This window comes from Pseudoalteromonas sp. S4492 (assembly GCF_005886115.1).
Classification (GTDB): Bacteria; Pseudomonadota; Gammaproteobacteria; order Enterobacterales; family Alteromonadaceae; genus Pseudoalteromonas; species Pseudoalteromonas gelatinilytica.
Map to the genome: position 1 here is coordinate 57,672 of NZ_PNCP01000046.1, position 57,671 is coordinate 115,342.

The 57,671-nt window shown below is 42.1% G+C and carries 54 protein-coding genes and 1 tRNA gene (2 of these 55 cut by a window edge); 35 read left to right on the forward strand and 20 right to left on the reverse strand.

Translation table 11 applies throughout. From position 1 onward, the window contains the following. The 5 genes from hflX to CWC28_RS15910 form a co-directional block, all read left to right on the forward strand. A protein-coding gene (hflX, locus tag CWC28_RS15890; RefSeq protein ID WP_063701622.1) for a ribosome rescue GTPase HflX crosses the window boundary here: on the forward strand, positions 1-317 show its 3' end. The gene continues 973 nt to the left of window position 1, outside the view; the window shows 317 of its 1,290 coding nt (coding positions 974-1,290); its start codon lies beyond the left edge, outside the window; the stop codon is at positions 315-317. 91 nt (positions 318-408) lie between these two features. Continuing rightward, complete coding sequence (gene hflK, locus CWC28_RS15895; protein WP_063701624.1) at positions 409-1,575, forward strand: FtsH protease activity modulator HflK; 1,167 nt, start codon at positions 409-411, stop codon at positions 1,573-1,575. Between the two features lie 5 nt (positions 1,576-1,580). Then, entirely contained in the window at positions 1,581-2,459 is an 879-nt protein-coding gene (hflC, locus tag CWC28_RS15900; RefSeq protein WP_063701626.1) for a protease modulator HflC, read from the forward strand. Positions 2,460-2,685: 226 nt separating this feature from the next. Then, the gene (locus CWC28_RS15905) at positions 2,686-3,999 is read left to right on the forward strand and encodes an adenylosuccinate synthase (protein ID WP_138625407.1); all 1,314 of its coding nucleotides are present in this window, start codon (positions 2,686-2,688) and stop codon (positions 3,997-3,999) included. A gap of 112 nt (positions 4,000-4,111) precedes the next feature. Next, complete coding sequence (locus CWC28_RS15910; protein WP_138625408.1) at positions 4,112-4,720, forward strand: tetratricopeptide repeat protein; 609 nt, start codon at positions 4,112-4,114, stop codon at positions 4,718-4,720. 47 nt (positions 4,721-4,767) lie between these two features. On the opposite strand, the gene CWC28_RS15915 is transcribed toward CWC28_RS15910, so the two are convergent. Continuing rightward, complete coding sequence (locus CWC28_RS15915; protein ID WP_105175062.1) at positions 4,768-6,627, reverse strand: cation:proton antiporter; 1,860 nt, start codon at positions 6,625-6,627, stop codon at positions 4,768-4,770. A gap of 921 nt (positions 6,628-7,548) precedes the next feature. Here CWC28_RS15915 and proB point away from each other — a divergent pair. Together proB and CWC28_RS15925 are read left to right on the forward strand one after the other, a co-directional pair. Beyond that, entirely contained in the window at positions 7,549-8,649 is a 1,101-nt protein-coding gene (gene proB, locus CWC28_RS15920; protein ID WP_138625409.1) for a glutamate 5-kinase, read from the forward strand. Then, complete coding sequence (locus CWC28_RS15925) at positions 8,646-9,893, forward strand: glutamate-5-semialdehyde dehydrogenase (RefSeq protein WP_105180673.1); 1,248 nt, start codon at positions 8,646-8,648, stop codon at positions 9,891-9,893. The genes proB and CWC28_RS15925 overlap by 4 nt, the downstream gene beginning before the upstream one ends. 155 nt (positions 9,894-10,048) lie before the next feature. Here the strand turns inward: CWC28_RS15925 and CWC28_RS15930 are convergent. Beyond that, a tRNA-Ala gene (locus tag CWC28_RS15930) sits at positions 10,049-10,124 on the reverse strand. A 166-nt stretch (positions 10,125-10,290) separates the two neighbouring features. Between CWC28_RS15930 and CWC28_RS15935 the strand changes: the two genes are divergently transcribed. Next, positions 10,291-10,677: a putative periplasmic lipoprotein gene (locus CWC28_RS15935; protein WP_105180672.1), complete on the forward strand. Its 387-nt coding sequence runs from the start codon at positions 10,291-10,293 to the stop codon at positions 10,675-10,677. Beyond that, positions 10,678-11,178, forward strand: coding sequence for a prolyl-tRNA synthetase associated domain-containing protein (locus tag CWC28_RS15940; RefSeq protein WP_063701883.1), 501 nt, complete (start codon positions 10,678-10,680; stop codon positions 11,176-11,178). It abuts the gene before it with no gap. On the opposite strand, the gene CWC28_RS15945 is transcribed toward CWC28_RS15940, so the two are convergent. Continuing rightward, positions 11,145-12,281: an MFS transporter gene (locus tag CWC28_RS15945; RefSeq protein ID WP_063701881.1), complete on the reverse strand. Its 1,137-nt coding sequence runs from the start codon at positions 12,279-12,281 to the stop codon at positions 11,145-11,147. The two genes, CWC28_RS15940 and CWC28_RS15945, sit on opposite strands and share 34 nt — an antisense overlap. 232 nt (positions 12,282-12,513) lie before the next feature. Between CWC28_RS15945 and CWC28_RS15950 the strand changes: the two genes are divergently transcribed. From CWC28_RS15950 to CWC28_RS15965, 4 genes are all read left to right on the forward strand, one after another. Then, complete coding sequence (locus tag CWC28_RS15950) at positions 12,514-13,053, forward strand: DUF2058 domain-containing protein (RefSeq protein ID WP_063701878.1); 540 nt, start codon at positions 12,514-12,516, stop codon at positions 13,051-13,053. 103 nt (positions 13,054-13,156) lie between these two features. Further along, complete coding sequence (locus CWC28_RS15955) at positions 13,157-13,480, forward strand: c-type cytochrome (protein WP_063701876.1); 324 nt, start codon at positions 13,157-13,159, stop codon at positions 13,478-13,480. A 128-nt stretch (positions 13,481-13,608) separates the two neighbouring features. After that, positions 13,609-14,376 (forward strand): class II aldolase/adducin family protein, encoded by a 768-nt coding sequence (locus tag CWC28_RS15960; RefSeq protein WP_063701874.1) that lies wholly within the window; start codon positions 13,609-13,611, stop codon positions 14,374-14,376. Between the two features lie 9 nt (positions 14,377-14,385). Then, positions 14,386-15,561 (forward strand): mandelate racemase/muconate lactonizing enzyme family protein, encoded by a 1,176-nt coding sequence (locus tag CWC28_RS15965; protein WP_054552450.1) that lies wholly within the window; start codon positions 14,386-14,388, stop codon positions 15,559-15,561. Positions 15,562-15,627: 66 nt separating this feature from the next. Here CWC28_RS15965 and CWC28_RS15970 read toward each other — a convergent pair whose 3' ends face one another. The 9 genes from CWC28_RS15970 to CWC28_RS16010 form a co-directional block, all read right to left on the reverse strand. After that, positions 15,628-16,002, reverse strand: a complete 375-nt coding sequence (locus CWC28_RS15970; protein WP_063701872.1) for a hypothetical protein — start codon at positions 16,000-16,002, stop codon at positions 15,628-15,630. Positions 16,003-16,010: 8 nt separating this feature from the next. Next, on the reverse strand, positions 16,011-17,558 hold the full coding sequence (locus CWC28_RS15975; RefSeq protein WP_063701870.1) for a S41 family peptidase: 1,548 nt from the start codon (positions 17,556-17,558) through the stop codon (positions 16,011-16,013). A 44-nt stretch (positions 17,559-17,602) separates the two neighbouring features. Then, the gene (locus tag CWC28_RS15980) at positions 17,603-18,445 is read right to left on the reverse strand and encodes an amidohydrolase family protein (RefSeq protein ID WP_138625410.1); all 843 of its coding nucleotides are present in this window, start codon (positions 18,443-18,445) and stop codon (positions 17,603-17,605) included. Continuing rightward, entirely contained in the window at positions 18,442-19,167 is a 726-nt protein-coding gene (locus tag CWC28_RS15985; protein WP_138625411.1) for an SDR family NAD(P)-dependent oxidoreductase, read from the reverse strand. The genes CWC28_RS15980 and CWC28_RS15985 overlap by 4 nt, the downstream gene beginning before the upstream one ends. Positions 19,168-19,176: 9 nt before the next feature. Next, the gene (locus CWC28_RS15990) at positions 19,177-19,665 is read right to left on the reverse strand and encodes an FKBP-type peptidyl-prolyl cis-trans isomerase (RefSeq protein WP_063701864.1); all 489 of its coding nucleotides are present in this window, start codon (positions 19,663-19,665) and stop codon (positions 19,177-19,179) included. 64 nt (positions 19,666-19,729) lie between these two features. Beyond that, positions 19,730-21,226 (reverse strand): LysM peptidoglycan-binding domain-containing protein, encoded by a 1,497-nt coding sequence (locus CWC28_RS15995; RefSeq protein ID WP_138625412.1) that lies wholly within the window; start codon positions 21,224-21,226, stop codon positions 19,730-19,732. Positions 21,227-21,254: 28 nt separating this feature from the next. Further along, the gene (locus CWC28_RS16000; RefSeq protein WP_063701862.1) at positions 21,255-22,241 is read right to left on the reverse strand and encodes an MBL fold metallo-hydrolase; all 987 of its coding nucleotides are present in this window, start codon (positions 22,239-22,241) and stop codon (positions 21,255-21,257) included. A gap of 68 nt (positions 22,242-22,309) precedes the next feature. After that, on the reverse strand, positions 22,310-22,597 hold the full coding sequence (locus CWC28_RS16005; protein WP_054552457.1) for a cell division protein ZapA: 288 nt from the start codon (positions 22,595-22,597) through the stop codon (positions 22,310-22,312). Next, complete coding sequence (locus CWC28_RS16010; RefSeq protein WP_054552458.1) at positions 22,597-22,827, reverse strand: hypothetical protein; 231 nt, start codon at positions 22,825-22,827, stop codon at positions 22,597-22,599. The genes CWC28_RS16005 and CWC28_RS16010 overlap by 1 nt, the downstream gene beginning before the upstream one ends. Before the next feature lie 240 nt (positions 22,828-23,067). Between CWC28_RS16010 and CWC28_RS16015 the strand changes: the two genes are divergently transcribed. Further along, positions 23,068-23,907, forward strand: a complete 840-nt coding sequence (locus CWC28_RS16015; RefSeq protein WP_138625417.1) for a 23S rRNA (adenine(2030)-N(6))-methyltransferase RlmJ — start codon at positions 23,068-23,070, stop codon at positions 23,905-23,907. A gap of 55 nt (positions 23,908-23,962) precedes the next feature. On the opposite strand, the gene CWC28_RS16020 is transcribed toward CWC28_RS16015, so the two are convergent. From CWC28_RS16020 to CWC28_RS16030, 3 genes are all read right to left on the reverse strand, one after another. Next, positions 23,963-24,772 carry an META domain-containing protein gene (locus CWC28_RS16020; protein ID WP_063701858.1) on the reverse strand — a complete coding sequence of 270 codons (810 nt, stop codon included), beginning with the start codon at positions 24,770-24,772 and terminating at the stop codon, positions 23,963-23,965. A gap of 156 nt (positions 24,773-24,928) precedes the next feature. Then, positions 24,929-25,495: a PhnA domain-containing protein gene (locus CWC28_RS16025; protein ID WP_063701856.1), complete on the reverse strand. Its 567-nt coding sequence runs from the start codon at positions 25,493-25,495 to the stop codon at positions 24,929-24,931. 79 nt (positions 25,496-25,574) lie between these two features. Continuing rightward, a complete protein-coding gene (locus CWC28_RS16030) occupies positions 25,575-26,339 on the reverse strand; it encodes a substrate-binding periplasmic protein (RefSeq protein ID WP_082873997.1) in 765 nt (254 codons plus the stop codon). A gap of 104 nt (positions 26,340-26,443) precedes the next feature. Here CWC28_RS16030 and CWC28_RS16035 point away from each other — a divergent pair, with 104 nt between their 5' ends. The 7 genes from CWC28_RS16035 (at position 26,444) to CWC28_RS16065 (ending at position 35,363) form a co-directional block, all read left to right on the forward strand. Beyond that, positions 26,444-27,721, forward strand: a complete 1,278-nt coding sequence (locus CWC28_RS16035; RefSeq protein ID WP_063701853.1) for an EAL and HDOD domain-containing protein — start codon at positions 26,444-26,446, stop codon at positions 27,719-27,721. A gap of 54 nt (positions 27,722-27,775) precedes the next feature. Next, the gene (locus tag CWC28_RS16040; protein WP_063701851.1) at positions 27,776-28,390 is read left to right on the forward strand and encodes a paraquat-inducible protein A; all 615 of its coding nucleotides are present in this window, start codon (positions 27,776-27,778) and stop codon (positions 28,388-28,390) included. Positions 28,391-28,427: 37 nt separating this feature from the next. After that, entirely contained in the window at positions 28,428-28,787 is a 360-nt protein-coding gene (locus CWC28_RS16045) for a hypothetical protein (protein ID WP_249324978.1), read from the forward strand. A gap of 104 nt (positions 28,788-28,891) precedes the next feature. After that, on the forward strand, positions 28,892-30,214 hold the full coding sequence (locus CWC28_RS16050) for a TolC family protein (RefSeq protein WP_138625413.1): 1,323 nt from the start codon (positions 28,892-28,894) through the stop codon (positions 30,212-30,214). After that, positions 30,207-31,664: an efflux RND transporter periplasmic adaptor subunit gene (locus CWC28_RS16055; RefSeq protein ID WP_138625414.1), complete on the forward strand. Its 1,458-nt coding sequence runs from the start codon at positions 30,207-30,209 to the stop codon at positions 31,662-31,664. The genes CWC28_RS16050 and CWC28_RS16055 overlap by 8 nt, the downstream gene beginning before the upstream one ends. After that, positions 31,661-34,765: an efflux RND transporter permease subunit gene (locus CWC28_RS16060; protein ID WP_138625415.1), complete on the forward strand. Its 3,105-nt coding sequence runs from the start codon at positions 31,661-31,663 to the stop codon at positions 34,763-34,765. Before CWC28_RS16055 ends, CWC28_RS16060 begins: the two co-directional genes overlap by 4 nt. 142 nt (positions 34,766-34,907) lie before the next feature. Further along, positions 34,908-35,363: a hypothetical protein gene (locus CWC28_RS16065; protein ID WP_063701839.1), complete on the forward strand. Its 456-nt coding sequence runs from the start codon at positions 34,908-34,910 to the stop codon at positions 35,361-35,363. Positions 35,364-35,639: 276 nt separating this feature from the next. Here the strand turns inward: CWC28_RS16065 and ppx are convergent, their stop codons facing one another. The 3 genes from ppx to CWC28_RS16080 form a co-directional block, all read right to left on the reverse strand. Next, positions 35,640-37,127, reverse strand: coding sequence for an exopolyphosphatase (gene ppx / locus CWC28_RS16070; RefSeq protein ID WP_105175047.1), 1,488 nt, complete (start codon positions 37,125-37,127; stop codon positions 35,640-35,642). Next, complete coding sequence (gene ppk1 / locus CWC28_RS16075) at positions 37,120-39,201, reverse strand: polyphosphate kinase 1 (protein WP_105175046.1); 2,082 nt, start codon at positions 39,199-39,201, stop codon at positions 37,120-37,122. The genes ppx and ppk1 overlap by 8 nt, the downstream gene beginning before the upstream one ends. 149 nt (positions 39,202-39,350) lie before the next feature. Next, the gene (locus tag CWC28_RS16080; protein WP_063701833.1) at positions 39,351-39,857 is read right to left on the reverse strand and encodes a glycine cleavage system transcriptional repressor; all 507 of its coding nucleotides are present in this window, start codon (positions 39,855-39,857) and stop codon (positions 39,351-39,353) included. A gap of 347 nt (positions 39,858-40,204) precedes the next feature. Between CWC28_RS16080 and CWC28_RS16085 the strand changes: the two genes are divergently transcribed. From CWC28_RS16085 to CWC28_RS16130, 10 genes are all read left to right on the forward strand, one after another. Next, positions 40,205-42,439 carry an ABC transporter permease subunit gene (locus CWC28_RS16085; protein ID WP_105175045.1) on the forward strand — a complete coding sequence of 745 codons (2,235 nt, stop codon included), beginning with the start codon at positions 40,205-40,207 and terminating at the stop codon, positions 42,437-42,439. 15 nt (positions 42,440-42,454) lie between these two features. Next, positions 42,455-44,104: a phosphate ABC transporter permease PstA gene (gene pstA, locus CWC28_RS16090; protein WP_063701829.1), complete on the forward strand. Its 1,650-nt coding sequence runs from the start codon at positions 42,455-42,457 to the stop codon at positions 44,102-44,104. 26 nt (positions 44,105-44,130) lie between these two features. Then, positions 44,131-44,958 (forward strand): phosphate ABC transporter ATP-binding protein PstB, encoded by an 828-nt coding sequence (gene pstB / locus CWC28_RS16095; protein WP_063701826.1) that lies wholly within the window; start codon positions 44,131-44,133, stop codon positions 44,956-44,958. A gap of 47 nt (positions 44,959-45,005) precedes the next feature. Beyond that, positions 45,006-45,707, forward strand: coding sequence for a phosphate signaling complex protein PhoU (gene phoU / locus CWC28_RS16100; protein ID WP_054552476.1), 702 nt, complete (start codon positions 45,006-45,008; stop codon positions 45,705-45,707). 150 nt (positions 45,708-45,857) lie between these two features. After that, positions 45,858-46,535 carry a TIGR00153 family protein gene (locus CWC28_RS16105; protein WP_063701824.1) on the forward strand — a complete coding sequence of 226 codons (678 nt, stop codon included), beginning with the start codon at positions 45,858-45,860 and terminating at the stop codon, positions 46,533-46,535. A 41-nt stretch (positions 46,536-46,576) separates the two neighbouring features. Further along, the gene (locus tag CWC28_RS16110; RefSeq protein ID WP_063701822.1) at positions 46,577-47,845 is read left to right on the forward strand and encodes an inorganic phosphate transporter; all 1,269 of its coding nucleotides are present in this window, start codon (positions 46,577-46,579) and stop codon (positions 47,843-47,845) included. Positions 47,846-47,922: 77 nt separating this feature from the next. Beyond that, positions 47,923-48,846 (forward strand): hydrogen peroxide-inducible genes activator, encoded by a 924-nt coding sequence (locus CWC28_RS16115; protein ID WP_063701820.1) that lies wholly within the window; start codon positions 47,923-47,925, stop codon positions 48,844-48,846. A gap of 123 nt (positions 48,847-48,969) precedes the next feature. Then, the gene (locus CWC28_RS16120; protein ID WP_105175044.1) at positions 48,970-49,512 is read left to right on the forward strand and encodes an RNA polymerase sigma factor; all 543 of its coding nucleotides are present in this window, start codon (positions 48,970-48,972) and stop codon (positions 49,510-49,512) included. Beyond that, entirely contained in the window at positions 49,505-50,104 is a 600-nt protein-coding gene (locus CWC28_RS16125) for a hypothetical protein (protein ID WP_105175043.1), read from the forward strand. Before CWC28_RS16120 ends, CWC28_RS16125 begins: the two co-directional genes overlap by 8 nt. 1 nt (position 50,105) lies before the next feature. Further along, entirely contained in the window at positions 50,106-51,014 is a 909-nt protein-coding gene (locus CWC28_RS16130; RefSeq protein WP_063701812.1) for a hypothetical protein, read from the forward strand. A 22-nt stretch (positions 51,015-51,036) separates the two neighbouring features. Here the strand turns inward: CWC28_RS16130 and CWC28_RS16135 are convergent, their stop codons facing one another. Continuing rightward, positions 51,037-51,240, reverse strand: coding sequence for a hypothetical protein (locus CWC28_RS16135; RefSeq protein WP_105175042.1), 204 nt, complete (start codon positions 51,238-51,240; stop codon positions 51,037-51,039). Positions 51,241-51,473: 233 nt separating this feature from the next. Next, positions 51,474-53,984: an EAL domain-containing protein gene (locus CWC28_RS16140; RefSeq protein ID WP_105175041.1), complete on the reverse strand. Its 2,511-nt coding sequence runs from the start codon at positions 53,982-53,984 to the stop codon at positions 51,474-51,476. Positions 53,985-54,199: 215 nt separating this feature from the next. On the opposite strand from CWC28_RS16140, the gene queA reads away from it, so the two are divergent. From queA to secD, 4 genes are all read left to right on the forward strand, one after another. Further along, entirely contained in the window at positions 54,200-55,231 is a 1,032-nt protein-coding gene (queA, locus tag CWC28_RS16145) for a tRNA preQ1(34) S-adenosylmethionine ribosyltransferase-isomerase QueA (RefSeq protein WP_063701805.1), read from the forward strand. A gap of 148 nt (positions 55,232-55,379) precedes the next feature. Continuing rightward, a complete protein-coding gene (gene tgt, locus CWC28_RS16150) occupies positions 55,380-56,507 on the forward strand; it encodes a tRNA guanosine(34) transglycosylase Tgt (RefSeq protein ID WP_058583935.1) in 1,128 nt (375 codons plus the stop codon). Between the two features lie 29 nt (positions 56,508-56,536). Beyond that, a complete protein-coding gene (gene yajC, locus CWC28_RS16155; RefSeq protein ID WP_036973302.1) occupies positions 56,537-56,875 on the forward strand; it encodes a preprotein translocase subunit YajC in 339 nt (112 codons plus the stop codon). 22 nt (positions 56,876-56,897) lie between these two features. Beyond that, positions 56,898-57,671: the 5' portion of a protein translocase subunit SecD gene (gene secD / locus CWC28_RS16160; RefSeq protein WP_063701803.1), read on the forward strand. Its footprint extends 1,086 nt past the window's final position; the window shows 774 of its 1,860 coding nt (coding positions 1-774); the start codon lies at positions 56,898-56,900; its stop codon lies beyond the right edge, outside the window.

The window sequence follows — 57,671 nt, forward strand, 5'->3', positions numbered from 1 at the left end:
TTGCGCCACGTATAGATAGAAATGACGAAGGCCAACCAGTACGGGTGTGGTTATCGGCACGAACAGGTGTGGGTTGTGAGCTGCTGAGTGAGGCAATTAACGAGTTACTTGCTAAAAAAATGTTTGCTGACGAGCTAAAATTACCACCTCAACATGGTCGTATTCGTGCAGCACTGTTTAACTTAAACGCAGTTCATCAAGAGAGTTTTGATGAGCAAGGGAACTGGTTACTATCGGTACGCTTGCCAATGGCAGAATGGAATCGCTTGAAAAAAGAGATGGGACAGGATCTCAACTCTTTCATAGCGACTAACTAAAAATCACCAGCATTTGTCTTTTTTAGTATGAGAAATGCTGTAGATTTGATAGATTTAACCTAATTCATTTAGATAACAATGGAGTATAGCTATGGCCTGGAATGAACCGGGTAATAATGGCAATGATAAAGATCCGTGGAATAATAAAGGCGGAAAAGATCAAGGCCCACCTGATTTAGACGAGGTAATGCGTAAGTTCGGCAACAAGTTTGGCGGTTTATTTGGTGGTAATAAGCCAGGTAAAAGCGGCGGCGGACTTGGTGGCGCAGGCATTTCTTTCATCCTTATTATTGCCGTCATCGTATGGGCATTAAGTGGTATTTACACGGTAAAAGAAGCTGAGCGCGGTATTGTTTTACAATTTGGACAATACAATCGCATTGCAGAACCTGGCTTACGTTGGAAAATGACCTTCATTGAACGTGTGATCCCGGTTGATATCGAAGCAGTTCGCTCGTTATCTGCTAAAGGCTTCATGCTGACAGAAGACGAAAACGTGGTAAATGTAGAGTTTGAAGTACAGTACCGTGTTATCGATCCACACCTATACAAGTTCAGCGTTACTGATGCTGACCACAGCTTACAACAAGCCCTTGATAGTGCACTTCGTTATGTTATTGGTCATGTGAAAATGGACCAAGTACTAACAACTGGCCGTGAAGTTGTGCGTCAACAAACGTGGGATGAGCTAAACAAAATTATCGAGCCTTACAATCTAGGTATTATTGTAAGCGATGTGAACTTTAAAGATTCACGTCCGCCGGGCGAAGTAAAAGACGCATTTGATGATGCGATTGCTGCACAAGAAGATGAAGAGCGTTTCATCCGTGAAGCAGAAGCCTATGCTCGTGAAATTGAACCTCGTGCTCGTGGTCAAGTGACCCGTATGACACAAGAAGCAGAAGGTTATCGTGAGCGTATTAAGCTAGAAGCACAAGGTGAAGTGGCACGTTTTGAAAAACTCTTACCTGAGTATCAAGCTGCGAAAGAAGTAACTCGCAAGCGTTTATACATCGATGCGATGGAAGAAGTGCTAGGTAACAGCTCTAAAGTGTTAGTTGATGTTGAAGGCGGTAATAACATGATGTATTTACCTCTTGATAAAATCATGGAAAAGCAAGGCACAGCAACGCGTGTTGCACTACCAAGCTCAAGTGATATTCAAGATCTTCGCAATAAGCTAAACACATCACGTAACAGCACGGTAAATTCAAGTAATGACCGTTTCGCAACTGACCGTTTTAATGAGGGGAGATAAGCAAGATGAAAAATTTTAGTTTAGTAATACTTGCCCTTGCAGTTGTGATGTCTTTCTCTGCGATTTTTGTTGTACAAGAAGGCGAGAAGGCAATCGTACTGTTATTTAGCAAAGTTGAAAAAGACAGTGACGACAAGGCTGTAGTATATGGCCCAGGTTTACACTTAAAAGTGCCTTTCTTCAGCCAAGTACGTCGTTTAGATGCGCGTATTCAAACGTTAGATGGCGCACCTGACCGTTTCGTTACGAGTGAGAAAAAAGACTTAATCGTTGATTCTTATGTGAAATGGCGCATTAACGATTTTAGTGCATTCTACCTGCGTGCTCGTGGTGATAAGCAATATGCTGAAACACTCCTTAAGCAAAAGGTGAACAATGGTCTTCGTACTAACTTTGGTTCTCGTACTATCAAAGAGATTGTCTCTGGCGAGCGTAGTGAACTGATGGAAGAAGCGTTAGTTCAAGCGTCTGAAAGTGCACAAGAACTAGGTATTGAAGTACTTGATGTGCGTGTTAAGCAAATTAACTTACCACAAGAAGTGAGTAGCTCAATCTTCCAACGTATGCGTGCTGAGCGTACTGCGGTTGCAAAAGAGCACCGTTCAGAAGGTCAAGAAAAAGCTGAAACAATTCGCGCAGAAGTAGACCGTCGTGTCACTGTTATGCTGGCAGATGCTGAACGTAATGCACGTACCGTTCGCGGTCAAGGTGATGCTGATGCTGCTGCTATCTATGCTAACGCTTATAACAAAGATGCTGAATTCTTTGGTTTTATGCGCAGCCTAGAAGCGTACAAAAATACCTTTAAAGATAAGCAAGATATCATGGTGATTTCACCAGATAGCGATTTCTTTAATTATATGAAAGGTACAAAAGCACAGTAATTAATTGCTGTGTGATAAAAAGCCCTGCTGTGTGTGGGGCTTTTTTTGTTTCTGTGTGTGATTAATTTTTATCCTTAGCTAGTTTATAAACCTCTGTTCTGCATGTAGTTGTTTAATTAAATAAGATGATAAAAATTCAGGCGCAGAAAAAATAAGCTAAACGGGGTGATCTTTCACCTCGTTTTCTGATAAAATCTCGTCCTAATTTTTTCTAAGTGAATTTGCAATGGGTAAAAACGTTGTTGTACTAGGCACCCAATGGGGTGACGAAGGTAAGGGTAAGGTAGTTGACCTCCTTACAGACAAAGCATCTTTAGTAGTTCGTTATCAAGGTGGTCATAACGCAGGCCATACTTTGGTAATCAACGGTGAAAAGACGGTTTTACACCTTATTCCATCGGGTGTATTACGTGACAATGTTAAGTGTGTGATTGGTAATGGTGTTGTTTTATCACCAGAAGCATTAATGAAAGAAATCGGCATGCTAGAAGAGCGTGGCGTACCAGTACGTGAGCGCTTATTAATCAGCGAAGCATGTCCATTAATTTTACCTTTCCACATTGCATTAGATTTAGCCCGTGAAAAAGCACGTGGCGATAAGCCAATTGGTACTACAGGTCGTGGTATCGGTCCAGCTTATGAAGACAAAGTAGCACGTCGTGGTTTACGTGTAGGTGATTTATTCAACCCTGAACAGTTTGCTAGCAAGCTTAAAGAAGTATTGGAATACCATAACTTCACGTTAGAGCATTACTACAAAGTTGAGCCAGTTGATTTCCAAAAGACATTTGACGATGCAATGGCTATCGCAGATATCTTAAAAGCAATGGTTGTTGACGTTACTGAGCTACTTGATCAAACGCGTTTAGCGGGCGACCACATCTTATTCGAAGGTGCGCAAGGTACATTACTTGATATCGACCACGGTACTTACCCGTACGTAACATCATCAAACACAACGGCTGGTGGTGTAGCGACAGGTGCTGGTTTTGGTCCATTACACCTTGATTACGTGTTAGGTATCATCAAAGCTTACACAACGCGTGTAGGTTCTGGTCCTTTCCCTACAGAGCTTTACGACGGTCTTGATAAACAAGATCCAGTAGGTAAGCACTTAGGTGAAAAAGGTCATGAGTTCGGTGCAACGACTGGTCGTTTACGCCGTACTGGTTGGTTAGATGCAGTGGCAATGCGCCGTGCAGTGCAAATCAACAGCATTTCAGGTTTCTGTTTAACTAAACTAGACGTTTTAGACGGTTTAGAGACATTAAAAATCTGTACTGGTTACCAGTTAGAAGATGGCACAGTAACGAACGTTACGCCATTAGCGGCTGAAGGTTACGAGAAAGTAACACCAGTATACGAAGAGATGCCAGGCTGGTCAGAAAACACAGTAGGTGCTACGTCAGTTGATCAATTACCGAAAGCGGCACTTGATTACATCAAACGTATTGAAGAAATCACTGGTGTTCCAGTTGATATCATCTCTACAGGTCCTGACCGTGTAGAAACTATGGTATTACGCAGCCCGTTTGCATAATTGTCATAGTGACTAAAAAAGCTGCTTCGGCAGCTTTTTTTGTGCCCGAAATTCACTCTGGAATGATAATTGTATATTATTTGCTAAGACTGACTTTATTTAAGTGACTTTGATGCGTGTTTTATTGCCTTTAACATTACTCTTCTCAAGCCTAAGCGTGGCTGAAGAGCCCATAACTGCAGTGCCTCTGTACACAGAGAGCGAGTTAATTGGCTTGATCAATAAAAATGCACACCTAGCACGTGTAAAGGCAGATGATTGCCAGTTAGTGCAAGATATCGAGGCGCGAGCCAATAAAATGGCACTACCTTCATATCAGTTCCTGTATGGCGATATGCTAGCGTATGCAGTGTGTGTAGACCGTAATGTAGAGTTAGGGGTTTATTACATGCGTCAGGCCGCTCAGCAAGGGCTAGGCGCGGCTTTAGAGCAGCTTGGTCGTTACTATGATGTTGGCCAGTTAGTGCAGCAAGATAAAGCGATGGCAGTCACCTATTTACGAGAAGCATCTGCCCAAGGCAACTTAAAGGCACAAATGCGTTTGGTTAACCTATTTAATCAAGGCTATGGTAGTCCGCGTGATTATGAAGACGCCTACCGATGGTTATTCCACTCAATGGTTGCCGATAAAGCCACCCACAAAAAAATTGAGCACCTACTGGCAAAGCTTGCAGAGAAAATGCCAGACAGCGTCGTAGCACGCGCACGTTTACCAATGTAGAAACAAATACATAGCAATAAAAAAGGCCAGCTAATGCTGGCCTTTTTTTATTTCTCTTCTTTATTTTCTTTTGGTTTGCCGTTGTTAGGGTCTTTCAGCACCGACAATTTAGGCGGTTGTAGCGCCACAATTCGCTCACCTACTTGCGGAGTTTTCTCCATGTTAGTAGTGAACGGACGAATTTTTATAGGTGAATCATCATCATCTGTCTTTTCGCCATGCAAGATAAACAGTGGGATAGCTTCGCTATTTACTTCTTTGTATTGCTCCCAGCTAAACTCATCAGAAATACGCGTTGCACTGACTTTACCGCCTTTGGCAATCAAGCTACTTAAGCGCGCATAAGCCCCATTATCGCCAAATAGAATTTGTCGTGATAAGAAAGTCGCACTGTCTTTGTTTGCTTTAGCGTGGTTAGTTGAAGAGCGCAGTGAAAACACATCTTTTTCGTCAAGTAAATGCGAGAAGTATTGCACACCTAATGCATTATGATGGCGATTAGGCGAAAGCGCGAGAACGCTACGAATCGTCGTTAATGGCAAATAACGTTCAGCATGTTCAGATTGTGGATTACCATAGTAACAAGGTAAGCCATCCATACGTGCCATTTTGCAGTTCTCCCATGCAGGATCAGACAAATGCACTGGAATATTTTGATCTTTTAAGCCGCAGGCAATGGCACGGGCTACATGGTTTGCACCAATAATCAAAATGGTATTTGGCGCAGGCTGACGTACTTTTAATAACTTTGCCAAGGGCGTTGCAGTCAGACTTTGTAATACCACAGTCACGATGATCACCGTGAAGATAAGTGGCACGATTTTCTCTGCATCAGCAATGCCAGCTTCCACCATACTTAACGCAAATACAGAACCTACCGCCGCGGCAACAATACCCCGTGGCGCAATCCACGAGAGAACTAAACGAGACTTAAGTGGTAAATCGGTTTTAAAGGTCGAGATTGCGATACATGCAGGACGGGCTACAAATAACACGATGGCTAAGAAAATAAACACATCGCTATGTAACATCATTAAATCAGAGAGCTGTAGACGGGCAGCAAGTAAGATGAATAACGATGAGATTAAGATCATCGACAGGTCTTCTTTAAACTCTAGCACTGAGTCAATTTCGAGCTCATCTTGGTTCGCAAGCCAAATACCAAACACGGTAACAGCGAGAAGACCAGATTCATGGCTAAGGTGGTTAGAAACCGTAAAACTAATCAGTACTAACGCTAAAATACCAAATTTATGTAATTCGAACGGTAGCCATTCGCGGCGTATTAGCAATGTAGTGAGCCAACCTGCTACCACACCAATCGTTAAACCAACACCTAAGGTTTTAAATAGCGCGATAATGGTATGACTGAGTACTTCGCCTTGCCCTACAAGCATGACGGCTTCAAACACCAGTACCGCGAATAATGCACCAATGGGATCTATGACGATGCCTTCCCAGCGCAAAATACGGTCGATATCTTGGGTCGGTCTCATAGAGTTTAACAGCGGTGCAATAACAGTAGGGCCAGTAACAACAAGTACTGCACCAAGCACTGCGGCAACCCGCCAGTTAAGCTCTAAAATCCAATATGCGCTTAGGCTTATTACTAAGCAAGTTGTGATCATGCCGATTGAACAAAGATTACGAACAACCTTGCCGATACCTTTTAGTTCTCTAAAGTGTAGGGTCAGTGAGCCTTCGAATAAGATCACAGCAACGCTAAGAGAGACTACAGGGAATAATAAATCACCTAATAATGCGTCGGGCTCTAAAATGCCACTGAAAGGACCAAGTACTAGACCTGTTAGTAGTAAAAATAAAATAGCCGGTACACGAAACGCCCAAGCTACCCATTGTGCTAATACCGAGCACAAGGCGATCCCTGCTATATAAATTGCTGACATAGAATGAATTATCCTTTAGTTACTACTATTTAAAAAATACCAACACCATAGATAATCGCGTTTGAAGACGATAGTTAGCCGCTGAACTTTTAAATAAAATGCTTGCCTATTAAAGCCTACTCACCGTCATGGACACAAGCAAACTTGTTGCTTCAAATACGATTTTAGTCGTTATTACTACTTTTTGGGGTGCTTTTAAGAACAAAAATCAGATTAATTGGTAAAAAATCATTATGCCATGCATCTTGCTCTCTAACTCATTATTAAAAAGTGTCTATTTCTAACATTTATGGCAAGTATAAAAGATATGATTACTTTTTGCCCTTGATCTTTGCCCCTGATTTCCCGTATTATATTTCGTGTTCAAACAATTTGATATCTAAGTTTTTATAAGTGTTATTACACTTGTTCAGTGTTTTATCTTCATTTAATCAGTTGTTTGTAACATATTTAGTGTTTTATACACTTTGTTTTCTAATTAAATAGAAATGAGCTTGCTAACGTTCAGTGTGTATTTATTACGTGTTGAATAGAATATAAGTTCATTATCTGGTCAATGTTTAGTCCCCATCGTGGCGGCTAAATCTCGGTCATACAATCTACACCCTATCTGCTGGTGTACCTGATTGTATAGGCTCTATGTATGTTGTGATTAATAAAAGCCGCACACAGCTTTTTACAGCGATACATAAACAACACTTATCTTTTTTAATCAACTTATGGTTTATAACCGTTTGGTCTACTGACTGAATAAAAGTTGTGCTATATCTAATCGCAGTACTTGCGTGGCGTAGTCGTGTGCATAGATAAGTGGTTTGACAAAGTGATAATAGTCAGTGCGTTTAGTAACACTAAACGCGAGTCTTTTAATCAGTGGCAAATTGGCACTGAACAGATAGTAAAATGGAAAGTTGAACAGTTATGCAAAAGTTAAAATGGCGACGTATAGTACTAAAAGTAGGTAGCGCGTTAATCGCACCAGAGCAAGATGGGTGTCGTTCACGTTATTTACTGACCATTGCACAGTTCATCGTTCGTTGTCGAGCGCAAGGTATCGAAGTAATTTTAGTATCATCGGGTTCGGTAGCTGCTGGTTCGCATTTATTCCCTGAACAAGAAAAACGTTCAGTAACGATGAAAAAAGCTATGGCGGCTGCTGGTCAAACAGAAATGATGGCAATGTGGGATCGTTTCTTTGATTTTCCATCGGCACAAATTTTATTAACCCACGGTGACTTACGTGACCGTGAGCGTTACACCAGTATTCGTGAAACAGTTTTCACCTTACTAGAGCATGGTGTGTTACCGATCATTAATGAGAATGACACGGTAACAACCGATGATTTAAAAGTTGGCGACAACGATAACTTGTCGGCAATGGTTGCAGCCGCTGCGGACGCAGACGCATTGATGATCTTTTCGGACGTAGATGGTCTTTATGACAAGAACCCGAATTTACATGAGGATGCAGTGCTGCTACCTGAAATAGATAGCATTGATGAATCTATTTATGCCATGGCCGGCTGTGCAACCAGCGCAGTTGGCACAGGTGGTATGAAAACGAAGATCGAAGCGGCAGAAAAAGCCACTTCACATGGTATTACAACCTTTATCTTAAATGGTTTTAAAGAACAGACGTTTAACCGACTGTTAGAGGGTGATAACCCGGGTACTATCTTCAAACCATATGACAAACCAATGCAAGAAGCTGTGCATTGGATGACTCACACAGCAAATGAGCAAGGTGAGGTTGTCGTAGAAGGTTCGATTGATAAATCAACCGAAGATGGCTGTATTCGTAGCGATGAAATCGTTGCGGTACATGGAGAATTTGGCGTAGGCGATACTATTTTAGTCCGCAGTGATGATGGTACGCGTCTAGCAAAAGCAACAGCGAATTACAGTAGCTGTTTATTGAATTTTATTGCTGACAACGAGCAAAGTGAATTTAGCGAAAAAATGCAAGATTCAATCGGCCCAGTTGTTTCAGAGAAAGATATCGCATTATTGGAGAAGTCATGAGTTTAATTACGGATATTTCGAGTCAGGCTGCAAAAGCTGCAACCCAGTTAGCTTTACTTGATACTGCTACTAAGAATCAAGTGTTAACTGAGATGGCACAGGCATTGCGAGAAAATAAAGCCTTTATCATCAAAGAAAACGAAAGCGATTTGGCAGCAGCGCGTGATAACAACCTTGCTGCGTCTATGATTGACCGTTTAACGCTAAACGATGAGCGTATTGAAGCAATGGCTGAAGGCATTGAAGTAATTGTTAGCCTTGATGATCCTGTTGGTCAATTACGCGAAATTTCAGAGCGCCCAAACGGTATTAAGATCAGCAAGATGCGCGTACCACTTGGTGTTGTGTGTATGATTTATGAAGCACGCCCGAATGTGACGGCTGATGCTGGTGCGTTATGTTTTAAATCGGGTAATGGTGTGATTTTACGTGGTGGTAAAGAAGCACTGCGTAGTTCACAAGCCATTGCGAGTGTGATGCACAAAGTGCTTGAAAAGCATGGTTTACCTGCTGCGTTAATTTCGGTGATCCCAGATCCAGACCGTGGTCTACTTATGGAGCTGATGCAACAACGCGACACAATTGATTTAATCATCCCACGTGGTGGTGAAGGCTTAATTAACTTTGTGACAGAAAACAGCACTATCCCAGTCATTCAGCACTTTAAAGGTGTATGTCACCTTTATGTTGATAAAGACGCTGATCTGAATGTCGCAATCAATTTACTATTAAATGGTAAAACTCAGCGCACAGGTGTGTGTAATGCCTTAGAAGGTTTAGTGGTTCACCAAGATATCGCTGATGAGTTTTTAAACCTGTGTGCAGTTGTTCTTCGTCAAGAAGGCGTAAAAGTAAATGCAGATGCGAAAGCTGCCGAGTATTTTGATAATGCCACTGTACTTGCTGACGACGAGTTTGGTGAAGAGTACTTAGATTTAGAAATCGCAATTAAGGTTGTGCCTGATTTTGCAGGTGCGATTGATCATATTGCTAAATTTGGTTCAAACCACACCGAAGTGATTTGTACTAAAGACCAAGCTGCGGCGCAATTATTCCAACGTAGTGTAGATGCGTCTGTGGTGATGGTTAATGCATCATCGCGTTTTTCTGATGGCTCACAATTAGGCTTAGGTGCTGAGATTGGTATCGCGACAACGAAGTTACATGCTTATGGCCCTATGGGCTTAGAATCGCTGACAACTGAAAAATACTTAGTGAATGGTGAAGGTCAAATTCGTGAGTAATCGCTAAAAAATTGTTTAAAAAGCCGGGCTTTGCTCGGTTTTTTTGTGTCTGTTATAAAACGAAGACGACAGAAAGACAAATAAAATTGCTTTAACTTAGAATGTATTGGTTTTTATTAAAGATTCGGCAGATTGCCTAAAGAAGAGTAGGAAGGTGGTGGAGCTAAGCAGGATCGAACTGCTGACCTCCTGCGTGCAAGGCAGGCGCTCTCCCAGCTGAGCTATAGCCCCACATTCCTAAAATACAGGATGCTTAAGTCTTGCGTCTCAAGCGGGGTGAACTTTAAATATTTTTGCATTTTTGGTCAAGTATTTTTTTTAAAATGATCGAATTTTTACTCTGTTGTTGTATTTTTGATAGACTAGTGCGCATACACTGTACAAGGCTTATCCAATAATGAAAAAAATAGCATGGCTTTTGGTTGCTTTACTTGCCGGTTGCGCAAGCCAAGAAGAGGCCCCTCCGTTTGAAATTAACAATAAGCAGTTTTACGAAAAAAATGACGACCAAGGCAATAAAATTTTTGCCTATGTGGTGTCAGTAAAAGCCCAAGGTCGTCGCCCAATAAACCTTGATAAGCCTATGACACGTAGCCAATTTAAAGATTTTGCCGAACAAGAAGTCTTTGAAGAATCAAGCAACTTAAAGCTCATGCTTGAGGATCAAGCGGTGGAATTATTAAACGAAGAACTTAAAGAACGACAATACTGTGACGATAAGCACGTCATTGATGAAGTATTATGGCGTGATTTAAGTGTGCAATTACGAGGACGTTGTTTGTAAATGTATGCAGATAAAAGCAAGTTAGCTGCTACGCTAGCTCAATTAGATATTAATTATGATGTGATTGAGCATCCACCATTACACGGTAGCTTAGATGCCGATAAATTTATGCTCGATAGACCGGGCACTCGATTAAAAAACTTGTTTCTACGAGATAATGAAGGCAAGCGCCACTTTTTAGTGATCACTGCTCACGACAAGCAGCTTGATTTAAAGGCTATTGCTCAACAGCAAGGCTTATCTCGATTAGGGTTTGCATCCGATGAGCGATTAGCGCGCTATCTAAAAGTGCCACCGGGCTGTGTTTCTATGTTGGCACTTTTAAACGATAAGCAAAATAATGTCACCCTTTGGCTAGACCAAGAAATTTGGTTTAACGAGCTTTTTCATTGTCACCCTTTTGAAAATACCGCGACATGGCTGATGAAAAAAGATGATTTAGAACGCTTTTTTGAAAGTACCGGGCATCAACCGCGTATCGTATTTCTACCAGCCAAATAAACTAAGCTTAAACCCACTAAGCAGACTAAAAGTAGCACGGTCATAAAGGCAACTTGGCCGTGTTGCTGATATACCAGCCCAGGCAATAACGAGCCCAGTGCGCCACCGCTATAATAAAACGATACATAGCCTCCATTCGTCACACTTGCTGGTGCGCTGCTGATTTTATTTACCAGAGGGGCGGCACTTGAGTGGATCACAAACATTGCACCGCAAAAGCCAGTAAAAGCGACCACAAATAGCAGTAACTGTTGGCTCATTAATAACACCATTGTTAGGCTATAGAATACAAATACCCAAGTTAGCAAACGCCAAGGCGTTGATGACTTACGTAACAGCCACGGTGTGGCTATGGATGCCAGCGCACCTAATAAATAGCCACTGTAAACCAGTCCGATATCTCGGGTATTAGTGATAGCAAAGCTGTCTTGCAAAATGAAAGGTAAATAATTTAACAGTGCTGCAAAGCAAAAAAACATACAAAATACTGCCCCGTAGAGCTTTAATACGAGTGGATCTTTTAATTGCTTTAGATACAACAGCGGCGATTTTGCAGCGTGAATGCTTGCGCTTTTGCTTGATTTGGGAATGGCGATTGCAAACAGTACTAACCCTAGCGCAATCACATAATAAAAACTTTGCCAGCTTAAAAAGTCTGTAAACAAGGCGGCAAGCATGCGTCCGAAGTAGCCACCGACTATGGTACTGCCAATGTAAAGAGTCATATTACGTTGTAATTGGTCGGCCTGATAAGTCACACCTATATAACTGGTCATAGCGGTGAGCGCCGCGGGAAGGGTGATCCCTTGGATAAAGCGAACCAGCAATAGCAGCTCAAAGCTTGGTGCAAAGGTAAAAGCAACGCAGCTTATGGCCAACACGAGCATGGCAAATTTTAAAATTGTAAGTGGATTTCGCTTAGCTAAGAACAAGCCGTAAACTAAAGGAGCAATGGCCAGTGGCAGCATCGTCGCGGTCATTAAGCTACCTGCAGTGGCTGGCGATACAGAAAAATGGCTGGCGAATAATCCAAGTAAGGGTTGTGGGGCGTATAAAACAAAGAAAATAAATACAGAGCAAAGTAACAAATGTCGCAGCTGCATTTTTAGCTCCCTAGAGGAAAAGCCCTAGCTTATCGGGTACAGGTTTTTTTACAAGTTCAAAGGCGACTAAAATTATAAATCTTGCGTTAAATCAAAGTGTCATGATTTCATCGCATGTTAATCTCACTGCAATATACTCGATTGCTGTGAATCAAGTGGGCTCAGTACTGTTATTTGTTGGCAGAGCTGATTAAAATAACCCTAATACGCATTATTAAATTGGAATTTCGTCATGGGTTCATTACAAGATCAATTACTTAAAGCTGGCCTTACTACGGCACACAAAGCTAAAGTAGCCAAAACAGAAAAGCGCAAACAGCAAAAGAAGAAAAAGAAAGGCGCCACCAGTAATCCGAGCGATTTACAAAAACATATTGAGCAAACTAAGCTTGAGCAGCAGAAAAAAGCCGATGAGCTTAATAAAGCGCGTTTAGAAGAGCAAAAACAACGTGAGCAAGTTGCCCGCGTTAAGCAAATTTTAGAGCATCACAATCAAGATGAAATTCGTGGTGACCGAACATTTAACTTCACTTATCAAAATAAAGTGAAAGAGCTAGAAGTAAACGAAAAAACACAAAAGGCCCTTGCTGGTGGCCGTTTGGCAATTTGTGTTTTAGAAGGCCAATTTTTTGTACTGGAAGACGAGCCAGCACGAAAAGTCGCTGAGGTCAGCGAAGATTATATAGTGTTCCATGTTGAGCCTGAAGATAAGCAGAAGGATGAAGATGATCCGTATGCTGATTTTGAAGTACCTGATGATTTAATTTGGTAATACCTGTTTCGATTGCCGTTACAATTTTCGGGTGCAATATTGTTAAATCATGGTCTACACTAAAGAAAATGTTTAATAACCCGTCAATAAAGAGAAGATACAAATGAGCAAGATCACGAAAATTTTATGTGGGGCTGGCATTGCAATGGCTGCAAGCTTATCTTTCAATTCGATGGCAGCGGATGGCCAAGCTCTTTACACAGCTAAGCTTTGCCAAACTTGTCACGGTCCAGAAGGTAAAGCGCCTATCATGGCTCAGTACCCAAAATTAAATGGTCAAAATAAAGAGTACTTACTAGCGCAAATGAAAGACATCAAATCAGGTGCGCGTAGTAACGGTATGACTGCTGCGATGAAAGCGATGGTTGCAAACGTATCTGAAGAAGAAATGGCTGCAATTGCTGATTACTTATCGCAAGTAAAATAAGCATACATAAAGCGAAAAAGGCCACATCAATTGATGTGGCCTTTTTGTATCATCTATTGATCATCCATTAATAGTAATTTAGACTTCTATACATCTATTTGTGCTGTGTCACATTTACAAGGTTTCCCATGTTTGACTTACCAAAACTCGATTTAAAAAATAAAGTATCTGAACAAGAATGGCAGCTTCGTGTTGATTTAGCTGCCTGTTACCGTTTGGTGGAGCACTTTCGATGGGGTGATTTAATTTACACTCATCTGTCGGCACGTTTACCGGGCACAGATCAGTATTTGGTTAATGCGTTTGGTTTAAGTTTTGATGAAGTGACAGCATCAAACCTTGTTAAGGTCGATTTAGCAGGTAACATTCTTGATGACACGCCATTTAAAATTAACCCGGCTGGTTTCACTATTCACAGCGCGATTCATGAAGTTCGTGATGACGCTCATTGTGTTATTCATTTACACACAAAAGAAACCATTGCCGTTGCAACGCAAGAAAAAGGCCTATTACCACTGAGTCAATACTCAATGTTTTCATTGCCATCACTGTCTTATCACGGCTACGAAGGGTTAGCGGTAAACAGTGATGAGAAAAAGCGCCTGCAAGATGATTTAGGCACCACCAATCACATGTTATTGGTTAACCACGGTGGCTTAACCGTTGGCCCAACCGTGGGAGATGCCTTTATGCGCTTTTACGATTTGCAGCGCGCCTGTGAAATTCAATTGGCTATTCAAGCCAGTGGTCAAACGGCAATTCCGGTACCACAACCAATTATCGATAATATTTATAATCAAGCGAATGTCGTGCATAGCGGCAGCACGGGTGGTCAACTAGCTTGGCCAGCAATGTTGCGTAAAGCTTATCGTCTTGATCCTAGTTTTGCTCAGTAAGGAGTAACCATGAAAGTTAATCGCGTCGAAGTGTTCGATATTCATTGTCCAGACAGACCTGCTTGGACACCTGTTTTTGTGCGTATTCATACTGATGAAGGTATTAGCGGTGTGGGTGAGGCAGGCCTTGCTTATGATTTAGGTCACAGTGCAGCAGCGGCAATGATCAAAGAAATGGCTGATGCCTTTTTAATTGGTCATGACCCATTCCAAACAGAAAAACTGTGGTCTCGAATGCTACGCGAAAGCTTTTGGGGTTTAGGTGGTGGTCCGGTTGTCTATGCAGCAATGAGCGCCATTGATACTGCGCTTTGGGATATTAAAGGTAAAGCATTAGGCTTACCTGTTTACCAGCTATTAGGTGGTAAAGTTAACGATAAGCTACGTACTTATGCATCACAATTACAGTTTGACTGGGACAGCGAATTTAAAGCGCTTGTTCACCCAGAAGAATATGCAGAAGCAGCACTTAAGGCGATGGCTGAAGGGTATGATGCGGTAAAAGTTGACCCTATTCAGTACGATAAAAACGGCAATACTTATTATGATCGCACTAACATTATTTCTCGTGCAGAAATGAAGTTATATCGTGCGCGCATGCAAGCTATTCGTGAAGCCGTCGGTGACGAAGTTGATATTATTTTTGAATGTCACAGCTTACCAGGCGCGACATCAGCAATTCAAATTGGTGAAATTGCTGAAGAGTTCGATTGTATGTATTACGAAGAGCCAGTGAACTACTTAAATCATTCATTACACGCAAAAGTTGCCGACAAAGTTGCCGTGCCAATTGCAGGTGGTGAACGTTTGTATAATCGCTGGGGTGTGCGTCCATATCTAGAAGATCAAAGTATTGATGTACTTCAGCCAGACTTAGGTCTATGTGGTGGTTTCACAGAAACTAAAAAAGTGTGTGATTATGCTGATATCTTCGATGTGCGTATTCAAGCTCACGTGTGTGGCGGCCCAGTTGCAACCGCAGCTTCGTTGCACTTAGAAACCGCAATTCCTAACTTCTTAATTCACGAACATCACACCTATGCGATTAAGAAATGGAACCGTGAATTGTGTATTCAAGATCCACAACCTAAAAATGGTTTCTTCCAAGTATCAGAAGAGCCAGGTATCGGTATTGAATTAAATGATGAAGTTGTTATGCGTTCTCAACGTGTTGAGATTAAGTAACACTCACTAATATTTTACTAAAAAAGCCCGTAAGGGCTTTTTTTATATCTACTTTTTAGATTTAAATTAATCAATTGGCCTGCATTTTACCAAAGGTAGTGGCTCGGTTGCTTTACTATCTAAATGACGAACAAAGCACATGCTGTTTTTGATTAATAATTCAAAGCGCTCAGGCATCGCTAGCTGTTTGCCCATCATCGGGTTACCCTGAGCATCTACAACACTCATACTATCTGTGACTAACACGCTGCTATTTATAAACGCATCATTGGCAACTGCGATTGGCTTACTATGCATTAATCTGGCAATGCCTTGTGCTATTAGCTCACTTTGTGGCTCAGTTAGCCGCGCATGTTGTAATTTCGGTGTTGGCTCTTGGCTTTGTGCACTACAGCCTAGCAGCGTTGATATCAGTAATACACTAGTTAGTTGGGCTCTCATTAAGGTTCCTACTGCTCTAAAATTTTACTTTGCTGAAGCAAGGTAGAAGTACGGATGTCATGCACTTTTGGTGTGTCTGTAAAAATTGCTGGTGCAAACCCTTGTTCACTAATCGTTGAAGTGGCTTGAGGGCAACGGCCTGTCTCGCGATAGCTAAGTGCAGTACTTAGCATAGCTTCATTTTCATCGCCTAATTGGTGTGTGAAGTCATCAGCGACAGCACAGCCTGGGATCATCACTGGCTGATACTCGCTATCATTGCTATTTTGTGGCGCAAAGCCATCAGCATATTCACCAAATTCTTTGTTATTGACGCCGGTAAATTGAATACTGAAATAAGTGGTATCACAGTTATCAGTCGGGTAGTAACCATAAGGTTTACCGCAGGTTGTTTCGCCTATTTGAATTACCTCGATATCGGCACCCCGTAGGCCATTAATCACAGCCTCACTGGCTGAGCAGGTGTTGCCTGTTGTCAGCACAAAAACACGTTCTAGGTTCAACGAAGGCAATGGGGTTCCTGGGCTGATAGCTGGGTTTTCGGCAAAGCCTAAAAACTCATCGGTAAAATAAACGGGTTCTAAGCGATCGCCAGTAACGGGGTTAAAGGTTGGATGTTGATCGTTAAAAATAGTGCGTTCAAAGATTTTGCCTGAGGTGTTGTTTCCGCCTGCCACCATGTAAGCAACTTGGCTGGCCATTAATAAGTATCCACCAGGGTTGTAACGCATATCGATGATCAAGTCTTTAACGTTACTTGCAGCTAAGCTGTTAAAGGCGTCATACAAGGGCTTTTCTGCCACAGCATTATGGCGATTAAACTGAAAGTAGCCTACTTCACCATTGGCAAAGGTCTTTATGTTGCTAACTGCTTGGCCTGTAATGGTTTGTGCAGTCATAGTCACTTCACGAATTTCGCTGGTATTAATGTCTTTGAATACAAAAGAGGTTACTTTGCCGGACTCCGAAGGAAAGAGGCCTGCATTTAATACATCAACCTCAGCTTGGGTGCTGGCATTAACAAAGTCAACGCCATCCACTTCAACGACTTCTAAGCCACGGCTCAGATTGAGGTTTGCAGCCGGTGAATTAGGTTCTGTGTAGCTGATAATCCCTTTGCGAGGGGCGCTGGCACTGATTAACTTAAGTTTAAAGCCATAACCAAAAGACTGCCCTGATTGGCTCTGAGCTTGCCATTCGTCAGTTGGCAAGCTGGCATGAAAGTTATCTTTGTTTGCACCTGAATCCGTGGTGTTTTGGGTTTTTAATAAGGCAAAGTAATTTAAAACACCGTCAGTTAATGCAGGGTCGCGGTCCGTTATTTCGTCATACCAAAGATAGGTTTCGTGACTCCAAGCGCGTAGCCAGTGCTTTTCATTGAGTGCTTGGCATTGTTGGTCAAATTTACTTGATGGCTCAAATACACCTTCAGTCCATGTGATATCTGCAGCATCGATAGTCCCTGACTCTGAGCTACCAGAACCACCACAGCCTGCAATGATAAGCGAACACGTAACTGCTACAGCAGCTAAAGGCTTTTTAAAATGAACAAACATAACACCAACCTAAACAGCTTTACTGACCTGAATATAGCTAGTTTTTAAGCAATTAGATAGATTTCGCGGGCGTTTTTATAGCTTAGTTTATGCCATAAACTCGACTGCGAGCACAATGAGTGATAGTGCTTCCAGCAGTTTGTGTAACTGGTATTCATTTGGCAAACAGGGAAATTACTGGCAAACATAACGCGATGTTCACCAAAGTACTTAACTAAATTATTAACCAGCCAAAGGTGTTTGTTTACGGCAATTTGTGTGAATTCTAAGCCTGAGAACTTTATTGCGATATTATCGCAGCGGCTGAGTTTAATGATTGCTTCAAGCCATCTTTGCTCATCACTAATAAAGCCTAAATGATTAATTACCACACGTAATGAGGGCAGTGCGATGCAATACTTAATAAGCTGCTCAGTCGCCTGCATGTTTTCAATTTCAAACTGTGCTTCAAAGTGTAAGTTTTCGCCTGCGAGCATGGCTAGGTTGTCTTGGCAGTGAGGAGTTAATAAGCGCTTGGCTTCATCACCTTCGGTTATATCGCGAATACCAACCAAAGATGGATGATCTAATTCATTGAGTGACGCTTCAAAGTGTTTGCTAGATGCGTCAATCGCGCTGTAGCTGATTGCTCGATAGGGAATATCATTTAAGTACGTTGCAAGCCAATTAAGCTCATTCACTGGCGCTTGATTATCAAAGCCAGCTTCAATATGCACCAAGGCTTCTAGTTGAAATGGGCAAGCGGCTTTAAGTTCTGAGCTAGTAATTTGCTTTTTGATTTTATCTAAATTTGGCCAAGGGGGGGGGTTGCTACCTTGTAGCCAAGTGTATTGACCCTCAGTGAGGTTAAAAAAGTGCACATGGGGGTCAATAATTTTGTCGCTCATTGCGTGGTGTATCCACCATCAATACTTTGTAAACTACCAGTAATAAAGCTTGCTTCTGGGCTTATTAAAAAGTTCACCAAAGCAGCAATTTCTTCTGGTTGCCCTAAACGGCCTAGCGGTTGCAGTGCGGCTTCTTCAGCAACAATTTCTGCTTTATCGGCACCACTGCGCTGACAATATGCATCAATCGCATTATGAAACAGTGGTGTTTCTATCGTACCCGGACACACTGCGTTTGCACGAATGTTAAACGCCGCATAATCGAGTGCTGTCGTTTTTGCCATGGAAGCTAGCGCGTGCTTGGTTAGGTTATAAGCAAACGAGTTTGGTTTGCCAATGATTGCCTGATCAGAGGCAACCAATACGATACTGCCGCCTTGCTGGCTTTTCATGCTAGGTAATACAGCTTGAATTGCAGCATAGGCACCTTTCACATTGAGCGCAAACAGGGCATCAAACGTTGCTTCATCGGTATTTTCAATGTTGGCACTTAAATGACGACCCGCATTAGAGACTAAAGCATCAACGCGACCCGTCTGAGCAATAATATCGGCAATAACCGATTTCACCTGCTGAACATCACTGACATCACAGTAATGATAATTGCCCTCAGACGGGGTGATATCCAAGTTATAAACTGTGTAGGCTTCACGCTCTAAACGCTCAACTACAGCTTTACCAATACCTTTACTGCCACCGGTGACAATTGCAACGTTTGTCATTTTTTACCCTTAGTGGCTATGGCCACAACCGCCTTCACCGTGCACGTGGCCGTGTGATAATTCGTCAGCTGTTGCTTGGCGAACATTGATCACTTCAACATCAAATGTCAGTGTTTTACCAGCAAATGGGTGGTTTAAGTCACAATCTGCATTGAAACGGCCTACTTTAACGATAGTCACTTGGTGACGACCTTGGTTTGAATGAACGATTGCAGTCATACCTGGCTTCCACACTTTTGTGTTGCCTTGTAAGTGCTTAAGAGGAATGCGTTGAATTAGATTATCAACGCGCTCGCCGTAAGATTCGCTAGGTTCAAGTGTTACGCTGAAGTTATCACCAGCCGCTTTACCTTCAAGGGCTTTTTCAAGACCAGGAAGCATGCCTTCAGTGCCATGGATATATGAAAGTGGCTCGCCATCTTTGCTTGATTCGATTTGCTCGCCTGCTTCACTAAGTGTGTAGTGAAATTCAACCACTGCGTCTTTACTGATTTGCATGTTATTTCTCTTTTGAATTTAAAATATAGGCGCTGATTTTACGCTAACCACAATGCGTGAGCAATCAAGGCTTTTTCAATGAGCTTTCGATACCTGACAACATGGCTTCGCTGGCTGGTACTTGCGGCTCAGCGGGTTTTGCTTGCGGTAGGTGCAATGTCAAAATCGTGCCTGGTTTTAAAATGCTGGTGGCACTGAGTTTATTCCACGTTGCAACGTCTTTATGAGGCACGTCGTATAGCTGACTGATACTCCAAATTGAATCACCTGGTTTAACGAGGTAATCAACCGCAATGGTTGCGATAACTTCCTCATGCTGTTCAAGGTAAGGGCTAATATTGTAATCAACCAGTAAAGATTCAGGCATGGTTTGGGGCTGTGATAATCGCAATTGTTCACCGACTTTAATCAGGTTACTTGTTTTACTATTAAGCGCTTTCAGATCCTTTACAGACATATTAAAGCGTCTGGCAATGCCATAAAGGGTATCGTCTTTTTGCACTATATATTCACCAGCAAAGTTGTTGCGAAACAGCTTACTTTGCAGCAAGGTACGGCGCTCCATAGGTAAAAGCAGAGTATGTGGACCATTTGGAGAGCTTTGGTTTTTTAAATATCCTGGATTTAATTTATGGAGCTGGTTATGCCCCACACCTGATAAATTTGCGATGACCGAAAAATCAAATTGCTGGCCGACATCAAATTCAGTGGTGAGTGCTTTATTCGCTAATTTAGGGCGCTTTAAGCCTTGCTCAGGATGCTTAAGTAAATAGCTAAGCGCCAAAAGTTTAGGAATATATTCAGCGGTTTCTTTTGGTAGTGATAATGACCAATAGTCAGTTTTTTTGCCAAGCTCTTTATTTTTTTCGATAGCTTTTTTAACGCGTCCTTCACCACTGTTATAAGCAGCAAGGGCATGCAGCCAGTCACCATCAAAGCGTTTATGTAAGTAACTTAAATAAGCTAAAGCGGCATCAGTTGAAGCGAGTATATCTTGGCGTCCGTCATACCATTGGTCGCTTTGCACACCAAAATGATAAGCTGTCGCACCGACTAACTGCCAAACACCAACGGCTTGTTCTGATGAACGTATTGTTGGTCTAAAATCACTCTCAACAAAGGGTAATAGTGCCAGCTCCATCGGTAGCTTCTGTTGCTCGATACGTGTGACGATATGATACAAATAGGGCGCAGCACGTTTATTTACTTTAATCAAGTAATTAGGTTGTTTCAAATACCATTTTACTCGTGCAGATGTATGTTTGTTGGTTTGAAATACCAGCGTTAAATTGTTGGCGATATGCTGCCATAGATCTTTTGATCTAGGCTTTGCTAGTGGGGTATTATTGACCGCTATGGGCGCAGCAATAGGACGTGGTTCGACAGCTGTTGAATCGACAAACTCACTAGGTGCTTGCTGGGTTGTTAAATCAGGCTCGTAATGGCTAAAAATCTCCGGCCTTGCCCGTTGTTGTTCTGTTTCTTGCTGAGTTACTTGGCATCCTTGTAAGCCAATAAACAAGCTCAGCAAAAGTAAATATTTCAAACTTACTTGAGCCATATAATAAAATCCTTTTACTATTTTAGCCCTATTTTGACAATTTGCTCTGTTTAAGTCCAGCTTCTAGAAACATAGAAAACGCTCTTTCGCCCACTTCATCAAGTTGGTATTGCTGTTTAACGTCTGAAGGAAAAAGTGGAATTAATTCACTCACTGGTTTATCCGGCGAGGAATTTGTCAGCTCTTTAATGGTTTTCAAAAACTTTAAAGGGAGCGCAAGTTCAGCAGGTGTCAGCGGCTTGCCGTGACCCGGTAAAATAGTTGTCAGTGTGGTATTTTTCTGAATATCTTGCAGTGCGGTTATCCAGCGCGTGAATGTACCATGCCCAGGGTAAGGTAAGCTGTCGACTATATCGCCGCCTAACAGCACGCGACCTTGATCTGCCCTTAAAGTGAGATCGCCCTTAGTATGCGCTTGGTAAGGTGTAATAACGACGGGGTAGTTACCAAGGTTTAGCTGTGTTGACTCAGTAATGCTAATAGCTGGCGGGTTTAAGGTGAGCTCTCGCCAGCGAAATAAGCGCTTTTTTGCAAGTTCAAGTTTGTCGCGCCAAATAGCTTGTTGATTTTCAGGTTGATTGGCAAGCCGTTGATAGCTGAGCTCAATGCTTTTTTCATAGCCATCTAATTTATCTGTCAATGCTTGCTGCATTGCTGAAAACTCAGTCGCTACTTGCTGATGTACAATGAGTTTAGCTTCAGGGAACTCAGCTTGTAAAACGGCCAAGCCTAGCAGATGATCATCATGATAATGACTCGCCACTAAATAACATAATGGTGTTTTTAAGCGTTCTTTTAGCTGCTCAGCGAGCTTTTCTACCTCGGCAAAGTTACCACTGGCATCAAACATTAAGGCACATTCTTTACCCTCTATCAGCACTTGATTCGAATCGTAAAAACGCAGTTTATTTTGTTGTTGTAGAAATTGGATTTCAGGCGTGATGCTATGCCAGCTAACGCTTGCTTGGGCGCTATAGCTTAGAAATAAACAGAACAAAAAAGCACAAAATCGCATGGTGTTTAGCTCGAATAGGTGTCAGTGCAGTTGATTGTAAACAAAAAAAGCGCCAGATGCGCTTTTTTCTAAATACTAAGGTGTTGGCTGAGCTTATCTATTAAGCTGTCATGTTGTTGCTCTTGTTCTGCTTGTTGCGATTTAACTTCAAGCAATTCATGACTTAGATGTAATGCTGCCATTAGCAATGCTTTTTGGTCATTGCGAACCGATGAGCGTTGTTTCATTTGCTCCACTAAGTCATTCAAATTTTGTGCAGCAGCAACTAGGGCATGCTCTTGCCCTGGTGGGCAAGAGAACTCATGCTCTTTACCTAGTAGCTCTACGGTGACCCGCTGACTTTGTGGGCTGCTCATTAGCTAGCCTGTTGAACGCTTTGCAATTTCTCAAGCAGGCCAGTCAATGTGCTGCTTGTATCTTTTTGTTTCTCTTCGTTTTCTAGTACTTCCAGTTGCAGAGTTTCGTTCTCATCTAAAAGCTTAGCGGTTTGTTCTTGCAGGCTTTTAACTTCACTTTCAAGTTCGCTGTTGCGAAGGATTAATTTGTCGATCAGTTGTTCGAGTTGGGAAAGGGTTTCGTTATTCATAAATGCGCTCATAAAACTGTGATTATTGTCATGCAAATGTAAAGGAAAGTGTCTTGATATGCCAGCATTTACGGCCTTTTTAGGGGATTTTTATTTATTATTAAGGTGTAATTCAGCGTAGTGGCTTTTTTATTCATTTTTGATTCACGAAAGCGCCAGATCCTAGGATCATTTTCTGTTTATCATGTACAATATGGCCATTCATTTTTAATGCAGTTTTGCATTTGGCGACTTATAAATATGCTTAGTTATCGACACTCTTTTCATGCAGGCAACCCTGCTGATGTGCTAAAACATCTTGTTCTAGCTGAAGTTCTTAAATACCAAACAATTAAAGATAAACCGCTTGATTATGTGGACACCCACTCAGGTGCTGGCTTTTTTGAACTTGCAGGCAGTGATGCACAAAAAACACAAGAGTATTTAGATGGGATTGCTAAGCTTTGGCAGCACAACAGTGAGCATGATGCACTTAATGAGTATATTGAGCTGATAAAATCATTTAACTCACATGGTAATTTAGATTTTTACCCTGGTTCGCCAAAAATTGCAGAGCACTTTTTACGTCGCCAAGATAACGGGTGGTTCTTTGAATTGCATCCACGTGACTTACAGTTACTGCAAGACAACATGAAAGGTAAGCGATCTATTCGCGTCCGTGGTGAAAATGGCTTTCAAGGCTTAGTTGGTTTATTACCACCAGCATCACGCCGGGCTTGTGTGCTTATTGACCCTCCATACGAAATTAAAAACGATTACGACACGGTCGTTAATACCCTTGTTAAAGCACATAAACGCTTTGCAACTGGAACATACATGATTTGGTATCCGGTTGTAGACCGCGAACGAATTGACCGTATGGAAGCGGGTTTAATCGCTTCGGGTATGCGTAACATTCAGCTGTTTGAACTCGCAACAGAGGCCGATACCGATGTTCATGGTATGACAGCATCGGGTATGATAGTGATCAACCCGCCATGGAAATTAAAGCAAACAATGGATGCGGTATTACCTGAGCTTGTTTCATTACTAAGCGATAGCAGTGGTTTTTATCGCAGCGAACAACTAGTTGAAGAATAATTTTTTCAATACAAAAACGCCCAGCATTTGCTGGGCGTTTTTGATTTAACTGTTGTTAATTCATGTAAGTTGCTGCGAAGGTTGCAAGCGGCTCATTACTATCATCTAACAAGGTTAACTGTTCCCCATTGATAGAGTACTTAGCCGTTGCTGCAAGTGCTGCAGACATGGCTGCTTCAATATCCATTTGTGATACACACATTTTTTTGGTGCTTGCTAATGGGTTGAATGTAAGCGTCTGCTCGTTAACCTCGTAACTACCTGAGAAGTTATTACACCCTAAATAACCATTGGTTGAACCATCGTCTTTAAACTGCACGAAAGGTTCTTTATTTTCAACGGTGATTGCTTCTCCGCTGATGGTAACGGCTTTCCAATACGTATTAGTCAAAGTAACGTCTGGTTTTTTCGCTGATACTTTAGTCACAGTCACCTTATACACATCACCCGTCACATCTTCAGCAAATGGATTATTGTGAGTGGTGCTGATGTAAAGTAATTTACCTTGATTCTCAATGCGTGCACTCACACCATAGCGGTGACGGTCAGCAATTTTACTTTCGTCATATTCAAGTGCCACGTTATATGGCGGCGCGCCATTTAATTCAATTTCTTGTTCGCTGATAACGTCAGCTTTGGCATCCATTTTTGATACATCAGCAAGTTGTACTTTTAATACTGAACCTGGTGGCAGCATGCTGCGATCTAAATAAGTAACCTGTGTATTAAGGGTTTTCATTGTTGATTGCTCAGCCTGTGGTGCGGCAGAGTCTTCACCACAACCTGTTAATACTAAGCTGCTCCCTAAGATCATTAAACTGCATAGAGAAGCGCGTTTGAAAGATGAGATGGTATCCGAAGCCATGATTGTTTCCTTGCGTTTTAGGGTTATGCGTCTTTGTTATTGAGTTAGCATAAAGTTCGCTGACTTAATCATAGCTTAATTAACAAAAAATGGGCACTAGGCCCATTTTCTTAATAACGAATCGCTTAAGAGAAATAAAGCGAATTAAAGTAATCGTTACTTTTTCACGTATTTGGTAAGAATAACAATGCGTTGCCCTTCAACACGGCCTTCAATGTGTTCAGGGTTGCTCGTTAAGCCAATGTTTCTAACTGCGGTGCCGCGCTTAGCAACAAGGCTGCTACCTTTCACATCAAGATCTTTAATAAGTGTCACAGTGTCACCTGCTTGTAGCACAACACCATTACTGTCGATGTGTTTAATATCGTCATCTTCAGCTAGGGCTGTTTGCGCCCACTTTAGTGTGTCTTCTTCAAGATAAATCATATCGAGTGCATCTTGTGCCCAACCGTTATCAGCAGCTAAACGCTTCAACATGCGATAAGCCACAACTTGTACAGCCGGTGTTTGGCTCCACATGCTGTCGTTCAAGCAATGCCAGTGGTTTGCAGTTAAATCAGCATTATTTTCAATTTGATCTTTACAGGTTTGGCAAACGTAAATGCATTTATCAGAATGAGCCTCTGTAACAGGTGGCACTTCGTAAACAGATAGATTATCTGTATTAGTGCAAAGTTCACATTGGTTATTACTGCGTTCGATTAGGGCTTGTTCAATGCTCATAGGAGGCTCTTTTAGTTAACAAGGTAAGAAAAACAGCGCGCATTATAGCAAAAGCAGGTCCAAAGCGGAATATCCCTAATTATTGTAGGGGTATGCTTTTTGTGTATTTATTGATTATGGCATCTAAGCGGCCAGAATTTTTAAGTTCTTTGATTGCTGTATTTATTTTTGGTAACAATGATTGATGCTCACTGCGCAGGCGAATTTTTAGATTACCTAGCGAATGTAATGCACCAAAGCTGATATCTGCATCAAATTGCTCAGCCCAATATAATGCTGGCAGTTTATCAATTATGACGACCTCAATTCGTTGCATTTTTAACGCCTGAATGAGTTGTTGTTCAGAGTGAAAATCAACCCGTTTAAAGCGGTTATCGTCATAATAGTAATAACCTAAAACAGTCCCTACGGGTTGATTACGAATACTGTTGAGTTGCTGCCATTGAGCCACAGAGCTTTTTAAGCTCACTAGATACTCTTCAACGGCAAACAGGGTGTCTGAGTAACTAAACTGTGGATTTTGTTTTTCTGCCTGGCTCAGCCATTCGGGGCTTATGACATCAAAATCGATATGTCCTTGGTGAAGGTATTTAACGGTTCGTTTTGCAGGAAGCTCGACATGCTGCACTTGAATATCAGCAAGCAGCATAACTTGCTTGATCAATTCGGGGAGGATCCCTGGGTTGCTTTTATCATCAATATAGTAAGGATAGTAGTTCCCAGAGCCGGTTACATTGTACTTCAGTACAGGTTGCTGCTCAGCCAAAACTACGTGAGTAATAAAGAGTAAAGTTAAGAAAATCGAGTGAGAGAAGCGCAATGGTCTGATTGAATTCGTTTTCATGTACCTAGTTTGGTTGGGTTTTTGTTTTTTAGCAAGGCAAACATCTTTCACTATACTAATAACAATAGTAATGTGGAGTTAGCCACATCTAAGTGAGAAGTTGAATGTCAGAATTAAGTATGGAAGGTAACAAAAGTCAGAGCATGACTCAGTATATAGCCCGGCAGCCAATATTTAATGCTGATAAAAGTTTGTATGCTTACGAATTATTGTATAGAGAATCGAGCGATAATGTCTTTCCGGTAGGTACCAGTGATGGCCAAGCTACAGGACGGCTGTTTTTTAACGCGTTAATGTTGATGGGACTCGAAAAGCTAACGGGTTTTCAACCTGCATTTATCAACCTATCGACCGACGCTATTTTGGATGATTTCCCTAAGTTGCTGCAACCACGCAGTGCGGTTATCGAAATAGTCGAGCGGGCTACCAGTATTCCAAAAGTAGTGAACCGTGTTAAGCAATTAAAACAAGAGGGTTACTTGTTCGCGCTTGATGATTACGATGGCACAGATAAATGGCAAGATATTTTGCCTTTGATGGATTTTATAAAGCTTGAAGTCACACAGCCGATTATCAAAACCAACATGATGATCAAAAAGCTCAAACGCAGCTTTCCTGAAACCACCATCATAGTGGAACGCATTGAAACTTATGAAGACTTTAAGCAGCTAAAAGCGGCTGGTTGTGACCTGTTTCAGGGCTACTTTTTTGCCAAGCCAGAGCTTTTAAGTTTTGGTAATGTTGAACCATCAAAAGTTGCCGTGCTTGAATTACTTAACTGTACAGCGCAAACAGATTTAAATTTTGATGCAATTCAACAACGGGTTGCTAAAGATATTGGCCTTACTGCACGTATTTTAAAATTAGTAAATGCACGTACAAGCAGTGGTCAGCAGACAATTCGTTCGATTTCGCAAGCGGTTATTTATCTCGGTGAAGATGCGATTAGACAATTTGTGCGAGTATTAGCGCTCAGCGAATTAGGCAATGATAAACCGCAAGAGCTGACCAAACTTGGCTTAACAAGAGCTAAATTTATTGCGCTGATGCTTGAACCAGGCGGTAAAGACCTAGCTGAGCAAGGCTATTTAGTTGGCTTACTCTCTGTTTTAGATGCAATTTTAGATATGGAGCTTGATATCATTGCCAAAGAGTTTTCGTTGGGTAGTGAGCTTTCGAGCGCACTATTAAACTTTAATGGCATGCAAGGTGCGAGCTTACAGCTTGTTAAAGCAATGGAAGAAGAGCAGTGGCACACAGCCCATGAGCTACTAATGATGATCCGTCCTGCGTCAAAAATGGATGTGGTTTTTCAAGCTATGTATGATGCTCGTGCTTATGCCGATGAAGTGTTTGAAAGCTTATCATCGGTTACAGACTAAACCCGCGGAGTTCGTTATGATGCGAGCTCTGAGTATTTAAAAGGTTTGTAACTAATGCGTGTTGTTTTTCCGGTACTGGCTATTTTAATTGCCTTGGCGTTACTAATTCCCGGTGTAACCCAGCCTGTGCTCACCCTAGAAGGAAAAATCGATAAATCTAAGCTTGCCAAAACAGGTATTGAAATGATTGCCGATGAAGGCGATCGCAATACTCGTAGCGTGTTAATGATGGCATCAAGCATGTTGGGGCTTGATAAGCTCGAAGGTGAAATTGATGCCTATAAAAAAACACGCAGCATTTGGGGCACCGTAAATGAGCTTGCTAATAACAAAAACTACCTTGTTGCCGCGCTTGTTGCAGTGTTCTCAATTGTCATTCCCACTTTAAAACTCCTGATGCAATTGCTTTACTGTTTTTTACCTGTGAATAGATTTAAGCATTTGCTCGGTCAACTCATACAAGGCCTAAGTAAATGGAGCATGGTTGATGTGTTTGTGATTGCATTGATCGTGGCCTATTTAGCAGGTAATGCCGATGGGCAAATGGGCGAGCTGATTAAAATGCATGCCGAATTAGGTGATGGGTTTTGGTATTTTACTGGTTATTGCCTATTTGCTATTGCTGCCAGCAGTAGCATAAAAATAGATAAACCCTTGTCGAGCGCGTAAATTTCGGGCTACAATTTGGGCAAATAATGTTTAAGGTATGATGATGACGCGACTTTCAAGCTACTTATTGATAGCTATGATGCTGCTCACGTTTGTGGGTCAGTCAGTTGCGTCTGTTGCTATGGTATGTGATATGCCACATGCCAGCATGCAAATGGACCATCATGCTAATATGAATGCTGACAGCGACATGAGTGATATGGATTGTTGCCATGAAGATGCAATGGATAACAGCGATTGTGCGTGTCCGTTCAATGCCTGTACAGCTCACTCACTCCTGCCGTTAAATGATTTAGTTGTTAAATCAATTAAGCAATCAGAAAAAGTCACAGTGTTAGGCGCCAGCCAGCTGAGTTTCCGCGTCAGTTCTTTATATCGTCCACCTATTACTGCTTAAGCAGGATAGGTCTGTCTAAAATTCAGTAAAACGCTGAAATACACCTCATTCTGCAACCAAAATCTATTGTTTTTTAACCATTTTTAAGATTTTTGGAGCATGTGATGATTCACAGCAAATTGATTAAGGCGCTTTCTCTAGGCGCAGTATTGATAACCTCAAGTTTAGTGAAAGCAGAGCCGTTGGCACTCAATCAGGTGATTGATTATGCATTGACTCACGAGCCTTGGTTACAGGCAAATAAATACCAGCAACAGGCGATAGAAGCACAAAGCATTGCCGCCGGTACCTTGCCAGATCCAGTGTTAACTGTTGGACTTATGAACTTACCAACCGATGGCTTTGCCTTTGACCAAGAGGGTATGACGCAATTCAAAGTGGGCTTGTCTCAGCAATTTAGCCGAGGTGATAGTCTTGCCTTACAGCAACAAGCTTTAAAACAATCGGCTGAGCAATATCCTTGGCTTAGAGCTGACCGCCAAGCACAGGTTAAAGCCATTGTTAGCGAAGCATGGCTAAATGCTTATCGCGCACAAAAAAGCATTCAACTGATCAACCAAGATAAAGCCTTATTTAATCAGCTTATTGATATTACAGAAGCAAGCTATGCCAATACACTTGGTGCGACTCGCCAGCAGGATATTATTCGCGCTCAGCTAGAGCTGACTCGGCTTGAAGATAAGCTGGTGATGTTAGAGCAACAGTTTGATAGTGCCAAAAAGCGACTAGCTCAATGGCTACCTATTGAAATGCTAATCGGTGCAGTGAGCGATGAAAACACCAAGGTGACCGCAGTTATGGCTTATCAAGAGCTTGCACCATCGGGGGTGACTGAAGTGCTGATGAGTCACCCGGCAATTATCGCTATTGATCATGCTATGCGTGCTAAAAACACTCAAGTGCAAGTGGCGAAAGAAGCATATAAGCCGCAATTTGGTATGAACCTTGGTTATGGCTATCGTGATGATACCCCGATGGGTGACTCTCGCGCTGACTTATTCTCTATTGGGGTGAGTGTTGATTTACCGCTGTTTACTGATAACCGCCAAGATCAACAAGTTAATGCCGCAATAGCTAATGCCGAGGCGGTAAAAACCAACAAGCTTATTACCCTGCAAAAACTGCAAGGTCAGTATTTTAAAGAGCTTAGCCAATTAAGCCGACTTGCTCAGCGCAAAGCGCTGTATCAACAGCAGCTATTACCGCAAATGGCAGAGCAAGCGGAGGCGACGTTAAATGCTTACACCAATGATGATGGTGACTTTTCAGAAGTGATGCGTGCTCGCATTAGCGAACTTAACGCGAAAATTGATGCATTAAACATCGAAATTGATAAACAAATAACCCTCGCTCGCCTTAATTATTACGCAGCAGCAAAAGATAACCAAATAAATGCAGCACAAAGCCAAGGAGCTAGCAATGAATAACACAGTGAAATTAGTTATCGCTTTGGCGGTAGGTGCAGCATTGGCAACGGCTGTAAATAAATTGGCTGAGCCAGAGCATGAACAAATGCCAAGCGCTGAGAAAAAGCCGCTATATTGGGTGGCGCCTATGGACAGCAATTACCGCCGTGATGAACCGGGGTTATCACCAATGGGTATGGAATTAGTGCCCGTTTATGAAGAGCAAAGTAGCGCTGAAGATAGCCCGGGTACGGTGAGGATCTCACCAGCAGTCGTTAATAACTTAGGAGTAAGAACAGCGCCCGTACGCTTTAAATCATTACAAACGACGGTTGATACGGTTGGTTATGTGCAATACGACCAAGACCAACTCGTGCATATTCACCCTCGTGTCGAAGGTTGGATAGAAACCTTATATGTAAAAGCCGCTGGTGACCAAGTTAAGCAAGGCGAGCCACTTTATACCTTGTATTCTCCACAGCTAGTGAATGCGCAAGAAGAGCTACTGCTTGCCCTTAAACGTAACAATGCAGTGCTTATACGTGCGGCAAAAGCACGCTTAGCCTCACTGAATGTTTCTGACGATTTTATTGCGCGATTAGAGCAACGCCAAAAGGTTAGGCAAAACATTACCTTTTATGCCAAGCAAAGTGGCGTATTGGATGAGCTAAATATCCGCGAAGGCTTCTTTGTGAAACCGGGCACAACCATGATGAGTATTGCCCACCTAGAAGAAGTGTGGGTTGAGGCTGAAGTTTTTGAGCGCCAAGCAGGGCTTATCCATAAAGGCTTGCCTGTTACCATGAGCTTAGATTACTTACCGGGCAAACGCTGGCAAGGCAAGGTCGATTATATTTACCCAACCCTTGATGAGAAAAACCGTACCCTGCGCGTGCGTTTACGCTTTGCTAACCAAGATGGCTTATTAAAACCGAATATGTTTGCTGAAGTGAGCATTACTACTAAGCCAACTGAGCCGCAATTAGTGATAGCTAAAGAAGCGGTGATCCGCACCGGTAGCCAAGACCGTGTCGTGATTGATTTAGGTGAAGGGCGCTTTAAATCAGTCGCTGTGACGCTAGGCCGTAGTGATAATCATGATGTCGAAATTTTATCAGGCTTATTGAAAGACGATAACGTTGTGGTTTCAGCGCAGTTCTTAATAGATTCCGAATCAAGTAAGAGTTCTGACTTTATGCGTATGCAAGAACCTGATAGCGATAGCGCAATGGTAAATGGCGTGATCAACAGCATTGACCGTGAAGCCAGAACGGCTGTGATCAGTCGTGAGGCCATCCCTAAGTGGGGCCGCGGGGCTGCAACTATGGAATTTCATTTCTCGCCGCGCATCGATATGTCTAGTTTGCAAAGCGATGATGAAGTGCATTTTACCTTTAAATTGGTGGACGGTGAGTTTGTGATTTTTGACATCATGACCATGAGCCACTCTATGCAAGGAGAAATGCAATGATAGCTGCCGTGATCCGTTGGTCAGTCGGTAATCGCTTCTTTGTATTACTGCTGTCTTTAATATTGGCAGGCTTTGGGGTTTTTTCTTTAAAGAATACCCCAGTTGATGCCTTACCTGACTTATCTGATATACAGGTTATTGTAAAAACATCTTATCCAGGACAAGCGCCTCAAGTGGTGCAAGACCAAGTAACGTTTCCTATCACCACAGCCATGTTGTCGGTGCCGGGTGCTGAAACGGTAAGGGGCTTTTCGTTTTTTGGTGATTCTTATGTATACGTTATTTTTAATGAAGACACCGACCTTTACTGGGCCCGTAGTCGAGTACAAGAATATTTGAGTCAAGTAAGTGCTCGCTTACCGGATTCAGCAAGGCCTGAACTTGGCCCTGATGCAACAGGGGTGGGTTGGATTTACCTGTATGCGCTGGTGGATAAAACCGGTAAGCACGATATTAGTCAGCTACGAAGCCTGCAAGATTGGTTTTTAAAGTTTGAGCTGCAAACGGTGCCGGGCGTATCAGAGGTAGCGTCTGTTGGTGGTATGGTTAAGCAGTATCAGGTGAATGTCGACCCGGATAAATTGCGTGCTTATGGTATTCCGCTAAGTTTAATTCAAACAGCAATTAAGCAAGGTAACCAAGAGCGTGGTGCCTCAGTGGTCGAAATGGCAGAAGCCGAATACATGGTATCGAGCACAGGTTACATCAAAAGTGTCGCAGATTTAGAAGCCATTCCGCTGGGTACTAATGCCAATGGTACGCCACTGCAATTACGCGATGTGGCCGATATAAAACTTGGGCCACAAATGCGCCGTGGAATTGCTGAATTAAACGGCGAAGGCGAAGTAACTGGTGGTGTGGTAGTGATGCGCTTTGGAGAAAACGCCGAAGCAACCATTAAACTCGTAAAAGAAAAGCTAGAGTCGCTCAAAAAAGGCCTGCCAGAGGGCGTCGAAATCATTCCAGTGTACGACCGTTCAAACCTTATTACCCAAGCACTTGATAACTTAAGTTCAAAGTTAATTGAAGAGTTAATCGTCGTGGCCTTAGTGTGTGTGGTGTTTTTATTCCATATACGCTCATCGATCGTAGCCATTATCACGTTGCCAATGGGTATTTTAACGGCTTTTGTGGTGATGTATTGGCAAGGTATAAACGCCAACATCATGTCGCTTGGCGGCATAGCGATTGCTATTGGTGCAATGACAGATGGTGCTATCGTGATGATAGAAAATATGCACAAGCATATGGAGAAAACCCCTCTGACCGATGAGAACCGCTGGCAAGTGGTGATGGACTCAGCCGCAGAAGTCGGGCCCGCGTTATTCTTTAGTTTATTAATAATTACCGTCAGCTTTATGCCAGTGTTTATTCTTGAAGCTCAAGAAGGACGTATGTTCTCGCCTCTGGCTTATACAAAAACCTATGCAATGGCGGCCTCGGCTGGTTTAGCGATTACACTGGTGCCAGTATTAATGGGCTACTTTATTCGCGGTAAGGTTATTTCGGAGAAGAAAAACCCAGTAAACCGCTTATTGGTGGCAGCCTATAAACCCTTGTTAAATGCAGTATTAAAAGCGCCGAAAACAACATTGGTACTGGCATTAGTGTTGGCTGCTATTGGCTTTTACCCGGTTAATAAAATTGGTAGTGAGTTTATTCCTCCTCTTGATGAGGGCGACTTAATGTATATGCCAACGACTTACCCAGGTATTTCAATTGGTAAGGCCCGTGAAATCTTACAGCAGACCGATAAGCTAATTGCCAGTGTGCCAGAGGTTGAGTCGGTGTTTGGTAAGGTAGGTCGAGCGGATACTGCCACAGATCCTGCGCCGCTTACCATGATCGAAACCTTTATTCAGTTAAAGCCAAAGTCACAGTGGCGCGAGGGTATGACAACCGAGAAACTGAAAAAAGAGCTCGATAATCTGGTTAAGTTCCCAGGGCTTACCAATGCGTGGGTTATGCCAATCAAAACACGAATCGACATGCTTGCCACTGGGATTAAAACGCCTGTGGGGATCAAAGTAGCAGGGCCAAAGCTGAGCGAAATTCAAAAAATCGGTGAGCAAATTGAAGTCATCTTAAAAGATTTACCGGGCACGGCTTCGGTTTATTCTGAGCGCGTTGCCGGCGGTCGCTACATCAAAGTTGATATCAACCGTGAAAAAGCAGCACGGTACGGTTTAAACATTGCTGATGTGCAACAGGTTGTTGCTACTGCTATCGGTGGTATGAATGTGACCGAAACCGTTGAAGGGCAAGAGCGTTACCCGGTTAACTTACGTTATCCACAAGATTATCGCGACTCGCCAGAAGAGCTTAAGTTGTTACCGATAGTGACACCAAACGGACAGCGTATCGCATTGGCCGATGTAGCTCATGTCTTTATCGAAGATGGCCCGCCGGGTATTAAAAGTGAAAATGCCCGCATTAATGGCTGGAGCTTAATCGACATTGAAGGCAGTGATATTGGCAGTTATGTTGAGCGTGCGCAACAAGCGCTGCATGAGCAGCTCGAGCTACCTGCTGGTTACTCAATTACGTGGGCGGGGCAATATGAATATATGGAGCGCGCAAAAGCTAAACTCAGTTACGTATTGCCACTCACCTTGGCAATTATTGTGGTGCTGTTATACCTCAATTTTAGAAGCTTTATTGAGGTGGCAATGATTATGCTGACCTTACCGCTTGCGATGATAGGCGGTATTTGGCTGATGTACCTTGAAGGCTTTAACTTCTCGGTTGCTGTTGGGGTTGGTTTTATTGCCCTGGCTGGGGTTGCTGTGGAAATTGGCGTGATCATGCTGGTTTATCTCAACCAAGCTTATCAAGATGCTAAAGCGCAATCAGCACAGTTCACGGTTACAGAGCTGCGCCAAGCAATGATCAATGGTGCAGGCCTTCGGGTTAGGCCTGTAATGATGACAGTTGCCACTATTATCATTGGGTTACTGCCGGTGCTTTATGGCACTGGAACCGGTAGTGAAGTGATGAGCCGAATAGCCGCGCCTATGGTCGGCGGGATGCTCAGTGCCATAGTTTTAACGCTACTTGTGTTACCTGCGCTTTATTTTATATGGCGTAAACGCGACCTATAAATTTTACAGTCAGTGTGTAACTTGTGCGCTTTTAATTGCTGCAAGTTACACATTTTATTTTTAACTTGTTGATAATTGGGTTGTTTGTTGCTGGTGTGATTTATGCAAAGTCATATTAAATTGATTTTGATAAGGAATGCACATGCAAGTTAAAACAATACAACAAGTTTATGATTGGACCGTGTTATTTCATACTCAAATGGCAGCCAATTTCCACAGTGTTAAAGACTTACTGGACGAGCACAATCAAATGCTGGTGGACTATTATCTGCAATATGAGAAGAAGCTGGCAGAAGATCTCGTTGGTTTTAAAGCGATTACCGAAGTAAACACACTCGATACGTATTGCTATGAGTATTTTTCTGAAAACCCAGAGCTAATTACTTTTAACGATATCAGCACTGATCAGCGCATTGATGAAAAGGCGATTCAGGTTTACTTAACCACGCAACACCAAAAAGTAATCGACTTATATGAGTACTTGGTGTCACGCGCCGAAACGGCAGATACCAAAGAAAAGCTCGAACGTTTGCTAGAACTTGAACATCAAGGCCTTAAGCAAATGATGCAAAGCTCAAACCGCCATATGGATATGTAGTATACCCAAACCACCTCAAGATGCAGAATTCAGCGTTTCACAGGTGCTTAATATCAAGGCGTTACTTTGTAAGAATGGCAGTCCCTTTTAAGAAGTAACAACGATGAGAGTAAGTGCCTGTGAAGCGCCCAACGGGTTGGTTTAAAAGCGATTTATACTGCGTTATTGATCTTAACAATAGAACCACTATTACTTGCAATCAATGCCTTGCCTAAATCGCTTTTAATTCCAACTGAAACTCACATCTTGAGGTGGTTTGGGTATATATTAATCAGCTTAATGAAAATCGAGTAAGAAGCCGACTTTTTTAAGGTATTTTTGCTCTTGCTGTAAGTCAGCTAAAAGCAAGGTATGTTCTTTAAGCCACTTATTGTGAAACTTTAAGAACATACTATTTTGCTTGGCTGTTACCTCAAGCTTAAAGCCTTGGTCAGTAATGCGCTTTTGATTTAGCAGTACTGCTAAACGCAAAATCACAATGAGCTGTAATATTTCATAATGCTGCATGGTATGCAGTGCTGGAAAATCTTCTAAACGGATCTTTTTACGATAAAAACGGATCATACAGCTAAGAAGTGTTTGTTGTTGCTGTGTAAAGCCAGGTAATTGGCTGTTCGCCACGATATAGGCACTGTGTTTATGTAACCCCGAAGAATTAACCCCTAAACCAATTTCATGCAGCTGTGCAGCCCAATCCAGTAAATTTATGTGATCAGAGTCAGTCAGGTGCCATGTTTCTCTTACTTGTTCGAATAGCCACTTTGCGGTTGTTGAGACGCGATTAGCATGCTCTTTATCTATGGCATTGCGCTCAGATAGGTTCGCTATGGTATTTGTGCGAATATCCTTATGGGCGAGTTTTTGCTGCATTTCATGAAGCAGGCCTTCACGCAGTGAAAAGTCGCTATATTGCATCGCTTCGATGTTAAACAGTCTAAATATGGCAATTAAAATAGCTAAACCACCACAAATACTCACTTGCCGCTCAGGCGTAAGACCTTCAATTTGCAGCGCTTGTATTTGTTTTGCAGCAATAAACTGGGTTTTTAATTCTAATAATCGCTCTAAAGTAATTAGCTCTTGCTCTGCATCGTTTGCATTGATCATGGCAAGGATAGATTTAATCGTGCCTGATGTTCCCACCACTGATTGCCAGCCAGCTGATAGGTAATTTGCAAAGATCACTTCGAGTTCTTGCTCTGCGCGAACTTCGGCTTTGGCAAAGCGCTTAGCTGTGATTTGTCCATCTGCAAAAAACTGCTTGGTATAGCTGACACAGCCCATGTTGCGGCTAGCGAGTAGTTTGTGTTTAAAGTGTTTACCAATGATGAGTTCAGTACTGCCGCCGCCGATATCAATGACTAAGCGGTTTTCATCGTGATGAATATAATGGGCAACACCTTGGTAAATTAAACGTGCTTCTTCTTGCCCTGATATTACTTCGATTGGGTAAGGAAACACTTTACTTGCTTGCGTTAAGAATGAATGAATGTTTTTCGCGCGGCGCAATGTGTACGTGGCGGCCACTTTGACATTCTCAAGGGGAAAGTCCTGCAAGGTAATGGCAAATTGTTTGAGAATGGCTAGTGCGCGCTCAATAGCTTCTTGGCTTAAATGATTTTTATCATCTAAACCGTCAGCTAAATAAACGCGCTGTTTTTCTTTGTGTAAGATTTGCAAAGAGCCATCGACCTCTCTTGCCACCACTAAATGAAAACTGTTTGAGCCTAAATCAACGGCAGCAATTGAGGGATAATCATTCATTATTGTAGTTACTTTCCCATTTCTTAAGGTGGTCATAAATGGCAATTTGCGAGCGAATTTTTTTACGATTGCCACGGCGCACATAGCTGTTTTTTTGTTCGCTATCGATTATGCGTGCTTTTGATCTATCTTTAAACTGTAGCTCAAGGATATCAATAATCAGCTGTTTTAATTTTTCATTATAAATCGGAGTGGCTACTTCAACGCGGTGATCAAGATTTCGGGTCATCCAGTCTGCCGATGAAATATACACTTTTTCGTCACCATTATTATGAAACACCATCACCCGAGGGTGCTCTAAAAAACGGTCAACGATACTAATAATACGAATATTATCGTTCACGGCAGAGGGCACTAGCGAGCACATACCACGCACAATAATGCGAATTTTTACGCCGCGTCTTGCAGCAAAATAAAGATGATCAACCAGCTCTTTATCAACTAGGTTGTTTATTTTTAGTGTAATTCGGCCAGCTTTTCCGTGCTCTACATTGGTAATTTCGGCATCAATTAGCGACATAATAGTTTGTCGTGCGTTAACTGGCGAAATCATTAAATGGTCAAATTGAAATGGTCGGTAACTACTTTCGATAAACTTAAACACGCTATCGCACTCTTCACTAATGCCTTCATGCTTGGTGAATAAGCTAAAGTCCGTGTAGATTTTGGCGGTTTTTTCATGGAAGTTACCCGTGCCTATATGGGCATACTTCACGATGTTATTCTTTTCTTTACGGTGAATAACGCATAGCTTACTGTGCACTTTCAGCGCAGGAATACCAAAAATCACTTTAACCCCAGCGTTACTCAAGGTTTTTGCCCATTCAATGTTGTTCTGTTCATCAAAGCGCGCTTTCAGCTCAACCATTACGGTTACATGCTTACCATTTTTTGCCGCATTAATTAGTGTAGAAACAAGGCGAGATTGACTTGCAACGCGATAAATATTGACCTTTATTTGGGTTACATCTGGGTCAAACGCAGCTTGGCGCACAAACTCAAGTAAATGGTTAAAGGTGTGATAAGGGTAATACAGCAACACATCTTGCTCAGAGATAGCATCAAACACACTTGAGTGATTGTTAAAGGCTGTGCTTTGTAATGCAGGCAGTGGTTTGTTTTCTAAATACTGACGACCAACATTTGGAAACGCAATAAAATCGCGGAAGTTACGATAACGACCGCCGGGGATCAGTGCATCATGTTGGCTTATGTTAAGGCGCTTTTTCATCACTTTAAGCATTTCATCAGGCATGCTCTCGTCATAAACAAGGCGCACAGGCTCAGCAGAAATACGTTGTTTTAGGCCTTTCGACATTTTATCGAGTAAACCTTCTTCGAGTTCATCATCTAAATTGTACTCGGCATCGCGGGTCAGTTTGATGGCATAACATTGAATATCATCAAAGCTAAAAAAGCTGCTAAATACATCGCGAATAAAGTAGGCAATGATGTCATCAAGCATCACAATGGTTTTGTGGCGACGTGTTTTCTCAGGCGGCAAAATAACAAAGCGTGAGACGCGGTCAGTAGGCACCTCCATCATGGCATAATGACTTTTTTGATTGGTCATCTCGACAAACAAATAAGTCATGGTGTCGTTAATTTGATCTGAGTAGTCTTTCTTTTCAGAGAGCAAAATCGGCAAAATGTGTTGCAGTACATTGTCGTGGAAAAACTTTTTCAGCCAGGTTAAATGAAATTCAGATAACTTCTCTGGTAGCTCTACGTGAATATTATGCTCGTTTAAATCATTCAAAATATCTTTATGAATTTGATTAAATTTTTTGCCAAGCTGGAGCACTTTACTCTGGATTTGATGGAGTAGGATCTCATCTTCATCAAAGTTCGCATCAGGAATTTTATTAAGTAAAATTCGGCGTTTTACATCGGCAACACGGACACGGAAAAACTCATCCATGTTGTTTGAGTAAATACCCAAAAAGCGCATGCGCTCAATAATCGGGTTCGATTTATCTTTGGCTTCTTGCAGCACGCGTTCATTAAATGACAGCCAACTTAGCTCTTTGGCAAAGTAATTGATGGCTTGAGAAGAAGAATGTGATGCGTTCATCTGGTTTTCCAACGTTTATAGCTAGTTAGAATATAGAGGATGCAGATGACGTTTATGTGACGTACTTATCACTTTTATGACATACATGTCAGTTTTGTGACATGCATGCCGCTTTTTTAAAGTTCAAAATATCCCTATAAACTTGTGTGTTACGCGTCCTCAATATCAACAATTAGGTCTGTAGTGATAGACTCAAGTGCGCTAATTACTTCGTCTTTGTTCATACCAATCGGTAAAGCAACGGTGGCAACAGCACTAAAAATAGGCACACCCCAGTTAGGTGCACTTTGTTGTTTTGAATTGAGGTGAGTGATATTCGCCCCTTTATGACGAATAACGCTGGCTAGCTCTTGTACAATGCCTGGTCTATCATTGCCAGTGATAACAAAATTAATTTGCTCAGATTTTTCTTCAGGCAGCGTCTCGGTGCCGCGTTCGATTCTAACCTCTAAATGCGGCAGGCTATGTAACGCATCTTGTAATTCTTGTAAGTGTTCTTCAGGTACTGCTGCTTCAATGATCCCTGCAAAATGCCCTGCAAGGTGGCTTAAATTACTGCTTAACCAGTTGCCGTGGTGGCTTAGAATTGTGGCTGAAAGGTCTTCAACTAGGCCGGGTTTATCTGGCCCCAAAATAGTAATTACTAACTGCTTCATACTTAAATCTCTATAAAAATGCCTCTGAAAAATGCAATAAAAGGAAGGAGGCGTTGGTTAAAAATGATTCTTATTGTTGAAAAAATAAGTCTTCTTGAGTATTGATGCTGTTTTATTGTTTGTCCAATTTTTTCCATATAGTTATAAAAAATTAGATATAACAGTTTGTTAGCTTGTTAATTTAGGACTTTTAAAAGCGCTTACAATTGTCGTAAATTGGTCATTTTTTAACTTTAAACTTCGTTCCTGAAAAGCTTGCTTTATTACACTGAATTATGACGTTTGTAACATTACTGTCATCTTGGTGAAATATAATTCGCGCAACGTTAAGATTTAAGGGTGTTTTGATGACTTCCAATCCGAATAAACCTACCTTTCATACGGATAGAAGCCGTCTATTTAAAGACAGGTTTGCCAAGTGGGGTATTTCCGCAGGTGGCGTAATGGTGCTAGTAGCACTGTTACTCATATTCTTTTACCTTCTTTATGTTGTTCAACCTATTTTTGAATCAGCAAAAGTAGAAACACGTAACAGTGTAAAACTACAAAATGCGTCAGAAGTTGTTGGCCTTGGCATTGAAGAGCAAACAGAGGTTGCCTTTTTACTCGGTGAAAAAGGTAGCGTGGACTTTTACAATGTTGAAAAAGAACATTTTGGTAAAAAGATCACCACTCTTAATGCTGAATTACCTAGCGATGTAAGCAGCTTTGCAAGCTCTGCACCGTTTCAAGGTCAATATGCGTACGGTTTAGAAAATGGTACGGTTGTTGTGGTTGCACCTAAGTTTTTGGTGACATTCCCAAATAACCAACGCCAATTAACACCTCGATTAGACTACCCGCTCGGTGATATGGCGCTTGAAGTTGATGATCAAGGCGCAGCAATCACTAAATTTGCGTTTAGCCACTATGAAGATAAAACGGCTGTTGTTGCTTTAACTGCTGACAAGCGCGTTTTATTCAGCAGTTTTGTCGGTGAAGAAAACATGTTCACTGGCGAAGTTGAGTGGAATGTTGAGCGAACTGAGCTTGATATCGAAGGTCGTGTGGATGAGCTATTAATCTCACCTGATACAACACGTACGTTCGTTCGCTCTGCAAATCAAATTTACGTATACGATACGCGTTACCCTTCTGAAGTTGAGCAAATCCAACTGCTTGCTGCGAATGAAGAAAACGCGAACCTAGTTTCAACTCAGTTATTAGCGGGTGCTAACTCACTGATGCTTGCTAACGATAATGGTGAAGTATCTCAGTGGTTTGAAGTAAACACGGAAGAGGGACGTGAGTTCCAAAAGATCCGCGCTTTTGAAACCAGCAAACAATCGAAACTAAATATTTTCACTGAGTTCTACCGTCGTACGTTCTTCACAGCGGGTGCTAACGGTGAGCTTGGTATTTATTACACAACCAGCGACGCAAAACTGTGGCAAGGTAAAGTAAGTGATGGTCCAATTCAAAACTTTGCAATTGCACCTCGTTCAAATGCGGCGCTAGTACTTGCCGATGACGCATTAAAAGTAATCGAAATCCATAACGAACACCCAGAAGTAACGTGGTCTGCGTTATGGCAAGAAGTATGGTACGAAGGTTACCCAGAGCCGGGTTATATCTGGCAATCAACCTCTGCCAGTGATGATTTTGAATCTAAGTTTTCATTAGTGCCAATTTCATTCGGTACGATTAAAGCAGCTTTATATGCGATGCTGTTTGCAGTACCTATTGCGCTTTCAGCTGCGATTTACACGGCGTACTTTATGTCGAGTGAATTACGTAAAGTGGTTAAGCCGACTGTAGAAATCATGGAAGCATTACCAACAGTAATCTTAGGTTTCTTAGCCGGTCTTTGGTTAGCACCATTAATTGAAGAGCATTTACCAGCGATTGTCGGATTATTAGTGTTATTACCAATTGGTATCTTATTAACCGCATTCGGCTGGAACAAGCTACCGGCGTCAATTCGTCACCGTGTTCCTGAAGGTTCACACTCTATTTTACTTATTCCAGTGGTTATCTTTATTGGTTGGTTATCGTTTGCGATGAGTAACTCAATTGAGCTTTGGATGTTTGACGGTAATGTGCGTCAGTACCTAACCAATGAATTAGGTATGACATTCGACCAACGTAACTCGTTAGTTGTTGGTATTGCGATGGGCTTCGCTGTTATCCCAACTATCTTCTCAATTGCGGAAGATGCGGTATTCAGTGTTCCTAAGCACTTATCAAATGGTTCATTAGCACTCGGTGCAACGCAATGGCAAACATTGGTTCGCGTAGTACTACTAACTGCAAGTCCGGGTATCTTCTCAGCAGTAATGATGGGTCTTGGCCGTGCTGTAGGTGAAACAATGATTGTACTAATGGCAACAGGTAATACACCTATTATGGACTGGAGTATCTTCCAGGGTATGAGAACACTTGCAGCAAATATCGCGGTAGAAATGCCAGAGTCTGAGGTAGGCAGCTCGCATTATCGCATTCTATTCTTAGCAGCATTTGTACTATTCATATTCACATTCGTTTTCAACACAGTGGCTGAGTTTGTTCGTCAGCAACTGCGTGAAAAATACAGTTCAATGTAGGTGGAGAGACACGACATGGTAAAGCAGTGGTTTAAGTCTGGTTCTCCTTGGATTTGGATGACCGGCGGTGCGGTAAGCATCAGTTTAATCTCGGTTCTTGGCTTATTAGCCATGATTGCTTGGAAAGGTTTAAGCTTTTTCTGGCCATCAGAAGTAGTGCAACTTGAGCTGCAAGGCTCAGTTGCTAAACAAACAGTGATCGGTGAAGTTTATGACCGTGAGCTAGTTGCAAAATCACGTATTGAGGCGACGGGCGTTGATTTATCTCACTACGACAAAGAGCAACTAGAGCGCTTACTAATCAAAACAGGTAACCGTGAGTACGTTGATCTCGATTTCCGTTGGGTATTAGAGACAGATATCACATCGCGTACAGCGCCAGCTGAACTTGCAGTATTCGAGCGTAGCAAAAACGGTAACTTTTACGGTTATGTAGAACAGGTTATTAAAGACGGTGAAGTTATTACAGATAACAAAATCGAGGTACTTTATGATCTCGTTGACCGTGCAGTTGACCTAAACGACCAAGCACTCGATTTACAAAATGGTGATATTGGTCATATCAACTATGAACTTGAGCGCTTGCGCTTAAAAGAAAAAGCGTATCAGCTTGATAACGAGTTGACGGACGAACGTGTTGCTGAGCTTGCACAAACACGCGCTGAGCTACGTGCTGAATATGCCGTGCTAGAAAAACAGTTATTTGCACTTCGTAAAGAAGCAAAGCGTGACCAAGTAACGGTTAAAGACATGCGCGGTGAAGTGGTTACTTTACCTCTGTATCAAGTTCTTGATGTGTGGTTCCCAAATGACATGGGCTTCTTCGCTAAGCTAGGCCACTACTTTGTACAACTTGGTAAGTTTGTAGCGGATGACCCGCGTGAGGCAAACACTGAAGGGGGTGTATTCCCTGCGATTTTCGGTACTGTGTTTATGGTATTACTGATGGCAGTGATTGTTACGCCGTTTGGTGTGGTTGCAGCGATTTACTTACATGAATACGCAGCAAAGAATGCCGTTACTAAAATGATCCGTATCGCGGTAATCAACCTTGCGGGTGTACCTTCAATTGTATACGGTGTATTTGGTCTAGGTTTCTTTGTATATATGCTAGGTGGCAGTATTGACCAATTGTTCTACCCAGAATCATCGCCAAGTCCAGTATTTGGTACGCCAGGTGTGATTTGGTCAGCATTAACGCTAGCAATTTTAACGCTTCCAGTGGTTATTGTTTCAACGGAAGAAGGTTTATCACGTATTCCAAGCACGGTTCGTCATGGTTCATTAGCACTTGGCGCAACAAAAGCAGAAACGCTATGGCGCATCATCATTCCGATGGCAAGCCCTGCGATTATGACAGGTTTAATCTTAGCGGTTGCGCGTGCAGCCGGTGAAGTAGCACCACTTATGCTTGTTGGTGTTGTTAAGATGGCGCCAACACTGCCTCTTGACGGTAACTTCCCATACGTTCATTTAGATAGAAAATTTATGCACTTAGGTTTCCACATTTATGATGTTGGTTTCCAAAGCCCTAACGTAGAAGCGGCACGTCCGCTGGTATATGCCACGGCATTCTTACTGGTATCAGTAATTATCGCCCTGAATATCACCGCGATTGGTATTCGTAACCACTTACGCGAAAAGTTTAGAGCTCTTGAGCATTAATACAGAATTTTTATAGGTAGACAGAGATGATTACAGTTGCACCACAAGTAAACCAAGCGAAAAGCGCGGCAAAGCTAGATTTAGATAATCTAACTGCAGAGCAAACAGCGTTAGAGATTAAAAACTTAGATCTATACTACGGTGATAAACAAGCGCTTAGCGGCGTAAATATGAACATCCCGAAAGGTCAGGTAACAGCGTTTATCGGTCCGTCAGGCTGTGGTAAATCAACACTTTTACGTTGTATCAACCGTATGAACGACCTAGTTGATAGTTGTCGTATTGAAGGTGAGATCTTATTACACGGCCACAACATCTACGATAAGAGTGTTGATGTTGCAGCATTAAGACGAAATGTTGGGATGGTATTCCAACGTCCTAATCCATTTCCAAAATCAATCTACGAAAATGTCGTTTATGGCCTACGCTTACAAGGTATTAAAGAAAAGCGTAAACTAGACGAAGTGGTTGAACAATCTTTACGTGGCGCGGCGTTATGGGATGAAGTTAAAGACCGTTTACACGATAGTGCATTTGGCCTATCGGGTGGTCAGCAACAGCGTCTTGTTATTGCTCGCTCAATTGCTATCGAGCCTGAAGTACTACTTCTGGATGAGCCTACATCGGCACTAGATCCAATTTCTACTTTAGTTATCGAAGAGCTAATTAACGACTTAAAGAATAAGTTTACCGTGGTAATTGTTACTCACAACATGCAACAAGCTGCTCGTGTATCAGACCAAACTGCGTTCATGTACATGGGGGAGTTGATTGAGTATTCAGATACCAATACGTTATTTACAACACCAAGCAAGAAGAAAACAGAAGACTACATTACAGGCCGTTACGGTTAGTCAATAAAGTCACTTGGTACCGTAAACGAAATTTATAGAGGTAGACAATGGAACATAATATCAATAAACACATTTCGGGCCGCTTTAATGAAGAGCTTGAAAATGTGCGTAACCATGTATTAAACATGGGAGGTTTAGTTGAACAACAACTAAACAGTGCACTTGATGCTGTTAGCAATGGCGATGCAGATCTGGCACAAAAAGTTCGTGAGAACGACTATAAAGTAAATGCAATGGAAGTGAACATCGATGAAGAATGCACACGCATTATCGCTCGTCGTCAGCCAGCTGCCAGTGACTTACGTCTTGTAATTGCCATTGCTAAAACAATTGCTGATTTAGAGCGTATTGGCGATGAAGCTGAGCGTATTGCTAAAGTTGCGCTGGACTCATTCACAAAAGATCAGCAAGACCTACTGGTGAACATTGAAAACATGGGTCGCCAAGTATCAAAAATGCTTCATGATGTACTTGATGCATTTGCACGTATGGATGTGCAATGTGCGTTTGAAGTACATAAAGAAGATGCCAAAGTTGACCGTGAATACGAAGCAATTACCCGTCAAATCATGACATATATGATGGAAGATCCACGCTCAATCCCGAAAATTATGGATTTAGTGTGGTCAGTACGCTCTTTAGAGCGTATCGGCGACCGTTGTCAAAATATTGCTGAGTACATCATCTACTTTGTAAACGGCAAAGATATTCGTCATACATCTCAAGCAGATATCGAAAAGTCGCTGTAATTTTAACCGCAACTTTTCATTATTAAACCGAGCGGCCTTTGGCCGCTTTGTCTATTATTGCTGATGTAAGGCAGAAAAAGCGTTCACAATCGAACACAATGCTGTAAAATTCGCAGCTGCCAAAGCATACTAATTTATAAAGGGTCAGTTATGCCTACAAATGCATTTTTAGGGGTATTTGCTAAATCTCCTATTAAGCCTATGGAAGATCACATTAAGAAAGCACATCAAGCAAGTAAAGCATTGATCCCTTTCTTTAATCACGTTTTCAAAGAAGAGTGGCAAGAAGCGGAAGAAATCCGCCTAAACATTCGTAATTTAGAGCGTGAAGCTGATGAAATGAAACGTAACATTCGCCTTCAACTACCACGTGGCTTATTCATGCCAGTTGAGCGTACCGATTTGCTAGAGCTTGTTACTCAACAAGACAAAATTGCTAATAAAGCAAAAGATATTGCAGGTCGTGTAGTTGGTCGTGAGATGACTATTCCTACCGAAATCCAAGCAGATTTCCTTGCTTATGTAACTCGTTGTGTTGATGCAACTAAACAAGCATCAAAAGCAATCAATGAGCTAGATGAGCTTCTTGAAACGGGCTTCAAAGGTCGCGAAGTGACTTTAGTTGAGAAAATGCTCGTTGAATTGGACGCAATTGAGCAAGACACGGATGACATGCAAATCAAAATTCGCCGTCAATTGCGCGCCGTTGAAAATGAACTTAACCCAATCGACGTGATGTTCTTATACAAGATCATCGAATGGGTAGGTGACTTAGCTGATATTGCTGAGCGCGTAGGTTCTCGTCTTGAGCTGATGTTAGCTCGTTAATTAAAAATCAGTTCATACGAAAAAAATTAAAGGTTCACACAATGGATATCATTGCAAATTACGGCACGTTACTCGTTTTAACTGCCGCCGCAGTCGGTTTCTTTATGGCTTATGGTATTGGTGCAAATGACGTTGCCAATGCGATGGGTACATCAGTAGGTTCAAAAGCACTTACAATTAAGCAAGCTATCATCATCGCGATGGTGTTTGAGTTCGCAGGCGCATACCTTGCCGGTGGTGAGGTTACATCAACGATCCGTAAAGGGATTATCGATGCGACCCCATTTATGGACGTACCTGAGTTAATGATACTTGGTATGATCGCCGCGTTATTCGCTGCAGGTAGCTGGTTATTGATTGCCTCGTTCTTAGGCTGGCCGGTTTCAACTACTCACTCAATCATTGGTGCCATCATTGGTTTCGCATTGGTTGCGGTAGGTAGCGAAGCAATCCAATGGAACAAGGTAATGGGTATTGTAGGTAGCTGGATTGTTACCCCTGCTATCTCTGGTTTTATTGCTTATTTGATTTTCATGAGTGCGCAAAAGCTAATTTTTGACACTGACGCACCTCTTAAAAATGCTAAGCGCTACGTGCCTGTATACATGGGTCTAGCGGGCTTCATCATGTCTCTTGTAACAATCAAGAAAGGCTTGAAGCACATTGGTATCAACTTAGGTTCATTTGAAGGTTACATGCTTTCTATCGCGATCGCCGTGGTTGTTGCAATCATTGGTAAATTCGCTATTTCACGCCTTAAGATTGACCCTAAAGCTGACAAGAAAATGCAATTCAACAACGTTGAGAAAGTGTTCGCGGTACTTATGGTACTAACAGCATGTTGTATGGCATTCGCACACGGTTCAAACGACGTTGCTAACGCGATTGGTCCACTAGCAGCTGTTGTAAACATTGTTGAGCACAACGGTGAAATCGCTAAGAAAGCGGCTATTGCATGGTGGATTTTACCATTAGGTGGTTTAGGTATTGTTGCTGGTCTTGCTATCTTAGGTAAGAAAGTAATCAAAACAATCGGTGAAGGTATCACCCACTTAACACCTAGCCGTGGTTTTGCTGCTGAGCTTGCTGCAGCTTCTACAGTTGTTATCGCATCAGGTACTGGTTTACCTATCTCTACTACACAAACACTTGTTGGTGCGGTATTAGGTGTTGGTATGGCACGCGGTATTGCGGCACTTAACATGGGTGTTGTAAGAAACATTGTAGTTTCTTGGGTAATTACGTTGCCAGTTGGCGCAGCCCTTGCTATTGTTATTTTCTACGTACTGAGAACTGCCTTCGGGGTATAAAAAAGTACTAAAAGACTTTTAGCTTGAAAAGATCTCAATGCCTTAGGTGTTGGGGTCTTTTTATTTTCAGGTAGAGTATGAATAACTTACCAAGTATTAAACAACTACAATATTTATTAGCAGTCCACCAACATCAACATTTTGGCCGCGCAGCAAGCGCCTGTTTTATTGGTCAATCAACCTTAAGTAGTGCAATTCAAAACTTAGAAGAAACCCTAGGTTGCCAACTTATTGAGCGCGAAAACCGCAGCTTAATGTTTACTGCAATTGGTGAAGAGGTTGTCGAAAAAGCACGTAAGATCATTGACGACACCTTAAGTTTAAAAGAGCTGACGAAGAGCTTTTTAACGCCATTAAGCGGCACACTCACGCTTGGTGTGATCCCGACGATTGCCAGCTTTATTGCTGCGCCGTTATATCATTTCTGCAAACAAACATTTACCGAGCTAGAGCTAGTTTTGGTTGAAGATACCAGTGACAAACTACTCGATAAGCTAGAGCATGGGCAAATTGATATGGCGTTGCTCGCGTTACCGTATGACACTGAAAAGTTTCATACTCAAGTCCTTGCGAAAGATCACTTCAGCCTAGTGCATCATAAAGATTACACACCCGCAGATGGCGTGGAAGACTTTAATCTTTTACCGGATGCGAGTGTGTTCTTGCTAGAGCGTGAGCATTGTATGACTGGCCACGCACTCAGTGCTTGTCACTTGAATCGCTCAAGCTGTATTAACCCATTTGAAGCGGCAAGCTTACATACCTTATTAAGTATGGTTGAACACCAGCTTGGTGTTACTTTCTTACCGCAGATGGCAATTAACGCTGGTATTTTAGATAAAAAAGATATGGTTGCTACGCCATCACAAGGCGATGCATACCGAGATATTGGTATCGTGTGGCGTAAAACAACAGGCCGGATCAGAGATTTTAGGCTGTTTAGCCAGCAGCTAGAGCTGTTTCTGAATAAGCAGTGTAGCTTAGACGGTCAATGCGACTAATGATAAAAAACCCCAAATAAAAAATATTTGGGGTTTTTTATTATTTAAGCAAACTATTTTTTTCCTTCCCTCGACTAACATAATAACAAAACCATTAAAGGCAGATCAGATGACGAGGCTAGCGTGTTTTTTCAATCACTTGAGACACTAATTGCTAAAGCGCAACAGGGCAATAAACGGGCGTGGTTGAAATTAGTCAAGCAGCACGAAACACAGGTATATAACTATTGCCTAAGGATGTTAAGTCACCCTGATGATGCAATGGACTTAATGCAAGAAGTGTTTATTTCTGTGTATAAGAGCTTACCGAGTTTTCGTGGTGAATCGAGTTTTAACACTTGGCTTTATCAAATTGTGCATCGGCGTAGTGTTGAATATTACCGCTGCCGTAAGCTGCATCAAGGTTTGGACGCCGTACCAGAAGAAAGCTGTGAGCGCAGTGAGTTAGAAACCAATCAACTGCAATCTGAGCAGCATCATGAACTTAAAGAAATGATGAACAATTTACCCTGGGAGCAACGCTTGGTGGTGGAGTTAAAGTTTTTTCAGCACTGTACGTTTGAAGAAATAGCTGAGCAATTAGGTATTTCAACCAATACAGCTAAATCAAGACTATACAGTGCGCTTGGTAAGTTAAAAGTGCATTTGGAGGCCGTAGATGGCTAATTTAGATTCATTATTTACCGCATGGTTAGAAGGCGAAAGCCTAACTGATGAGCAAATTGCGTTACTTCAAGCCGATGCTGAGTATGCATTAATGATGAACAATGCAATGCAGTGGCAACAACAAAGTCACCACTATGAAACAGTACCTGTACCAAACTGGGATCGAGAATCCACGATGCCCAAAGTGCAAAAAACGAGTTTGTTTTTTGGTTCTGGGATGTGGGCAGTAGCTGCATCAATTGCATTTTGCGCGTGGATTTTTGTTAGTAATCCACAGCAAGGAAACCAGCAGTTACTCGAACAAGTGGCTAAACAAACCAATTTATTAGAGTCACAACAAAAGCAAATTGATCAGTTGCAAAACATCATCACTGCGCAAAACGAAGTGCAGCAACAGCAGATGTATCAACTGGCCAAAGAAGCAATTAAAACCGGGCGAGTAGAGCGCCAAGAAGATATTGCCAGCGTGCTGGCTTATATCAAAACACAGCGCGCCCAAGATCAAGCGTACTTACGTATGCAGTTAAATGATTTAGCTGAGCAAGTGGACGGCAGGCCAATGCCAACCGTTGCCAACAATTTGGAGTATTAAGATGTCAAAATACAAATCAACCACGGCTGCCTTATTGCTTTGCACAGCAGTAAGCGTACAAGCACAAGCAAGTGATGAATTAGATAAAATTCAGCGTGAAGTCGGGATCATGGAAAAAATCCTCACAGCAGCATTAAAACAAGACACCGATAACAAGGTAAGAAACGTATCATCAAGTTATTTACAGCATCAAGGTGTGGTGTTTAGCTTTGACGTAAGAGGCGGCTCACGCTGGTCTACCGTGTTTGCGTCAGTGCCTGATGCACCGCTTCCACCCATGCCAGATATCGATTTTGAAGAGCTAACTGAAATCGAAGTGCTAGGCGAACATGTGCAAGTGATCAGCGATGCGGTGGTCGTAAAAACGCAAGAAGCTTATCAGCAGGCCATGGAAGTGATGCGTGAAAGTGCAGAGCGAGTGCGTGAAGTTGCCGAGCAAGAGCGCGATGTGAGCCGTGAAATCCGTGATCTTGAACGTGAAAAGCGTGATCTTGAGTTTGATCGTCGCCACGATAAAGATGCCAAAGAGCAAGAGCTCGAAAAACGTAAACAAGCACTACAAGCATCAATTAAAGAGCTTGAGAAAGAGCAGCAAAAGCTGTCTTTAAAACAGCAAGAAATGCGCAAAGAGTTAGCTGAGAAAAAACAAGCTCGTGTGAAAGAGCAACAACAGCAGTTGGCTGCTTTAGCTAAGCAAGTAGATAAAAGCTTATCACTGACCTTATGTGATTATGGTAGCGGTTTAAGAAGTCTGCCTAACGATGAACATGTGAGCTTTATCATTCGCGGTGTGAGTGAAGGTAAGGGTGAGCTGGTTAAAGTATTTAAAAAGTCAGATATCAAAAAGTGCGTGGTTGGCGATATAAAAGCCGCACAACTTATCGACAAGGCATCAAGTTATCGCTTTTAAATTCTCCCAACTAAAAAGCAGCCTAAAGTGGCTGCTTTTCATTCATTGAAAATGGTTTTAAGTCAGGTAAAAATAACAAATAAACCCACACGACTAAGTTAAAGTAAGGGATTAAACCTAGCCCTGTAAATATTTTCACCGGATACCCCTTAAAGGTCGCATTACGGTAACATTGATACGCTATCCCTAGATTCACAATCAGCAACAAAACGATTAGTTGTGTCATCACTTTTCTCCTTTATACCGTCAATACATGGACTTAACGATGTTAAGTCACATTCAGTATGTTTAATGTAATAAGTAATGTCATGTTTTTATTTGATAATCACCATAAAACCACGACATTTGTTCTTGCTGTGGATTAAAGTATAGATGAGTATTGTGAGTATGGAAGCTTAAAAACTAATAAAAAATGTTTAAAAATGTATCAGAACTAGGCTTTTTAATGTTAGCTAACTGTTAATTAAACAGATTATTTTCAGATATTTTTTTAAGTTCAGCGCTAATTTTTTCAACCGGTACAGGGCGGGCAATAAAGTACCCTTGACCATAGTCTATACCAATTTCTTTTAGTGCTAAGAATATATCTTTGTTTTCAACATATTCCGCTACAGAGCGCTTATCAAGCGAACGGCTAATATCATTGATCGCTTTTACAAGTGCTAAATCGATTGGGTCATTCAACATATCACGAACAAATGAGCCATCAATTTTTACATGCTGAGCCGGTAATTGTTTAAGGTAGTTGAAGGTACTAAAGCCAGTACCAAAGTCATCAATCGAGAAATGACAGCCTAAGCCGTTTAAACGCTCGATCATCGCACGGGTTGCAACTAGGTTATTGATACTCGCAGACTCGGTGATCTCAAAAATAATGCGTGTTGGTTCAACATTATATTCTTTTAAGCTCGATTCAATGTGCGGCAATAGGCGCTCATCTAAAAACGACTGTGCTGATAAGTTAATTGCGACTTGATTAAGCTCTGGGTACTCGGCAACGCTCTTAATAGCATTACGAATGACGCATTGATCCATTAAAAAGGTATCGTTTAAAAGCTCAAGCGCAGGAATAAACTGGTTGGGATAAATAAGCTCGTCATTCAGCTTCAAACGTAATAGCGCTTCAAAATAAGCAACATGGCCGCGTTTGAAGTCCCAAATTGGTTGATAGTGCAACTCGATTGCATCATGTTGTAATGCTTGGCGAATGCTATGACCCCACTCAAGACCCGCTTGTAAGCTGTTATGATGGCTATCTTCTTTTGAGTAACAGTGAACTAAGTTACGGCCTAAGCTTTTTGCTACATAAAGGGCGATGTCAGCTTGTTTTAAACATTCACTTGGGTCGTTATTTTGCTCGGTGATTTGCGTTAAACCAATAGAGCAGCTAATTGAGTACTCTTGACCTTCGGAGTGAAAGCGGTGTTTTTCAATCGCCATGCAGATACTTTCTGCCACCAAGTGCGCATCAAGTAAGTTAGTATTTTTTAAGATCACCGCAAATTCATCACCACCGATGCGGCACACTAAATGCTCATCACTGATATTCGCAGTAAATAACTGGGCAACCTCTTTTAAAACGATGTCACCTTGTTGATGGCCTTTACTATCGTTAATGATTTTAAAGTGATCTAAATCGATATAGATGAGCGCATGCTCGGTATCTTTACTGGTGTATTTGGCCTTACAAATACGTTGTAACTGTTGGTCAAAGTAGTAACGGTTATGCAGCTCTGTGAGCGTATCGTGTAAGGCTAAGTGACGAAGCTGTAGCTCAGCTTGTTTACGTTCATGAATGTTATCAATAGTGGCGGTAATAGTCGCAGAGTTTTGGCTGTTTTTAATCAGCTGTAAACGACATTCAACCCAAATAGCATTGCCATTTTTATGCTTAAGTTGGATCTCTACCTGTTGCTGTTGCTCGCCACCATGCAAAATACTCTGTATTGTATCTTGTAGCTTTGTTTTGCACTCAGGCAAACAAAAATCAGTCAATGATTTTGCCAAGCTAGACTTAATGCCATAGCCCGTTAAGTGCTCCCAAGCTGGGTTAATAAAGCGAATATTTCCCTCTTGGTTAAACTCAAGTACCACCGTATTTAAATGTAATAAGATACGTTGGTGGGCAGAAAACAGCTCTTTATAACGGCTTTGACTTTGGCTTAGTTGTTCTACTTTTTGTGCAAACTCTGCGTAGCTCACCATGAAATCTTCACGGCGAGCAGCGTGGTCACACACTTTACTCAATAATGAATGATCGTATGGGGCGCGAATAAAGTCAGTAACGCCAGAAAGTAATAACTGCTCTGCGTAATCTGCATCATTGTTATCAATGATGGTTACGATTGCTTGCTTAGGGTTGTGTTGTAATATTTCGCTAATTAACCCCGCCGCAGTATCTGAATGAGACTCGGTCGCGTCAATCAATACTATGGCAAACTTCTGTTGTAGATAGGTCGCAAGCGTCGCTTTTGTTGAGGTGGTATGGGTTATCGCGAAGCTAAGTTTTAGCTGTTCGCTGATATCCTTTGCCTTACGGTTATCGGTTTCAAGCAGTAATAAATTAAGGCGACTACTTTTTTCAAGGTGTGTTGATAACACGTTGGCAAGCACTTGCGGCAACATATCTTGGCGTTCAAATGGAAGAACAGCATCAATGCCATAGCTGCGTGCAGTGGTTTCGGCTATACGTTCACAATAGATTGGTGGAGTAAGTAAAATAGGTGTGTTTTTTGGGGTTTTCAATAGCCCTGAACGGATCATGCGCGAAAAGCGCCAACCATCAATCTTACCGACTTCAAGGCCTGTAATGATAATATCCACCGGGTGGCTTTTGAGAATTTTTAGCGCATCTTGAGAGTCACTGGCTTCGATAAACATGAAAACATTAAGCTTGTTTAATGTCGACTTAATAGTCTCACGCTCAGCAACGCTTGCGTTCAAAATTAGCAGCTTTAACTGCTTGGCCATGGCGCTACTACCTCTTACTTAAACCATGTTTAGTGAATAAGCTAGAATAATGACATTTTGCCTAATCTACAAGCAAACTTTACCCAAAAAGCGGTTAATAAGTACTTAAGTTTGTAATCCTTTAAGCTTGTACGAAGTTGGCACAGGGCTTTGCTTGAGGTGGTGGGCTTATCAGAGTAAACTTGGCGCGTTTTTATTAATGAGAGATATGCTCTATGCGCGTAGCTGATTTTAGCTTTGACCTTCCTGATGAATTAATTGCTCGTTTTCCGAAAGCAGATCGAACTAGCAGCCGTTTACTGACGCTTGATGGCCCATCAGGCCACCTTGAGCATAAAGTGTTTAGTGATATTTTATCGCTTGTTAATGAAAATGACTTATTAGTTTTTAATAACACTAAAGTGATCCCTGCGCGTATGTTTGGGCAAAAAGAATCGGGCGGTAAGCTTGAGGTGTTAGTTGAGCGCGTACTCGACGAGCACCGTGTGCTTGCGCATGTGCGAGCTAGCAAATCGCCAAAACCAGGCTCAAAAATCATTCTTGAAGGTAAAGCAGAAGCAACCATGGTTGCGCGTCATGGCGAGCTTTTTGAGCTTGAATTTGCCAAAGACGAAAATGTCCTCGATATCTTAAACGACATCGGCCACATGCCATTACCACCTTATATTGACCGCCCTGATAACGAGTCAGATCGTGAGCGCTATCAAACAGTTTATGGTGAAAAGCCAGGTGCCGTAGCCGCGCCAACAGCTGGCCTGCATTTTGATGATAAATTAATGGCGGCCTTAAAAGATAAGGGCATTAACATGGCGTTTGTGACTTTGCATGTCGGTGCGGGTACATTCCAGCCTGTGCGTGTTGACTCAGTTGACGAGCATGTTATGCACTCTGAGTACATTGAAGTGCCTGATGATGTGGTTAAAGCGGTAGCCGAAACGAAAGCGAAAGGTGGTCGCGTAATAGCCGTAGGTACTACCTCAGTTCGCTCGTTAGAGTCTGCTGCTAAAGTGCACGGCGGCAAATTAGATACTTACTTTGGTGATACCGATATCTTTATTTACCCGGGTTATCAGTTCAATGTGGTTGATGCCATGGTAACAAATTTCCACTTGCCTGAATCAACATTGATTATGTTAGTCAGTGCCTTTGCAGGCCAAGATAACATTATGGGTGCTTATCATACGGCGATAAAAGAACAGTATCGCTTCTTTAGTTATGGCGATGCGATGTTCTTAACGCGCAAATAACGATTATACCCAATAAAAAGCCCAGTTTTTGAACTGGGCTTTTTATTTTCGAATTTAGCCCAATTAATAGTAATAAACCTGCAAACAGGGTAGAATCGAGCGGTTAAATTATAGCTTGTTGGACTGTTTTTCCGACACTGAGGATAATATGAAATTTGAATTAGACCGCACTGACGGTAAAGCGCGCCGCGGCCGCTTGATTTTTGAACGTGGCGTTGTAGAAACCCCTGCATTTATGCCGGTAGGTACTTACGGCACAGTTAAGGGCATGACCCCTGACGAAGTAAAAGATACTGGCGCGCAAATCTGCTTAGGTAACACTTTCCATTTAATGTTACGTCCTGGCACAGAAATCATTAAGCAGCACGGTGACTTACACGACTTCATGAATTGGGATCGTCCAATCCTAACTGATTCAGGCGGTTTCCAAGTATTCAGCTTAGGCGCAATGCGTAAAATCACAGAAGAAGGCGTGATGTTCAGCTCACCAGTTAATGGTGAAAAAATCATGCTTTCGCCAGAAAAAGCGATGCAAGTTCAGCGTGATCTAGGCTCTGACATCGTAATGATTTTTGACGAATGTACGCCATACCCAGCGACAGAAAAAGAAGCGAAAGACTCTATGGAGTTATCACTTCGTTGGGCTAAACGCTCAAAAGAAGGCCATGGTGATAACCCAGCTGCGCTATTTGGTATTATCCAAGGTGGTATGTACCCTGAGCTTCGTGCACAATCACAAAAAGGCTTAGAAGAAATCGGCTTTGATGGTTATGCATTAGGTGGTTTATCGGTTGGTGAGCCGAAAAACGAGATGATCAATATTCTTGATCACTGTGCTTACAAAATGCCAGAAGACAAACCTCGTTACTTAATGGGTGTTGGTAAACCAGAAGACTTAGTTGAAGCGGTTCGCCGTGGTATCGATATGTTTGACTGTGTAATGCCTACGCGTAATGCCCGTAACGGTCACTTATTCGTTACTGGCGGCATTGTTAAAATCCGTAATGCAGTACATAAAACAGACACCGGTCCACTGGATCCTGAGTGTGATTGTCATACATGTAAAAACTATTCACGTGCATACTTGCATCATCTTGATAAATGTAATGAAATCTTAGGCGCACGTCTAAACACGATTCACAACTTACGTTATTATCAACGCGTGATGGAAGGCTTACGTAATGCCATCAGTAATGGCAAACTAGACGAATTTGTTGCAGATTTTTATGCACGCCGTGGTCAAGAAGTACCAGAGCTTGCAGATACATCAGATTAAATTTTTAGAAAAATTAAAGAGGAAGTGAAATGAGTTTATTCATCTCAAACGCCCACGCAAGTGCGGCAGGTGCAGCACCAGCAGGTGGTGGCATGGAAATGCTAATCATGTTGGGTATTTTCGGTCTGGTATTTTATTTCTTAATCTACCGTCCACAAGCTAAGCGTGTAAAAGAGCATAAAGCCCTAATGAGCGCAATGGCGAAAGGCGACGAAGTACTAACGCAAGGTGGTTTAGTAGGTAAGATTGCTAAAATCGCTGATGACAAAGACTTCATCGTGATTTCATTAAACGACCAAGCAGAAGTAACAGTTCAAAAATCAGCTGTTTCTGCAGTATTGCCAAAAGGCACTATGAAGTCGCTATAACAATAAAAATAAGGACTCACACGTGTTAAACAAGTTTCCATTATGGAAGTATTTACTTGTTCTTGTAGTGTTAGTCGTTGGTATTTTATATGCCTCACCTAACTTGTATGGCCGTGACCCGGCCATCCAAGTATCGGGCACTAAAGGTACTGATGCTGACCTCAGCGTACTCGATAAAGTAAATGCGACTCTCAAAGAACATAACGTTACTGTTAAATCAAGCAAACTTGAAGACGGACAAATCCTCGTTCGTTTTAAGAATGTTGAAGACCAACTAAAAGCGCAAGATCTACTGCGTGATTCCCTTAGTGAAGATTACATCTCAGCAATCAACATGGCGCCTGCTCAACCTGAGTGGTTAAAGTCTTTGGGTGGTAACCCAATGAAACTAGGCCTAGATTTAAGCGGTGGTGTTCACTTTACTATGGAAATCGACATGGCGACGGCGGTTGATACTCAGCTTGAGCAAATGGAACAAGATTTCAAAAGTGACTTACGTGAAGAAAAACTACGTTATCGCACCATTCGCCGTGTAGCGAATAGCGAGCGATTACGTGTTGAAATGCGTAACGAAGAAGATAAAAGCGCAGCAGAGCGTTTCTTATCAACACGTTACCCATTAAACGTATACGTTGATGATAGCAGCAGCGACAATGCTTTTTACGTGAGCATGAGCGAGCAAAAGTTAAAAGAAATTCGTGACTACGCTATCAAACAAAACGAAACGATTATCCGTAACCGTATTAACCAAATCGGTGTTGCAGAGCCTAACGTACAGCGCCAAGGTGCTGAGCGT

Excerpts from the sequence above, each read along its gene's own strand:
- CWC28_RS15980 (WP_138625410.1), bottom strand. The coding sequence starts at position 18,445 with ATGAGCGACAAAATTATTGACCCCCATGTGCACTTTTTTAACCTCACT.
- CWC28_RS15925 (WP_105180673.1), top strand. The coding sequence starts at position 8,646 with ATGAGTTTAATTACGGATATTTCGAGTCAGGCTGCAAAAGCTGCAACC.
- phoU (WP_054552476.1), top strand. The coding sequence starts at position 45,006 with ATGGAACATAATATCAATAAACACATTTCGGGCCGCTTTAATGAAGAG.
- CWC28_RS15965 (WP_054552450.1), top strand. The coding sequence starts at position 14,386 with ATGAAAGTTAATCGCGTCGAAGTGTTCGATATTCATTGTCCAGACAGA.
- CWC28_RS15935 (WP_105180672.1), top strand. The coding sequence starts at position 10,291 with ATGAAAAAAATAGCATGGCTTTTGGTTGCTTTACTTGCCGGTTGCGCA.
- CWC28_RS15995 (WP_138625412.1), bottom strand. The coding sequence starts at position 21,226 with ATGGCTCAAGTAAGTTTGAAATATTTACTTTTGCTGAGCTTGTTTATT.
- pstB (WP_063701826.1), top strand. The coding sequence starts at position 44,131 with ATGATTACAGTTGCACCACAAGTAAACCAAGCGAAAAGCGCGGCAAAG.
- CWC28_RS16110 (WP_063701822.1), top strand. The coding sequence starts at position 46,577 with ATGGATATCATTGCAAATTACGGCACGTTACTCGTTTTAACTGCCGCC.
- CWC28_RS15910 (WP_138625408.1), top strand. The coding sequence starts at position 4,112 with ATGCGTGTTTTATTGCCTTTAACATTACTCTTCTCAAGCCTAAGCGTG.
- CWC28_RS16060 (WP_138625415.1), top strand. The coding sequence starts at position 31,661 with ATGATAGCTGCCGTGATCCGTTGGTCAGTCGGTAATCGCTTCTTTGTA.
- CWC28_RS15960 (WP_063701874.1), top strand. The coding sequence starts at position 13,609 with ATGTTTGACTTACCAAAACTCGATTTAAAAAATAAAGTATCTGAACAA.
- CWC28_RS16015 (WP_138625417.1), top strand. The coding sequence starts at position 23,068 with ATGCTTAGTTATCGACACTCTTTTCATGCAGGCAACCCTGCTGATGTG.
- CWC28_RS15975 (WP_063701870.1), bottom strand. The coding sequence starts at position 17,558 with ATGTTTGTTCATTTTAAAAAGCCTTTAGCTGCTGTAGCAGTTACGTGT.
- ppx (WP_105175047.1), bottom strand. The coding sequence starts at position 37,127 with ATGAATGATTATCCCTCAATTGCTGCCGTTGATTTAGGCTCAAACAGT.
- CWC28_RS15950 (WP_063701878.1), top strand. The coding sequence starts at position 12,514 with ATGGGTTCATTACAAGATCAATTACTTAAAGCTGGCCTTACTACGGCA.
- CWC28_RS16035 (WP_063701853.1), top strand. The coding sequence starts at position 26,444 with ATGTCAGAATTAAGTATGGAAGGTAACAAAAGTCAGAGCATGACTCAG.
- CWC28_RS15945 (WP_063701881.1), bottom strand. The coding sequence starts at position 12,281 with ATGCAGCTGCGACATTTGTTACTTTGCTCTGTATTTATTTTCTTTGTT.
- CWC28_RS16065 (WP_063701839.1), top strand. The coding sequence starts at position 34,908 with ATGCAAGTTAAAACAATACAACAAGTTTATGATTGGACCGTGTTATTT.
- CWC28_RS15915 (WP_105175062.1), bottom strand. The coding sequence starts at position 6,627 with ATGTCAGCAATTTATATAGCAGGGATCGCCTTGTGCTCGGTATTAGCA.
- CWC28_RS15990 (WP_063701864.1), bottom strand. The coding sequence starts at position 19,665 with ATGCAAATCAGTAAAGACGCAGTGGTTGAATTTCACTACACACTTAGT.
- pstA (WP_063701829.1), top strand. The coding sequence starts at position 42,455 with ATGGTAAAGCAGTGGTTTAAGTCTGGTTCTCCTTGGATTTGGATGACC.
- CWC28_RS15940 (WP_063701883.1), top strand. The coding sequence starts at position 10,678 with ATGTATGCAGATAAAAGCAAGTTAGCTGCTACGCTAGCTCAATTAGAT.
- CWC28_RS16030 (WP_082873997.1), bottom strand. The coding sequence starts at position 26,339 with ATGAAAACGAATTCAATCAGACCATTGCGCTTCTCTCACTCGATTTTC.
- CWC28_RS16080 (WP_063701833.1), bottom strand. The coding sequence starts at position 39,857 with ATGAAGCAGTTAGTAATTACTATTTTGGGGCCAGATAAACCCGGCCTA.
- CWC28_RS16040 (WP_063701851.1), top strand. The coding sequence starts at position 27,776 with ATGCGTGTTGTTTTTCCGGTACTGGCTATTTTAATTGCCTTGGCGTTA.
- CWC28_RS15955 (WP_063701876.1), top strand. The coding sequence starts at position 13,157 with ATGAGCAAGATCACGAAAATTTTATGTGGGGCTGGCATTGCAATGGCT.
- CWC28_RS16125 (WP_105175043.1), top strand. The coding sequence starts at position 49,505 with ATGGCTAATTTAGATTCATTATTTACCGCATGGTTAGAAGGCGAAAGC.
- CWC28_RS15905 (WP_138625407.1), top strand. The coding sequence starts at position 2,686 with ATGGGTAAAAACGTTGTTGTACTAGGCACCCAATGGGGTGACGAAGGT.
- proB (WP_138625409.1), top strand. The coding sequence starts at position 7,549 with ATGCAAAAGTTAAAATGGCGACGTATAGTACTAAAAGTAGGTAGCGCG.
- CWC28_RS16085 (WP_105175045.1), top strand. The coding sequence starts at position 40,205 with ATGACTTCCAATCCGAATAAACCTACCTTTCATACGGATAGAAGCCGT.
- CWC28_RS16045 (WP_249324978.1), top strand. The coding sequence starts at position 28,428 with ATGATGATGACGCGACTTTCAAGCTACTTATTGATAGCTATGATGCTG.
- CWC28_RS16135 (WP_105175042.1), bottom strand. The coding sequence starts at position 51,240 with ATGACACAACTAATCGTTTTGTTGCTGATTGTGAATCTAGGGATAGCG.
- CWC28_RS16000 (WP_063701862.1), bottom strand. The coding sequence starts at position 22,241 with ATGCGATTTTGTGCTTTTTTGTTCTGTTTATTTCTAAGCTATAGCGCC.
- tgt (WP_058583935.1), top strand. The coding sequence starts at position 55,380 with ATGAAATTTGAATTAGACCGCACTGACGGTAAAGCGCGCCGCGGCCGC.
- CWC28_RS16025 (WP_063701856.1), bottom strand. The coding sequence starts at position 25,495 with ATGAGCATTGAACAAGCCCTAATCGAACGCAGTAATAACCAATGTGAA.
- CWC28_RS15970 (WP_063701872.1), bottom strand. The coding sequence starts at position 16,002 with ATGAGAGCCCAACTAACTAGTGTATTACTGATATCAACGCTGCTAGGC.
- CWC28_RS16140 (WP_105175041.1), bottom strand. The coding sequence starts at position 53,984 with ATGGCCAAGCAGTTAAAGCTGCTAATTTTGAACGCAAGCGTTGCTGAG.
- CWC28_RS16050 (WP_138625413.1), top strand. The coding sequence starts at position 28,892 with ATGATTCACAGCAAATTGATTAAGGCGCTTTCTCTAGGCGCAGTATTG.
- CWC28_RS16010 (WP_054552458.1), bottom strand. The coding sequence starts at position 22,827 with ATGAATAACGAAACCCTTTCCCAACTCGAACAACTGATCGACAAATTA.
- yajC (WP_036973302.1), top strand. The coding sequence starts at position 56,537 with ATGAGTTTATTCATCTCAAACGCCCACGCAAGTGCGGCAGGTGCAGCA.
- CWC28_RS16055 (WP_138625414.1), top strand. The coding sequence starts at position 30,207 with ATGAATAACACAGTGAAATTAGTTATCGCTTTGGCGGTAGGTGCAGCA.
- hflC (WP_063701626.1), top strand. The coding sequence starts at position 1,581 with ATGAAAAATTTTAGTTTAGTAATACTTGCCCTTGCAGTTGTGATGTCT.
- hflK (WP_063701624.1), top strand. The coding sequence starts at position 409 with ATGGCCTGGAATGAACCGGGTAATAATGGCAATGATAAAGATCCGTGG.
- CWC28_RS16105 (WP_063701824.1), top strand. The coding sequence starts at position 45,858 with ATGCCTACAAATGCATTTTTAGGGGTATTTGCTAAATCTCCTATTAAG.
- CWC28_RS16130 (WP_063701812.1), top strand. The coding sequence starts at position 50,106 with ATGTCAAAATACAAATCAACCACGGCTGCCTTATTGCTTTGCACAGCA.
- CWC28_RS16115 (WP_063701820.1), top strand. The coding sequence starts at position 47,923 with ATGAATAACTTACCAAGTATTAAACAACTACAATATTTATTAGCAGTC.
- CWC28_RS16020 (WP_063701858.1), bottom strand. The coding sequence starts at position 24,772 with ATGGCTTCGGATACCATCTCATCTTTCAAACGCGCTTCTCTATGCAGT.
- ppk1 (WP_105175046.1), bottom strand. The coding sequence starts at position 39,201 with ATGAACGCATCACATTCTTCTTCTCAAGCCATCAATTACTTTGCCAAA.
- CWC28_RS16005 (WP_054552457.1), bottom strand. The coding sequence starts at position 22,597 with ATGAGCAGCCCACAAAGTCAGCGGGTCACCGTAGAGCTACTAGGTAAA.
- CWC28_RS15985 (WP_138625411.1), bottom strand. The coding sequence starts at position 19,167 with ATGACAAACGTTGCAATTGTCACCGGTGGCAGTAAAGGTATTGGTAAA.
- queA (WP_063701805.1), top strand. The coding sequence starts at position 54,200 with ATGCGCGTAGCTGATTTTAGCTTTGACCTTCCTGATGAATTAATTGCT.